The following is a 57,671-nucleotide window of genomic DNA, read 5'->3' on the forward strand; positions in this document are numbered from 1 at the left end:
TAATTTATAATACAAGAGTAATCCATTCAATCATGAAAACAAAAGGAGCATGTATGATGCAAACGAAGAACGTATATCTATATGTATTTGATACGATGGCAGATTGGGAGGTAGGCTATCTAACTGCTGAATTGAACTCGGGAAGGTATTTCAGGAAAGAGATCCAGCCTTTACAGGTCGTAACCGTAGGCGTGGATAAACATCCGGTAACTACCATGGGCGGATTGAACATCCTTCCTCATATTTCTATTGATGAATGTACATTGAAAGGTGACGATGTCATCATTCTTCCAGGAGGAAACACCTGGATGGATACCATCCATGATCCCCTATTGAAAAAAGTTGCTACCTCTATAGAAGAGGGTACGGTTATTGCGGCGATTTGCGGTGCGACAGTTGCACTTGCAAAAATAGGGATACTGGATTCCAGACAGCATACAAGCAATGATTTAGAATACCTGAAGATGATATGCCCAGATTATACTGGAGAAACCTATTATGTAACGGAGCCTGCAGTAACCGATGGAAATCTAGTTACTGCATCTGGAATAGCTCCGTTAGAATTTACAATGCATGTGTTAAAGCTGTTGAATGTCTTTGCACCAGAAACCTTACAGGCCTGGTACAATCTATATCAGACTCATGAGTCCAAATACTTCTACGAGTTAATGAATTCTATTGCACCTGAATAACCAGTTTCCCGCGGGTATGATGGGTTTCACTCTTCTCATGTGCTTCCCTTACTCCCTGTTGAGTTAGCGGGTACGTTCCATCAATAATCGATTTGAGCTTGCCTTCCGCAGCCAGTTCAGCCAGCTGATCCAGTTGATCCCCTTTGGGCTCCATCATGAAGACGTTGGCCGTTACTCCGGCTTCCTTGGCAAGCTTCTCATCCGGTTGTTCCACCAAGGATACCAAATGCCCGCCAGACTTTAACACCTTGAAGCTATCGCGCTGAATATCACCGCCCATGGTGTCCAGCACAACATCATAACCGGAGAGAATCTCCGAGAAATCTTCTTTTTTATAGTTGATAAAATGATCTACACCCAACGAACGAAGCAACGCTTCGTTTGATTCACTTGCCGTGGAAGCCACTTCAGCGCCGAGGGACTTGGCGATCTGAATGGCATACGTTCCCACACCACCTGCACCAGCATGAATGAGTACCTTCTGCCCTTTGCCTAAACGTCCGTGATCCACAAGTGCCTGCCATGCCGTCATCGCAGCCAGCGGGATCGCTGCCGCTTCCTCAAAGCTCAAATTCTCCGGTATACGGGCAATAATGTCTGCATCAACAGCAACATATTCTGCATAGGTCCCGAATTGACGCGGACGTGCAAATACCCGATCACCTTCTCTGAACCTCGTGACATTTGAGCCTGCTTCAGCCACAATACCGGCAACATCGCCGCCCAGAATCAACGGAAAATTCTCCGCTACTTCTTTCATATAACCTTGTCTGATTTTGAAGTCTACCGGATTCACCGACGTGGCATGTGTTTGGATTAATACCTGATTAACTCCACATGTTGGCTTGGCTACTTCTTGTTCCTTCAATTGTTCCGCTCCACCAAATTCCTCAATCACAATTGCTTTCATTAGAAATCCCAGCCTTTCCATTGATTATCGTTATACTCTCTCTCCCTTCATTACCCTTTCCCAGCGATCACTTGACCTAATCATTCAAAATTCACAGCAATCTGGGATTCACAAGCCCGTTCAACAATCGTGATATAATGTCGATTATCGATTACGTTAAATCTTAACCCAATAACTGAACAAGCGAGGTAACACGATGGAAGTAGAAGTAAGTACATTACATGCATTTTCGGACAAGGCTCATGGCGGAAACCCCGCAGGTGTTGTTTTACAAGCAGCGTATTTGTCTGAAACCCAGATGCAGGAGATTGCCAGACAAATCGGTTTTTCAGAGACTGCGTTTGTTATGCCATCGGATCAGGCTGATTTCAAAGTGCGTTATTTCACTCCAAGTGATGAAGTCGATCTATGTGGACATGCCACAATTGCTTTATTTTATCTAATGAAGACACAACATCTCGTTAATGTTGGTACATATACACTGGAAACACTGGCCGGAATTCTTAAAGTTGATATCGAAGTCAATGGAGAAGTCTATCTGTCTCAGACGTTGCCGGAGTTTGGGGAGATCGTGGATCGACAGCAGATTGCCGATTCATTACGTATTTCTATGGAGGATTTGCATTCCGAGCTACCTGTACAGATCGTATCTACCGGGCTACCCGATATCCTGATAGCTGTTAGGGATGTTGATGTTCTGACCAAAATCGACCCTGACTTCCAGCGTATCACTGAAATAAGCAAGGCTCATCATGCCATAGGTTATCACGTGTTTACACTCGAATCAGATGATATGGACGTTCTGGCAGAATGCCGTAATTTTGCACCGCTTTATGATATACCGGAAGAGAGCGCAACTGGCACATCCAATGGTGCAATGCTCTGTTATTTATTCCAGTACAACCAGCTTACAGATCCTCATCTTCACACGTACACGATCAGACAAGGGTATACCATGAACCGCCCCTCCGAGATCCGAGCCAGATTAACTTTGAACAGCTCTAATGAAATCACACAGATTCAGGTTGGCGGTAGCGCAGTTCATATCAGAAACATTCAAAAACACCTCCCTTAATGGAAGGTGTTTCACGTACTTAGGATATGTAAACTATCTTATGCGAAGCAGTGTAGTAGCCTGTGGTCATCATTGAATTTGTTGTAAAAATCGTAGTACCGCTACCTCCAACTGGTTCAGTCCTGGCTGCTCTATAGGAAAATGACCTGCCCCTTCCAAGATCACACATTCCTTGTCCACCACCAGACGATCAAAAAAAGATTGGCTGAACCTGATCGGTGTCATGGGGTCCAGTTCAGGGTGAACCAACAGGACCGGACACTGATTGAACTGTTCCGGGCTTACCTCCGGTTTTTTATTAAGGAATGTTCTTAATAATTCCAACGGAATACGTGTAGCTGCCGCTTGTGGATCATTCATAATAAGCCGGGTTAAGTCCTTGTTATTAGTAATCAGTTGCATTCGGGATACCTGTTTGACCGAAATACGTACATGATCCAGCAGACCAGGGAACAGATCCATCATCCGTTTTCCCGCCCGGCTTACCAGACGATTCGGTGCAAGCTGATCTCGCATTTCCTGATTACTCGTGTCTACAAATGTAGTTGCGATCAAACCCTTAACACGCTTGCTGCGTGCACTGGTGTGATAGGCAAGCATACCTCCGATGCTACTTCCCAATACAACGATTGGCTTGCCATCATTCTTGTATTCCCGTTCGATGAGTGACACAAGCAGCTCTATCCAAAGTTCGTAGTTAATACGTGTACCAGACATTGCGTAACTTAACCCATATGGCGGAAGATCTGGCGATACCACCTCGTATCCATGTCGCTGCAACATACGGGCATACGGAGCGAGCAACCTGCCATTGCCTCCCGCACCATGAATGAACAGAATTTTGATTGAAGACTCCGGCGCAGGTAAACGATCGATATGCAGATGAACCCCATTTGACTCCCACCATTCTTCCTCAGGAGTTGTATGCTCCCCTAACCTCACTTCTTCCGGGAAAAAGCCCTGATACTGTTTCCAATAGGGATGTGTTGTCTGATATGAAGGCAAACTTTTTTTCATACGTTATATTCTCCTCTTTTCGTATACAAAAAAAGCCGTACAGTGTACGACTTTTCGTTAAAAATACGTCTATGACCATACTTCTTTTTATAACACCTTCGTATATCTGTCAATCGGGAAACTGTACATTGCCCGGTACGATATAGGCACCACCTGACCCATCATTAGGCAGAGCCGGGATCGTGTCATTTAATACCTGACCGCGAATATCGGTAATACGAACGTTTAATTTTTCTTTGCCCAGTCCAGTTCCGAGGAAATGATTATAGTCTTGCTTTTCAAGATTGAGCCACGTGCCATCCTTCTGTTTCACTTCGAACTTCAGCACCGGATATTTGTGATTACGAACCTGAATGGCTGCCCACCACTGACTGCTGCCTTCCTTGATCCGATAGGAGACGTTGCCTTGAATTGGAGCTTTGACCACTTTCCAGCTGATATCGATTTTACCTGCCTTTGGGTCACCGATCAGGTTAAAGGCATTCGGTGAGAGATCCAGCGCTCCGCTGGCGCCTTCTGGATAGAGGTCTGTTACATAGACGGTTGTTTTGCCTTTAGGACCCTGCACCTCGAGATAGGCTCCCGCTAAAGCGGCTTTGACACCGTTATAATTGAGTTGGAACGGATTAAGTGCAGTAATCTTCATGTCTGCCGGGATGGGATCAAGCAACACTGCACCTCCCGAGTAACCTGAGCCTGTATACGTCGCGTAACCCTGATATGTATCGTTCCATGCGGCAGATGCAGGTAGAGCAAATAATACGAGACTGAGCAACATCCCTGTACCGGCCCATTTTAACCGTTGAAATCTACTTTTCTTGTTCATGAGCTATTCCTCCTCGTTCGTTCTCGTGTACATAGTGCGTTCAACTGCTAAATTTGAATATAACATTATTTTACATAATAACTTCTTATTTTCAATCCCTCTCTACCAAATCACATCTATAGTCCTGCCTCTGGACTTGAACATTCACGACCACGCACAAGATATGGATACATACCATAATTTGGTGGAATAGGTATAATAACAAGGCTGTATTCGATGGGTTCCCCGTAATAAAAAAACGCCACACCCCGGAGTAATTTCGCTCTCCAAATGGTGTGGCGCCTATTAAACACTACGGTCAGAATACCCTATCTGTCCTAGGACAGACAGCGTTTGACTCAACCCGTTTCCCTTCGTTTCATCCGCTTCCTTAGCCGCGCATACGATGCGTAAATCCGCGGAGATTCTTTGGTCAGGATAGGCCCCAGCACAGCCAGAATTAACACATACAACACGGCAAACGATTGGATGGATGCCATCAGCCCTCCGGCCTTGCCGATGTTCGCCATGATAATGGAGAATTCGCCCCGGGAGACCAGGGTAAAGCCCACATTCAACGAGGCCTTAGGGCTCATTCCAGCCAGTCTGCCAGCGATCATACCTGCACCATAGTTACTGGCAATCGTCAGAATAACGGCAATAATCGTCATCCCAACAGCTCCGCCAAGTGAAGCCGGCTCGATGGTCAGGCCAAAACTGAAGAAGAAAATTGCACCAAAAAAATCTTTGAAAGGCATGATCTGATGTTCAATCCGACTCACATGTCTTGATTCGCCCAAGACAAGCCCCATCATCAACGCTCCAATAGCTTCCGCTACGTGCAGCGTCTCCGAGAAACCTGCTACCAGGAAGAGCAGTGTCATGACGGTAAGCAGAAACAACTCTGATGACTTGATATTCAGTGCCTTATCAATATATTTGATGCTTTTCCTGCCAATAATCAGGAACAGCACAATAAACAGCAGGGCAGACAGCGATACTAACAGAACACTTAAGAATGAAGTTGCCCCGCTGAGCACAAGCCCGGTCAGGATGGAGATATGAATCGCGATGAACAAGTCATCAAACATGATCATGCCCATAATAATCTCTGTTTCAGGGTTTGCCGTGCGTTTCAGATCAACGAGCACTTTAGCTACAATGGCTGTAGAAGAGCTGGTCATGATCCCGCAGACAACAAGTGTCTCCTGAAGGGGCAGATCCATGAACCACCCCAACAGCAATCCAGAGACAAAATTCAGGCCCACATAGAACATGCCCCCGGTCAGAATGGCTTTGCCAGACTTTAATAACCGGGAGACCGAGAACTCCAAACCCAGATAAAATAGCAGAAACAAAATGCCAAGCCTGCCCATAAATTCAATAAAGGTCGAACTTTCGATAAAACGTAAATCCACTATGCCAATCTGTGGTGCATGTGGTCCAACGGCCATACCAATCAGGATATAGAAAGGAATGACCGAAAATCGTAATCGTGAAGATATCAGCCCAGTAAGTGTAATCAGCGCAACGGCAATTCCCACTTCGAATATGAGCATATCCATAGGCTAAGTCCGTCCATCAGTTAACAATTGTTTGAGATGTTTGATCTGATTCCGTTCACCGGCAACTACAATTGTAGCTCCAGCGGTAAAAGCATAATCCGGGCCTGGATTAAAATGCTTCTCCTTATCCTTGGTTACAACAGCGAGAATTACGGCGCCCGTGGCCTGACGGATATCCAGTTCACCAATCGTCATGCCTACGCTTGCGGCGTGAGGCTCAATCCGTAGCCATTCGATTAACAGCCCTTCAAGCATTACTTCACGCTCATCCTGAAACTTCGGTTTATAGGTCATACCACCAACAATAGCGGCTACCGCTCGGGCTTCATCATCGTCCAGGGTGACAAGAGATACCATATCACCCACCTCTTCAGGTGTATCCCCTGACTCCATATGGAACAGGTCTCGTCGCTCGTCGTTATGAATCACTATGACCAAATGCTCACCACTACGGGTATGCAGCCAGTATTTACGTCCAATCCCTGGTAAGTCCGTCTCTTTAAAGTGCATGATCTGCACCCCCTAGCGCCGGCTCGTTCAAGGTTTCGCTCCTCAGCTCGATCCCCGTAATGCGGATTCTCATGGAACCTGATGGTGTATGAACAGACCTAATTTCCCCTACACTGCCAAGCAGTAATTGACTCCCTACTGGAGAGAGGAAGGAAATACGCCCCTCATCAGGATTGGTATCCTCTGGCATGACAATCATGAACGAATCTGATGTATGAAAATCGATATATTCAAAATCAATATGACTACCGATCAATACCGCCGAGTCCAGATCTTCATCCGGGCCCAGGAGCAGTTTTTCCACATACTCCTTATATGCCGACAATTGTTTTTCCAATTGTATCCGCTCTGGATCACGCACGTCGAAATAGGCGTCGAGAAATGTTCTTTTCTCTTCACCGAATGTAAATAGCTGGCTCACCAGCTTCTCTCTGCAATTATGGCGGGAAGTCCTATGGTTCATAATAGATTTCACCCCCTATACAAGCCTTGTTCTCCATGTTGATTGGCATGTTTCTCTTCATCATCTTGTTTTCCTCCTTTTTATTTTAAAAAGACCCCGGGATACGAGACCTTCTTACCATCTTACCAAAACTAATATTTTAATCCAGTATATTCGTCTAACTTGCTTTTTTATTATCATTTGTGGTCATATCTTCCATTTAATAACTTAATTCTTCACATCATATGGTAGATCCATAGAACATTTTAATTACTGCATAAAAAACATTTTATGAATTTTCATCTCGTATTTTTATTTGCTTTCCTGTATATTTAACTACAAACTTTTATTCAATTTATGCAAATAAGCCTCTACAGACTTTAACACAATAAAGGAGTGCATCGAAAAAGTGTCCACGATAACAAAAGAAACTACAGAGTCCGTTCAAGTTACTGCCGCAGAATATGTTCATTCCGTTTATGAGTCGGTTGTCGCCAGAAATCCGCACGAAGATGAGTTCCATCAGGCTGTCAAAGAAATTCTGGATTCCCTTATTCCTGTTATTGAAGCACACCCTAAGTATAAGAACCATAGTCTGTTGGAACAGCTTGTTGAACCTGAACGTGTAATCACATTCCGTGTCCCATGGGTAGATGATCAGGGCAAAGTTCAGGTTAACCGTGGATTCCGGGTGCAATTCAACAGCGCGATTGGCCCTTACAAAGGCGGACTTCGCTTCCATCCTTCTGTATACTCGGGCATCATCAAGTTCCTTGGCTTCGAACAGATCTTCAAAAATGCTTTGACCGGTCTGCCCATTGGCGGTGGTAAAGGCGGTTCTGACTTCGATCCCAAAGGAAAATCGGATCTGGAAGTCATGCGTTTCACGCAAAGCTTCATGACTGAACTTTACAAATATATTGGTTCCGATACCGATGTACCAGCAGGTGACATTGGTGTAGGTGCACGGGAAATTGGTTACATGTTCGGCCAATACAAACGTATCCATGGCGGACATGTGGCAGGCGTATTGACAGGTAAAGGACTGCTGTACGGAGGAAGCTTGGCACGTAAGGAAGCGACTGGCTTCGGCTGTGTGTACTTCGTGAAGGAGATGCTGCAATCCAAGGGACTCAGCTTCCAAGACAGCACAGTCGTTGTCTCTGGCTCTGGTAATGTGTCCATCTATGCCATTCAGAAGGCACAGGAGCTTGGAGCTACAGTTGTGGCGTGTAGTGACTCAGGTGGCTACATACACGATCCACAAGGCATCAACCTGGATACCGTGAAACGTCTGAAAGAGGTTGATCGTCTTCGCATCAGCGAATACATCAAAGAACACCCGCATGCTACATATACTGAAGGCTGTGAAGGCATCTGGTCCATCCCTTGTGATATTGCTCTTCCATGTGCAACGCAAAATGAGATCGATGAAGAAGCTGCGGCCCTTCTAATCAAAGGTGGCGTGAAGGCCATTGGCGAAGGCGCCAATATGCCTTCCACCCTGGCTGCCATTGACGTCTTCCACGGTGCAGGCGTGCTGTTCGGTCCAGCCAAAGCGGCTAATGCCGGAGGTGTAGCCGTGTCTGCTCTTGAAATGTCACAGAACAGCATGCGGTTGTCCTGGTCATTTGAAGAAGTAGACGCCAAGCTGCATGACATCATGAAGAACATCTACACCAGCTGTGTAGAAGCTGCTGAAGAGTATGGCTGTGAAGGCAACCTCGTAGCCGGAGCGAATATCGCCGGTTTCCTCAAGGTAGCGGATTCCATGATCGCTCAAGGTGTAGTTTAATTTAAATACGTGATTCTCCACGATCAAAGGGCGTTCCCATCTATTTGGGTAACTGCCCTTTTTTCCTTGTCTTCAATTGCTCTAATCGCAAGGCAATGGTAAAGTGGTACTGACGTAATTCCATCTATTTGTACTATTATAAGGAAGTGTTTACATTGTCTAACCAACCATTTGCCAGCACTGCGAGTCCTCATCTTAGCGCAGACTGTGAGCAATGTTTTGGCCTGTGCTGTGTTGCCTTGCCCTATGGCAAGTCATCGGACTTTGCTTTTGACAAGGCCAGCGGCACCCCCTGTCCCAATCTGCGCACGGACAATCGCTGCGGTATCCATACCCAGCTTCGGCAGAAAGGGTTCAAAGGTTGCACGGTATACGACTGTTTCGGAGCTGGACAGAAGCTGTCCCAAGTGACCTACGCGGGCAAAGATTGGCGTGATCATCCAGAGTCTGCAAACGAGATGTTCGATTGTCTGCCTGCCTTGCGACAACTTCACGAGTTGCTCAGTTATATGAAGGAAATGATGATGAGACCGGAGACGTCATCCCTTCACTCGGCATTTGGTGAGTTATATGAGGAGGTTGATCGCTTGAGCAATCTGGAGCCTGCGGCCCTCCTCCGTCTGGACATCGCCGATTATCGGTCCAGTGTGAATCAACTCTTGGTCCAGGCAAGTGAGATGGTACGCGCGAATGTGCCACCCACCGCTCATGGACAAGGGAAGTCGAAGAAGAGTAAAAAACGTACCGGAAGTGACTTTTTTGGTGCCAATTTAAAAGGGGCTGACCTGCGGGGCGCAAGCTTCCGAGGGGCTTTAATGATCGCAGCCGATCTCCGAAATGCAGATACACGAAATGCGGATTGGATTGGCGCGGACTTGCGGGATACGGATCTGGGCGATGCAGACCTGAGAGGTGGCATCTTCCTGACGCAATCCCAGATTAATGCAGCCAAAGGTAATGTGAATACCAAGTTGCCGGATCATCTTAACATTCCCTCACACTGGGTGTAGGGTGCCATTTCCGCAAGAGCACGAGCAGGGATACAGGCAGCATAGTACCTGCCAATTTATATGAATATATGAATCGTATACAGCAACAGCAAAAAAAACAGCTCGTCCTATACATCCAAGGACGAGCTGTTTGTTATAAACTCACTGGAACGAATCAGAATTATAACAAGTCGCGGCGGAGATCTTCAGCCGATTTTGGAGACAAGTGACCGAGCGGAATATCAAATACCGTTTTCGCTCCCTTATGTCCTTCCACGCTCAAGCGTTGTGCGGCTCTTGCATACGCTACAAGTACGCTTGCTGTAAATTCAGGATTGCTGTCGAGTTTCAGACCAAATTCAATAATTTGCTTTTGACCAGCCCCTGTAACCCCACTGCGAATAACAAATCCACCATGCGGCATACCTTCATGCTCGGATTTCAATTCTTCTTCGCTAATAAACGTTACAGTTGTATCGTAATCTGCAAAATAGTTAGGCATCGACACAATTGTCTCACGGATCTCATCCTGATTAGCACCATCTTCTGCTACCACATAACATTGACGCAGATGTTTCTCGCGTGTAGACAGCTCTGGTGTCTCCCCTGCACGAATCCGGTTGATTACCTCTTCAACAGGTACAGTATACTGTACACCCGCCTTAACGCCTGGAACACGACGAATAGCATCCGAGTGGCCTTGGCTCACACCTTTGCCCCAGAACGTGTACTCTTTTCCTTCTGGCAGGATGGACTGTGCAAGCAGACGGTTCATGGAGAACAAGCCTGGGTCCCAACCTGTGGAAATGACACTTACGTGACCGCCTTGCTCTGCCGCAGCATTAACTTCTTTGTAGAATTCAGGAATCTTCGCATGTGTATCGAAGCTATCTACCGTATTGAACAACTTGGCGATGGCTGGTGTTTGCTCTGGAAGGTCGGTTGCAGAACCACCACAGAGGATCATAACATCAATCTTGCCTATGTATTGCTCCGCTGCAGAGATATGCTCAAAACGTACTTCTGTGCTTTCAGCGACCATCTGCTCCGGATTACGACGTGTAAACACAGCAATCAGTTCCAGATCCTCGTTCTGGGAAATGGCTTTCTCTACACCTTTACCCAAGTTACCGTAACCAACAATACCCACTCTAATCATGTTCAATCCTCTCCTGTCTTCTTCTATAGTTGTCTATTACTCTGTTTATAATGATATAACATACCATGTAACCTGTCAGGTTTCCAGTTCGAAATAAAAATACCTTGCAGCGGTGCAGCAATAATGCGGCTCCGTATGCAAGGTATTATGGCGTTCATTCGTTATTTTAGGAAGAAAAAAAGCAGGAAAGAAAAATAGCCCTTATCTTCTGCTTATGATTCTGTCCAGGTCAACGTCAGTTCAATGACGCCTTCCTGTCCCGCCAATGTTCCTCCAATCAAGGACCAGACATCCTGCGTCTCCGGATCGGTTCCCTGAATGATAATATTTTTGTCATCGATCGTCTGACCTGCATCCGTCAACTTTTTGGCGTTGAAGTAATCTTTATACAGCTGGGATACGGTTTTCATATCTTGTTCAGTGGAGAAAATCACCATGGCCGATTGCTTGCCTTCATTCTCACCAGAATTGGCTAAACGAATCGTAGCATCTTCCGGCAATGGGAAATCACTTGGCAAGTTCTCCGGCAACTCATTGGTTCCAGCAGTCGCTTCCTCACCACGATCTGAATCCGAGTCGGTTGGTGCAGTCGTACCCTCCGTCTCGGTCACTGCACTTGTTGTTGCTTCGCTTGCACCTTCATTAGTCGCTTGTTCACCAGTTCCGGAGGAAACTTCAGTGTCCACCTTCTCCGTATCACTCGGTTCGTCTGCCGCGCTGCTGCAAGCACTTAAGGCCACCATCATCGCCAGTGCCGCACAGGCCAATACATATTTCCTTCTCTTCATCATCTGTTACCACTCCTTCTTCTTCGTTTCATGTGCTAATCACGTTCAAACGGCTGGATCACAGGCACCGCATGAACGTTATTCTTAACCCATATCACAGATACAGATAATACACTTAGAGACAATAGACAACTGGCTACAAGAATGGACAGGAAGCGGGTGATTACTTTAAACTTTTTCATCCATCCCTCCTCCTCCTGTTCTTCATGTGTTTGTGGAATCATGTTACTCATAGGTCACTTGACGGTGTCACTAATTTCATAATCTCGGCAGCGACAATATCCGGTTGACTGTTGTGGATACTGTGTGTCGCTTGTGGAACTGTCAGCTGTGTTCCGTGTCTTGACCATGAAGCAAAATTCGCTTGGTCGGCCTGCCATGCATGACTGTCCTCATCCAACTCCTCCGAACCGGCTGTGAGGATCGTCAGGGGAAAGCCAAACTTCGTTTTGTTCTCAAGCACACACGCTGCATTTGTTCTGGAATTCCGAACCTCTTCCATGACATTGTCATTGTACGCATGTCTCAGCGTGGATATCGTGACGGCTTTTTTCATCGGTTCCGTTACCAGATTTGGGTCAATGACCAGAGATGCCATCATGCGATCCGATTGCAGCAATGTTCGTGCGATGCCTGTTTTCACCAGAAAACGGGACCAATCCATCATCCATTCTGGTGTATTCAAGTCCGTACGACTGTAATACTCCGGGCTTCCGCCATCGATCATGACCATGCCAGCCACCTCATCAGGATACCTTTGCGCAAACCGCAGTGTCTCCAGCGCACCCAGGGAGTGACCAACCATGATGTAAGGTGGACGTTGACCGGATGTGCGCAGCAATTGGTGGATCTCTTCCGAGATGGTATCAACATCACGAGGTTCATCCGTATAGTCGCTGTATCCGTACCCGAACCGATCATATACCGCAATTTTTACCTGTGATTTCAACTTGTCATATAGCGGACTGAAATCCACATACGGATTGGGTGTACCCCAGCCTGAGGCAAACACCACGGTTACCTCTCCTTTGCCAACGGTGTAGAGGTGCATGTTGCGACCACTCACTTCATAATACTTGCCTGGCGGGGGATAGGACTTCATATCCTGCGTGGATTGATACGCTTCATACGCTGTACCTGCCAGCAGCAAAAGTCCTGTGGCAAGCATGATGCCTCCCAGCACTTTTAACCCTCTCCGTAACCCCTTCTTCATCTTCTCTACCCCTTACCCCAAAGGTTCATCTATATATGTATGCTTCAATCGTACCCAAGAAATAGCGGGATTGAAACAATCCCGAGTCCAGTTCTTTCCCCAACCAAAGTCCAGTGTCCCTCCCCTACCTGTGACGCAAAAAAAACTGCAAATCTCCCATTCAGGAAACTTGCAGTTGATCTATACTTGTATTCTAAAACTCTTACCTCAATCTATCTCACGATGATCCTTACCTATAGTTGTAACGTAAGACCCACCGGGCAATGATCACTGCCCATCACGTGGCAGTCGATATGCGCATCTGCCACCTTAGGTGCCAATTGATTGGATACTAGAAAATAATCAATGCGCCAGCCGACGTTCCGTTCTCTAACTTTTGGCATATAAGACCACCAGCTGTATACATCCGTACGATCCGGGTACAGATGGCGGAAGCTGTCCACATAACCAGAAGCAAGCAAATCGGTCATCTTGCTACGCTCTTCCAGCGTAAATCCCGAGTTGCCCAGATTGGGCTTCGGATTCTTCAGGTCAATCTCCTGATGAGCCACATTCAGGTCACCACAGACGATAACCGGCTTAGTCTGCTCCAGCTGCAGAATATATCCTCGGAATCGATCCTCCCATTCCAGACGGTAAGGTAGTCGGGTCAGATCCCGTTTCGCGTTAGGTGTATAAACGTTCACCAGATAAAACTCATCGTACTCCAGTGTAATCATCCGGCCTTCCGGCTCGCTGTCCTCCTCCATCCCGTAACGAACGGATATAGGCTTGATTCGGCTAAATATAGCCGTACCGGAATAACCTTTTTTGATCGCATAATTCCAATATTGATAAACATCTTCCCCCAGGTCCATCTCAATCTGTCCAGCTTGTAATTTGGTCTCCTGAAGGCAGAAAATGTCCGCCTGACTCTCCTGATAATAATCCATGAATCCTTTGGTCACACATGCCCTTAAGCCATTCACATTCCAGGACACCAGCTTCATATCCTCATCTCCTCACATCTCTCCAATATAGCATGGGCTCATTCAGAGGGACAAGCCTCATGGCTCTGGAATGAGATGGAGTCATTGGAATCCTTATGGGGCGAGCCTGCCTATATTTCGCTTCGTAACTTAGAGAACACCGCAAGGTCAATATATCTGCCTTTCTCAAACTCATGCTGCCGCAGTACACCTTCCTGTTGAAAATTAAGTTTATGTAACAGCTGAATTGACGCCTCGTTCTCCGGTTCAACCTTTGCTTCGATCTTGTTGAGCTGCATGCATGTGAATCCAAAATGTAACACAGCATGGGCCACTTCAGTCATAACACCGCGGCCCCAGAAAGAGGAACGCAAATCGTATCCAATCTCTGCACGGTTATGTACATCTTCATAGTTCAGGAACCCACAGGTTCCGATCACTTTACGAGTTTCACGGTCTTCAATCATCCAGCGTAATCCCGTGTTTTCCTTGAAAATCTTCGTATACCAATTCATCTCACCCTGTGCATCCTCCACGGATTCAAAGGGAGTGAATGGCATATATTGAACCACAGCTTCATCGGAATATAACGCGAGCAGATCATGGCTGTCCCCAGCCTCTGCCGACCGGAGGATGAATCGTTCTGTCTGAATTAATGGAAATAGATCAAACCTAAATTGCTCACTCATGCGAGGTCTCCTTTGCAACATTCATTGTAGAAGTCCATTTTACTACACTTGCCTTCATCAAGCTTTTACTATTAATATGTTCTATTAAGGCATTACTGTAGAAAAGTTTACATAGGAGAGGACGTGCTATTATCACACAATCATATGACGTTATTATCGTTGGAGCCGGCTCCATGGGCATGAGTGCAGGTTATTATCTATCGCGCAGTGGATGCAAAACTTTACTAATTGATGCCTTTGATCCTCCGCATACGGAAGGAAGTCATCACGGGGATAGCAGACTGATGCGCCATGTGTACAGTGGTGGGCCTGACTATATTGCCATGGCATTACTTGCACAGAAGTTATGGCACGAGCTGGAGGAAACGACCGGAGACCAACTGTTTGTTCCTTCCGGTGTAATAAATGTGGTTGATCCGGAGATTCATTCCTTCCACAACCGATTGAGCCATGCAGATGATGCAGGTATTCGGTATGAAACGTTGCACGCAGCCGAGGTGATGAAACGCTGGCCAGGTATTACAGTACCTGAACATTACGAGGGCATGTATGAGCCTGATGCGGGTTATCTGTATAGTGAACCCTGTATTCGTGCCTTTCGCAAGGCAGCCGAGGCTCATGGCGCCACCTTGTTAACACACACACGGGTGGAGCATATCGAATACGGACCACATTCCGTGGCAGTTCAGACTTCAGGTGGTGAGACATACCATGCAAATCAAATCATCCTGAGCGCTGGCGCCTGGTTTCAGACATTGAAACCTTTCGTGGATCTCCCGATCCAGGCTGTACGTAAAACGGTTGGATGGTTTGATGCACCAGAAGCCTTGTATGGCGAGGCACACTTCCCCGGTTTTACACTGGCAGGAAAAGAAGGTACATATTATGGATTTCCAAGCATTGGCGGATCAGGTCTGAAGATGGGTCGTCATGATACGGGTCAGGTGTGGACACCAGGAAGTACAATGGCTCCTTTTGGTACGGAAGAAACGGACGAGGGGGATCTGCGCAGGCTGCTCGAACTTCATATGCCTCAGGCAGCAGGAGCATTGAAGCGTGGTAGTGTATGCAAGTATGAATTCACTTCGGATGAAGATTTTATTATCGACCGACACCCTGCCCATGAACGTGTGTGGCTCGCAGGCGGTTTCTCCGGTCATGGCTTCAAGTTTGCAAGTGCCATTGGGCAGATTCTATCCGACTTGGTGCAAACGGGGCACACCGATCAGGATATTAGCAGGTTCGCCCTATCCCGTTTTCGTTAAGTACCAGCTGGGTGGATGAATATATGTATGTATGTCTAAAATAGCTACTTTCCTTGAGGGTGCAGTGTTGCTTAGAGCACTGCACCTCCAAGAAAAAAGGACACGTAATAACGTTTAATTCATGCGTACTCACACTAATTAACTTTGACGAGGCTCCATTGCTGATTGGCCCCGCCATTGTCGGCCCACTGAATGGTGGAGGCACCCGCGGTCAGAGAACCCTGATTGATGTCAACCGTCAGGCCACTGTTTCGATTCGCAAGTACCACATATCCTCCCACATCAATTGGCAGCCATTGCTGATTGTTGCCCCCGTTATCCTGCCACTGAATCAGAGCGGCTCCGCCTTGTGTAGAACCCGAATTCACATCCAGCAAAAGCCCACTGCCCACATTGCGGATGTTGTAATATCCGTTACCTGCGGACTCTAGCTTCCACTGCTGGTTGGCTGCTCCATTATCATTCCACTGAATGATTGTTGCCCCACCCGTAGAAGAAGCACCGTTAACATCGAGTGCAAGTCCACTATTGCGGTTGATTAATTTGTAGATGGCCCCGGATTCATATCCTGTGCCGCCATTGTAAGTTGCACCGGAAATGACGTAGGTTGTCACCGAATTAGCCTTGGCCGTAGCGGTAAAGGTTTTGTTTTGCACCGAAATATTGGTCAGTTGCTGCAACTTCTCCGTTGAAGAGGTCCGATATACTTGAGCAGACGTGCCTGTGTTAGTAAAACGACTGAGATCATAGGTTACTGTTGTATCCGTCGAATCCGAATTGGTTGTAACCAGTACAACTTTGCCGGAAGCTGCATCATAGGCTGCAAGGGTATTGGCATCACTCATGCCGATAATCTTGTACCCCGGACGAATAAATTTGCTGTAATTGCCCATGACATAATATTTTTGGTTCACGATGTAACTGGTCGTTTGCGTATCGTTCAACACGTTCTTGAAGAATCCCCATCCTTCTGCACTATCCACGGCTTGCCAATACACCCATCCACTTGCGCCCATATTGCGAATATCCTTGAGGATGGTACGTGACATGGTAAGTCCGCTTGCATCTCCGTCTCCATATTCCGAGGTCCACAGATGTTTGCCCGCAGACGTCGCTGTGTTACGCAAAGCAGTACGATTGCTTCCGCCATACGTATGGGTGTTGATCTGAGTGATCGCTGATTTAACGGCATTGCTATAGCTGTTGAACGACACATCGGTATCATCGATACTGTATTCTTCTGGTGCGCTCAGCTTTGTGGACAGGCCCTTCGCATTCAATGAAGCTTGTACCTGACTCAGAATCGTGTTCTGATCCGCCCGGTCAAAGTGCATGCCCTCCTGATCATTACCCTGCTTCCACCACGTCGAGATCGGTTCATTCAGCGGAGTTACGCTATCAAATGTGATCCCCCAGTTATCCCGAAAATGCTTCACAACCTCAGTTAAGTAATCGGCAAAATCATCGTAGTAATCGGGCTTGAGGTTGTTACCACCATTGGCCGAACCGGACACATTACCACTGATGGTCATCCAGTAAGGTGCGGAATTCGCAAAAGCTTCGATGATATTCACGCCTTGCGCTTTGGCAGCTTGCAGCATATATCGTTGGTTTGCATCTGCATTCCAGTCATACACGCCGGGAGAAGGCTGGTAACCAGGAACGGCTTTACGATATTCAAGGATATTGGATGATGGATTATCCCCGCCTCCAATATTGTACCGCAGGATGTTCAGTCCCAGTCCGGTATTTGCATTGAACATTTTCTCCACATACTCATCCCGATTGGAATATTCTCCAACCACCTTGCCCCACCACGCGAGGGATGTTCCCCATCCTTCCATCGTCTGATATTGCTTCGATGGATCGGCAACAGCCGTGTAGGCTCCCGCCGCAGATACCTCTGTCCCCAGACCCAAACTGCCTGTTAGCAGACTTCCTGCCAGCAGCAGCGAGCTCATTCGTTTTAACCACTTCATCCGCTTCACTCCTTATCATTTTTCAAAACACGAACACCAATTATTGTGCAACCTCTCGGAAGGTCGCGTCTGACTTATCGAGTGCGGTAACGACAGCTTCCAATTTCAGCACATTATTGTAATGTCTCAGGTACAGGTTCGGGTTACTAAACGAGGTATACGATGTCCAACTAGCGTTAGCAAGTCCATTTACACGTTTGAACGTGGCGTCATTTCGGAATGTAGTGCTGCCGTCATTTTTCACAAGTGTGATGTTGCCATTATTATTGCGCAGGAAATAACCCGGATAATTCATGGACTCAAACGAAATGCCTGTTGCATTCGACAGCCCGCTTACGATACGGAATTGTGCATCCTCCGCTGGACTGACACTTGCATCAATCCGTGCCTGATAGTTGTAGTGACGAATGAAGCTGCCTGGTACATTGAATGACTCCAACTTGCGGATATCCCCCGGTTGCCCGGACTCTTTCAATACGGTCATATGCCGGACGAGTCCGGTAAGACCTGCAATCTCTTGTTTGGCACCCCAAGTCTGGAAGTTGTCAGCAGAGTCGCTGTAATATTATTTTTGTGTTGCATAGCCGTCAAAGTAGATTCGCCATGAACCATTATCCAGCTGAACAAGCGCCGGACCTTCCACCCAAGAACCCCAACCTGCCCAATCCCCTGTACCTTTAAAGGTATAAGGACCCGTTAGCGAGGTGGCTGTCGCATATTCAATGTATTTGGTGGTCTCGTTCTTGGTAAAAGCATGATAGGTTGAGCCTGTCTTCACAATAAAAGTGTCGATATAATTGGGAGCAATGCCTGCCAGTTCAGTAGGTGCAGACCATGAGGTAGATGTTAGATTGCTACCTGAAGCTGTGAGTACATAAGGTTTGAAATTCTGATAGTTGCCTGGTGAGAGGGACACGATAATGTTCAGACTGCCGTTGCTGTTTTTGAACCATTCTGGTGCCCAGGTGTGTGCAATTGTGGTAGGTGTGGATAAAGTAATATTACGGACAAATGTCCAGTTTACCTTATCCGAGCTGGAGGCGATGCCAATGGTGTTACCCGACCAGTTCGTGGTGTAGACAACGTAATATAGACCATCTGTGTGCTTCATGATGCTGGGATCGCGGATCAGATCGGTCGGAGGTGTATAGGCCGGCCCTTTCAGCAAACCATAGTGGGTCGCATTATAGGATTCATAGATATACATATTGGACTCACTTGTGTTCGTAAAGGCGGATATCGTATAGACACTTGTCGCTGCTCTGGCTGTATTCGGGAATACCATAGTCAATAGAAGCAATGTTCCGAGCAGCAGGATCATTCCGGCTTTGAAACCGCTGAATCCTCTTGCTCTATCTTTCCTCTTCGTTAACATCAGGTCAGCTCCTTATACATGAGTGATAAGCATGCCAAAACCTTGTATCTTATTGTCAAAATAAAACAACTTGGGATTCCCCCTGTGAGCAACACCTCTCGGCTGCCTGTTCGAATTCCAATTACATGAAGCATCACTCCCTTCACAGATCATGGATGAACACTTTTATATATGTAAACGGTTACAAATTATTGGGCTATAAGTGTACCTTTGCCCATTGTACCGACCCGGTCACCACAGTTCCCCCATTCCCTTAGCCTAATTCACGAATCCGGGTTATTTCGACTAAGAAAATGAGGAAGTATGACTGTAGTAAAAGGTGAACTTTTGCGTTATGTGATGCTATTTTCGAGCCCAATTCATTTCTAGTTGATTTATCTCTGCCATGCTTCTACTCCACCGCAACCCATGGATAACGGGATAACTCATCCAGTAGGAATCGTACCCGTTCTGGTGTTCTGCCTTCTTCATCGAACAAAAGCAGTTCATTCTCTTCCTGTAGCCAAGCGACTGGAATTTTGTAATCCTCTTGTGGACCAATCTGCCAATAACGGCCCAGATGATGTCCGTTCAAGTGAATAGTTCCTTTGCTCATTCCCGTCAGGCGAAGCATCAGATTGATCTTATGTTGCTCCGAAACCGTAGGCTTCGCGAAACGCCAGCGGTACCAGACCGGCTGACCGTATGACCCGTGGACTGGAACAAGATTGGATACAGGGTGAGACTTCTCACTCAATGTAGCACGATTAACCGATTCATTCGAGGTGTGGGGCACCAGATTGGCAGTACAATTGCCACCTGTGGCGATACCAGGCTGTCCTGCACGCTGGATTGACCCCTGTGCTCCAGGATGGATCAATTCCTGTCCTACCTCGTAGCTCTCCCATTGTTGCGGAAGCAATGCATCCGTCCCTGCCATACGCCAATCCTTCAGTTCTCCCTGACTCGGATATGTGATCAGTTCCAGTCGATTCAGCGAAGAGCGGCTATACGGCATTTCCAGTGTATTCGTCTCTCCGGGCTTGATATACAAGGATATATCTAACGTCTGGAAGGCAAACCAATCCTGATATCCTTCCATCGGAACTTCGATGCCATTGATACAAAGACCTTTGCTCAAGGCACCCACAAGAATCGCCCGATCCATGCTATCCAGTGTAAAGCTTCTGCTCAGCAGTGGAGATTCTTGGAGAGAGTTCACCTCATCGAGATGCACAAACCCACTCTCCATACGCCAATCCCGACGAATATCCTGAACCTTTCCATCCAGATACACAGCACCAGCCAGACCTTTGTTCTCACCCAAATACGGGGAGAAGTTCAATCTGCCCATATGCTGCACCAGAATCTGAAGTGTATTCTTCCCTTCGGCCACCTGCAACTGCACTCCAGCAGCACCTACCTGACGCACTAATGCCTGCGGAACACTATTAACAATGATTCTGGCAGTATCCTGGATATCCGGCAAAATGAGGTTAGTGATCCCTTCGGTTGGACTCTCGAAATCGCATTCGTACAATAAATAACCAAAATCTTGTCCAAACCGGGAAAAGTCTTCCGGTTGTCCACTCGCCGAGCGTTGCTTCGCAGTTAACGTAATAACTGACATCTCAAGAGAATCAGACAATGTCGGCGCACTCGGTAATGTCCACGGAAGCTGCTGCTGTTTGCCTGCAATAGGCTTCTCGCTGGCATAGAACTCGTGACCTGTTAACGTCCGTTCTCCATCGGTCCAGTCACCAAGCAGCGTAATTGTGCGATCGGGATCAGTAATCATGCCCTTGACCTGACCCGATGGTAATACGTCTACGTCATCGAAGCCGATCGCATAACGAAGTCCCTTCTGGTCTGTTGCTTCCAATCGCCATGTTCGATTCATCGTCTCTTGATCCAGAATGATGAATCGGATCGGTGTGCCGTTTGCTTCCAGCTGGATCGTTCCCGGCTCTTGGAAATGGAACAAATCGAAGCGGTATACGTTCCTGGCTGAATCATGTTCGACCAGCACTTGCACTGTGCTGCCCGTGACGTTCAATGCCCCTGCTTCCAGTTCAACAACAGAACGCTGCCCGGCAGCGGCCACGATGAACAGGTTCAATTCTCCGTTTATCATTTCATTGCCCGTAATCATCGTACCCGCAGTCAGGTATACGTGTTCAGCAATCTGTACTCGATCCAGCAACGGAACAATCTGTCCTGGATTCAGAGATACGGGAAGAGTACGGCCTTCTTCCAGTGTAATGTGCATCGTTTCGCGTTCATCCTTGTGACTCTCCAGGAACCAAATCTTCTGGTTGTTAGCTTGTCTGCCTCGTACAGATATGCCTTCAGGATGACGTACAACGATCTGTTCTTCTGGAATTTCCTCTGTTTCCATCAGAAGGGCCCCGAAAGCATCGACGAAATAGGACAAATTCTTGGTTACTGCATATTTCGGTGTCACCCGTCCATATTCGTTCAGCGGTGCATCATAGTCATAGGACGTAATCATGAAGATGTCACTGCTACCCATCGTTCTGCCGCCATATCCACCAAAGTTCGTGCCACCATAGAACATATAGTGACTGATTCCGGTATACCCGGCACGCAGAATCTCCATGATACGTCTCTCCAGCAAAGGCGCTGTCTTCTGAATGGCCGAAGGCCCTCCCCAATTCTCGAACCATCCGGTCCAGAATTCCGTGACCATCTTCGGGGTATCCGGCTGTTTGGCTCGAAGTTTCTCATAATGCCCGTCAGCACCTGACCAGAAATTAGCCCCTTCAATCGTGCCTTCCGCCCCGCCAACGCAAGTGATCAGCGTAGCGTCAATGCCACGTTGCAACAATCCATCTCTCAGCGTATTCATATGGTCACTTGCAGCACCGTCATCCATCAGATACCCGTATTCATTCTCCACCTGAACCAAAATGACCGTGCCTCCAGCGGACAGCTGGCGCTCCCGAATAATCGGCACAAGCTGGTCAAAATACAAATTCACATAGTGCAGATACGTCTCATTATTTTCCCGGAATTTCACGCCGTCCTTCGTACCCAGCCAGTATGGAAAACCGCCAAAATCCCATTCTGCACAGATAAACGGACCCGGACGCGCGATAACCCACATGCCCAATTCTGCGCACAAATCCAGAAACGCGCCGCAATCGTTGTCCCCTTCAAAAGACCACTGTCCTTCTTCCGGTTCATGCACATTCCACGCAAAGTAAGTGTCGATGCAGTTCATACCTGCCAGCTTCGCCTTCAGCAGAACCTCACGCCATTCCTCCTTCGGCATTCGGAAATAATGGATCGTGGCACTGTTCAGAAATACACGCTCTCCGTTTAGGAAAAAGCTGCGTGCATCGTATGTTAATTCAGATAGAACACCATTCTCAGCCCTTGCGATGTTCTTCTCCTGTTCCTGCAGCAAAAGGGATGCTTTCTCTGTCAAAGTTATCCCCTCCTTCTCTTTATTGATATAAATTGAACTAAAATTATTTACACTGCACACTTCGATGACAGAACAACCTTCCGATCGCTGTTATCCCCAGATTTTTTGATTCCCTTTTCTCAAAGGGGAAAATCCGGGGATAGCGTATGCTTCCGATGTAGCTTTCTTGCAGAAAGCTTGTAGGCGAACGCTCCGCTTTTTCAGATTTTTTCTGTCCTCTCCGTTTCTGTGTAAATGTTTAGTTCAATTTATATAGGTTCATATGTCCTGTAACTTTTTTAAAATATAAGGCGAAACAAATCCGTTGAACTAAAAGACAATCTACACCAGCACTCAGATGACCGAACAACCTTCCGAGTGCTGCTATCAGTTCCCCTGCAACGTCACGCCTTCCAGTACAACCGTTGTGATGGAATTGTCCGCCGTAGGTACTTCAAGTCCGTTGGCATACACCGGAATGTCTTCAAGTTGTTCCATGTTCCGATCCGGTGAAGTTTGATACACCTGAGCGCTGGATGATTTTCCATACGCATACCCTTCCAGTTCAAACGACGTTGTTCCCGCTGACAATTCGTTACGAATCACCAGCACCAGTCTCTGACGTTCCGCGTCATAGGCAGCCAGTGTGCGTCCACCATCCGTTGGAATAATCGTCGCGCCGGGACGAATAAACTTTGTGAACTGGGCCATGCCGTAATACTGTTTGGTCATCTCGTACTGCTCTTCTCCTTTGAAATTGGCATGAATGAAGCCCCAATTGTTATTGGCGCCTTCATCTTCAACGGCCTGCCAGTATACCCAAGCGGATGGCTGCATGATTTTCAGATCAAACATGATCCGCTCCGCCAATTCTTGCACCGAGGTCATATCCTCATGACTGTGCGGCTCGCTGCCGCCGGTTCCGTACTCGGACATCCACAGCTTTTTGCCATGGCGTTCTGCCAGCGTGCGAAGCTCTTCCATTTTGCTACCATTATAGGAGTGGGTATTGATCTGCTGGATTACGTCCAGCGTGTCCTGATCATAGAGGTTGAAATTAAACACCGTCTCATCAATGCTGTTATCGTCCGCGGCACTAATGACGGTTCCATCCAGTCCTTTGCTCTTCAACGATGCAGCAACTTTCTTAATAATCTCGGCCTGTTTCTCATTCGTAAAATGACTGCCTTCCTGCATATTGCCCTTCTTCCACCAGTCGGAGGAAGGTTCATTGAGCGGATTCAGTGTGCGGAAGGTGATCCCCCACTCGTCCCGATAATGCTTCACAACTTCGGTCAGATAATCTGCAAATGCATCATACTGGTCGTCACGCAGATTATTGCTGCCATCCACGGCTCCGGTAACCGATCCACTGATCGTCATCCAGTAAGGTGGTGAATTGGAGAATGCTTCAGCAATGTTCACGCCACGCTCCATCGAGCCTTGTAATACAGCCCGCTGCCCTGCATCAGCATCCCAGTCCCACTCTCCAGGTTCAGGCTGGAAGCCAGGTACATCCCCGCCGGGACGAAGGGCTTTCATCTCCGGATTTTCCTCACCGCCAATATTGTAACGAACGATGTTCAGACCTAATCCTTTCTCCGGGTCAAAGACCAGATCCATCACTTCACTAACCTTCGCCTGATCCTTCCATCCGCCAAGATCGTTGGCCCACCAGGCAAGTGACGTACCCCAACCTTCAAAATGATCATAGGATTGGTCCAGCTTCAGACGTACCGGTTCCCCTTGGAACTCAAGTGTTTTGGATGATTCATTGGCAAAATGATTGATAACAATTCCTCCTCCTGCCAGCAGGGCAATCAGAGCGACACCCATGAGGATATAACTCCGTTTGCCTCTGCTGCGTTGTTCTTTATGCGCCATGGGCTATACAATCCTTTCTCCATGTACGTTGATTGCTCCATTGACCTTGAACATCAAGTTCAGCACATACAACCACTACAGACACTTCGGTTACTTGATTCCGCTGCTTCCGCCGCTAATGTTGGCTTCATAGACATAACGCTGTCCGAACAGATATACCAGCACCATCGGAATGGTGAGGAACAGGGAAGCAATCATCACAAGGTTCCATGGCGGCATCTGTCCGCCACCTACCGTAGTCAACAGCTGCACCCCAAGTGCCAGCGGCATTTTCTCCGGATCATTGATATAGATGAGCGGCCCCATGAAGTTACCCCAGTTATAGGAAAATGAGAAGATCGCAATGGCCGCAAGTATCGGATACGTCAGTGGCATGATGATCTTCCAGTAGATTCCCGGGTGCCCCATACCGTCGATCATGGCGGCTTCATCCAGTGATTTTGGAATACTCATGACGAACTGCCGAATCAGGAATACGTTGAACGCTCCGGCGAAGAAGCTCGGTACGATCAGCGGGTAAAATGTATTAATCCAGTCCAGATGACGGAAGATGATGAACTGCGGTACCATCGTCACCTCACCCGGAATCATCATCGTACTGAGCAACACAATAAACAGGAAACGGCTGCCTTTTGCCTTGATTCGGGCAAAGCCGTAGGATACAATCGAAGCTGATAATACCGATCCGACAATCGTAAAAACGGTTATGATGACCGAGTTTTTGAGATACGTGCCAAGATTGTTATTCGTGAAGATCGTATAAAAGTTCGACCATTGGAACTCCATTGGAACGAAGGTAAAGGCTGATTTGACGGTTGTTGCGTCACTTGCCAGTGCAATGGAGATCATGTACAGGAAAGGCGAAGCAAGCAGCACCCCGACCAGAATCAGAAAAATATAGGATATCGTCTTCTCCACAGTCGATGGATTACTCATTGGCTTTTCCCTCCTCGTAGTGCACCCATAGCGCCGATGAACGGAATACAACAAGTGTCAACGCCATGATGATGATGAATAGTACCCAGGCAATCGCCGATGCATATCCCATTTTGTAGAATTGGAACGCATTCTGGAATAGGTAGGGAACAACCATCTGACTTGAATTGTCAGGTCCCCCGGCAGTAACGATGAATACCTGCGCGAAGGTCTGGAGCGCTCCAATCATGCCAGTCACGAGATTGAAGAAAATGACGGGAGTCAGCATTGGGAATGTAATATGGAAGAACGATTGTGTACTTTTCGCCCCATCGATGGCAGCGGCCTCGTACAGCTCCTGTGGAATGCCTTTCATCCCTGCAAGCAGCAATACCACGCCACCACCCACACCCCATAAGGACATGAGAATCAATGCAGGCTTAACCCAGTTCGGATCAAGAAGCCAGGCAGGGCCCTGAATACCGAAGATTGCAAGTGCCTGGTTGATCAAACCTTCAGTTGGCGCAAGCAAGTGGATGAAGAGCAATGAACTCGCAACCACCGGAACAACGGAAGGCAGATAGAACAGAATACGGAAAAAGGTGATACCTTTGATTTTTTTGTTCAGGTAATATGCAATCCAGAGCGAGATCGACATGCCCAGCGGAATGGATATCAGCGCATAGAAGAATGTATTGCCGACGGATTTCCAGAAGATCGGATCATCGGTCAGTAACGTTTTGTAATTGTCGATACCGATGAATTCAGGGGACTGGAACAGATCCCAATTCGTGAAGCTCATATAGATGGAAAACAGGATCGGACCCAGAGTCAGCCCCAGAAACCCGATCAGCCAAGGCGAGATGAAGATGTAGAACCATTTCCCGTCCTTTTTTCTCACGTTAAGCCCTCCCATGACGCAGAGAGCAGATGGAACCCGCATTCACGCCGATTCCACCTGTCCTGCTGTCGCTGCTATTTGTGCATGTTCAGAAAAACTCTATTTGTAGAGTCTTTCCAGTCCACTCTGAATTTCGGTTACGGTATCATCAAGCGTGGCTTTGTTGTTGAAGTAGACACCCAGCTTATCGTTAATGAGCTTCATCATTTCGTTCCATTGCGGGTTGAATGGTTCTGCATAGATCGTTGATTCACTGAACGCAGCCATGTTGATTTTTTTGCCACCGTATTCAGCATTCAGGAATTCATCACTGGACAGACCTGCTTTGGTTGCAGGAGCATCCTGACCGGCTTTGACCATTGGCATCTGTGCTTCTGGTGTGGTCAGTGCTTCAATTACTTTGAATGCTTCTTCCTTGTGTTTGGAAGCGTTGGTAATCGTTAACCCGTTAAAGAATGCGTTGGTTTCGCCCCATACCGGAGAGATATCCCAATTAATGCCTTCCACCTTGGCAAGTGAACCGATGTTCCAGAACCCTGTCGTTTCCATGGCGATCTTGCCTTGAGCGAACAACGGATCAGCTCCGATATTCCCCATGTCGGCAATCTCGGTTGGCGTTGGTCCCGCACCGTGTGTGAAGGTCAGATCATTCATGAATTGTAATGCTTTCCGCACAGGCTCTGTATTGAAGGTTGGTTTGCCACTCTCATCGAACAGTGAGCCACCGTTCTGGTAGATCAGCTGCATCCATTGCGGCCACCAGCTACCCGGATAGTAACCCCATTGAACCGTTTTGCCATTCTCCTTCACCGTCAGCTTCTGAGCTGCCGCCATCAGATCATCCTGCGTCCAATCTTTGGTTGGATATTCCACCCCAGCCTTGTCGAACAGATCTTTGTTATAAAAGAGGACCATCGCGCCTGCCCGATCCGGCAAACCAAATTGTTTGCCATCATACTTCATCAGGTTGGCAATATCATCGGAATAACGCTCGGACATGTTCACATTGTTCGCCTGAATCATGTCATCCAGCGGTATAATCTGATTCTTGGAGGCGTAAGCCTGATAGTTCTCGGCAATCATCATGATGTCCGGTGCCGTTCCTCCGGCGATCATGGTCTGTACCTTCTGGTCATAATCCCCTGCAACCACGTTCAGCTTCACGTTAATATCGGGATACGTCTGTTTCACAATGTCGAGTCGTTCCTGATAAATCTTCTTCTCATCCTCCGAGCCCCAGATTGTCATGCTCAAATCAACCTTGCCACCGGACTCGCCGGAAGAACCGTTTTTACTCCCGCTGCTACAGGCTGTCAGACCCATTACCATGACCAGCATCAATAACGAAATGACCTTTAGACTTCTTCTCATACGTTACGCCCCCTTGATATAATGAATGGATGACTACACTGAAACCCGTTTCATGAAATGGGTTTCATTAAGCTGAAACATAAAACCCGTTCCACTTTATGAAAGGGGTTTCATTCACGCACTCATTATATTTCACCCTTTGAGGAAATGTCAACGCTTTCTTTTCCAATTACAGGCCCTTTATCTTGCAGCAGGTCCTGTACTTTGACGCACAATTAGCTCCGGTTGCAGAACGATCTGCTTCTTCGGTTTGCCTTGGTTAATCAACTCATGCAGCACATCTACAGCCTGTTTGCCAAGCTGATACGTGTTCTGGGATACGGTTGTCAGTTCCGGTATAACGGCACTAGCGAGCGGTGTATCATCATAACCCACAATGGATATATCCTTCGGAATCGAGAGCCCATGCTCAATCGTTGACTTAATGGCACCAATCGCTGTGTTGTCATTGACACAGATGACTGCGGTTGGCGGATTGTCACGATCCAGTAGTTTGGACATCTCCCGTTTGCCGTCGTCGATGGAGAAGCTGCCGAGCAGTTGCCGTTCTTTGGGTATTTCGAGCCCATGCTCCCGAAGTTTCTTCTGCACAGCTCTGACCTTGACCATGGTGGTGGACAACTCTTTCAGGCCGCCAACAAAGGCGATATCGCGATGCCCCAGTTCAAGCAAATGCTCAGCTGCAAGGGCTGCCCCTGCACCTTCATCCGTGTATACCCGGTGAAACCCGCCTTTGGCAATATTGCCATTGACCAGCACGATTGGCATACGTTTGCCCATATCAATCAATTCCTGAGCCATGTCATCCGGACAGACCTGCATGTTAATACGCCCGCCGAGAAAAATAATCCCGTCTACCCGCTTCTCTCGTAGGATGGACAAATATTCAGATTCCCTGTTATAGTCGCCTGCGGTATTGCACAGAAAGAAGGTATACCCCAATCCGCGAGCCTCATTCTCCGCGCCCCAGAACACTTCCGGGAAGAAGGGATTGGTAATGTCCGGCAGGATGATGGCAATAGTGCCCGTCTCTTTCTTGATCAGACTGCGCGCCTGCGCGTTGGGCTGAAACTGGTGTTTTTCAATGATGGACATAATCTTCTCTCGGGTGCTTGCACGCACAGGTGCCGTATCATTCAGTACCCGGGAGACCGTCGCTACAGATACATTTGCTTCTTTGGCGATGTCGTATATGGTGATCGGTGTCATAGCGGAACCTTCCTTTTTCTCTAATTTTCCCTATTTTCCCTGCTTATCATACCAGATAAGGAATGGCGATGAAATGGGTTTCATTGACGGGCGAATGATTTCACACTGAACCCATAGAAATTCCGGGTATAACATTCATACGTAAATTATTCTTTGCATTACGCATTAGCGTCAATATATACAGGACATGTTTGCTTTTCTTTATTTCACCTTCTAATCTGCGTTTATGGTCCATATATTAAATTGTAAGCGAATTCATTGGAGATTAGAGGAGTGTGAACAACGTCATGATCATTCAAGTCAGTCCGCTGGCAGAAGCAAGACTTACTGAAAAGCTGGGAGATCGACCAGGCTATTTCAAATTGTTTTATGATACCGATGGATGCGGTTGTGACGGAATTGCGGTACTTCTGATCTTAAACGAACCGGATAGCGATGATGTTACCGTAGAAGCGGGGTCGCTTCCCTTTGTAATCAACAAACAGCAGCAGATTTACTTTGAACCCTCTCTGCGTCTGCAATCCGAGCACAGTTTCCCTTCATTCCGACTGAGTAGCGATTCCATGATCTATGGCAGTAATGTCAAAGTCCATGATTTACGAGATACCGCAGACGTAGCCCCTCAGCCCACTGGATGGTTTGTACGATAAACGTTGAATTAGCACTATAATCAAAACCTCCCAAGCCCAGATGTCATGCGGGAAGGGAGGTTTTTTATCAATTTTAAAGGCGAAGAAGCCAGACCAGAATTTTGTGACCGGCGTTAAGCAATACCGAATTGATAAGCGCTGGTTGTACCTTTCACTAGTAAAGACTTATATAACAACGTAATTGTCGTTTACCGGATCGGGGAACGAAACGTTAATGAGCTTTTATATCACAGACTTTTACCAGAGCATTTGCCAAAAAAAGACGTGATTAAATTTGTCGTCCACAGCGATAAATTTAATCACGTTTAACAAGACATGCTATCAAAAGGGTTGCGTCTAGATCCAGCTTGTCTCGTCGGGCTAACTGCCCGGCCAGAGCTCCTTCTCGCATCTTATAACGAAAGTGCCCTCCCTAATTCAGTCATCTCTAGCATTCGCTCTTGTCAGGTTGTTATAGAACACTAGAGTTCTATAAGGATCGAATTTTCTTTCCCTATTTCCGTTTCTGTTCCAGTATCCGGTAATCCGAACATCTCATGATCAGCAAACTTTTCAGAAATAGGTTTTTTCGCTACAAAAGAGGTAAGCTTTGTTCCTGGAGCTTTAGCAGCATAAGCCTCTGCCTTCCCCTGGAAGGTCATGATAATCTTCTTCACTTGACTCAAATCCACGCCCTCATTAAGTACAAGACCGCCTCGATCCTCTCCAGGTACCTCTATCGACCATACTGACAATAAACCTGGCATAATTCTGCTAGTCCCGTCACCCACAGCACCACCAGACTCATTCCGAATGAGTTCCTTCGGTTCTATATCACCTGTTGCACCTCGATCCGGAGTTACTTCATATTCAAAGAATCCATGGCTCTTGTTGTGTACAAAGTCAAAACGTTGACCATACGAATCTAGAAATGTTGAATGACCTGAGTGAGTATATTCAATGTGAATGCTTCCTGCGGCATTCCGTGCACCAGGTATCTGAATGTGGCAGTCACTAACCATCATGTGAGCTTTACCTGCAATTCTCTCCCGAATGAGCTGGTTATCCAGTGTCAAGGGGAAGAATGCCGTTCCATGTGCTCGCAGCGTTTCAAATTGCTCTGGGAAAGATGCTTCGTTAAAGATAACCGTCACGTTTTTGAATGGTTGCACCGGATTTTCTGAAGCATTTAATGCGTTTGTCAACTTAACGGTCATATCAGCATGAATACGACTAAGCTCAGCAACGTGGCTATCTTGAACAAACGGGAAGAGCTCTTGGCTCAGGACCATATAGCGATATGCTTGGTATTCTTGATACAGGAAATCTGTTAACGCTAGCTTTAAGCCGTTGTACAGGTCGAAAATATACGTATGGAATAGTGGCAAGCCCGCATCCACATCATCTCCCATTACCTGCTTGATTCGGTCTTGATCTGCACGTCGTTGTGCCGTTTCGGCGAATAATTTTGCTTCTTCCAAATGTTTAGCTGTCACAGCTTGTTTTTTGCGCTGGTATTCTTCAACGACGTTGAGATATTGGTTAAAGGCCTTACGATATTCTTCCACTTTATCTTCCGGCATTTGATCATAAACCGGTTTTAACATCTCTTCGAATTTCTCACGTGACATGGCAAGCATGGATGAAGAATATCCAAAGGAATCACGCGCTTCTTGCATTTGCCCCATCAGATTGTAAATCTCTATTCCATCCTTTATAATTGCTAACCCCGAAGAAGCGGCGATAGTCACATTTTTAATGGATTTAGAAAGTTCCTCTTCTTTTTTCTTTTTTTCTTTTTCTACCGTTTTGGCGTTTTTGAACGTATCATCTATCACAATGGTCTTGCCTGTATCCCAGTAGTTGCTCATTGCTGATGCTATGGCACCGCCTGTTTTGAGCGCCGTTAGGGCAGGGGTTACATTGGTAACCAGGGCTACGCCGTTCACTATCAAATCAAATGTAGCCTTCAGGGTGGACAAAGCAAGTTTCTTCCTTAGCGCATCTACAAATTCTTCAGCCACTTTCTGGAGCGACTTCTCTTTTGAAAGTATATCTTCATATAGCTTGTCAGCTTCTATTTCCAAGCGCGCCCGCTCTTTAATTGAATCTTGCCTTTGACCCTCGATATCATTAATTCGATTTACTGCAACGGTGATGGCATCGTTTAATACTTTTAAGCGCCCTCTTTGATCGTTCTCAGCCAAGATGTAATCACGATATAACGTTTCAGCTTGTTGAGCTGCGTTTATCAGATTGACACCCAAGTCTTGATATTTATTTAGAGGCATCAGAGGCACCCAATTCCATGGATGGCTAAAATAGTCTAGACCCTGTCCCAACTGTGTAATAAGGATCATTGCTTTATTTCGTAGTGCTAGCCATTGAATGGAAGCGTCCAGCATGTCGCTTTGGAATTCGGAATAGGTACTTTGAGCTCGTACCTCATTAAACCAGGACTCATTCGGTATTGTCTGTTGCAGCCAGTTTAGTAAATCGGCAGCTTCTTCGAGCTTATCCTCACTACCTGACAGATAAGCTAATCCTGCCTTATGTAAGGTTAATGTTTGACGTTCAAGTGAGGCACTTAAGCCAGTTTCTAAATCTACAGGAGAGAGTCTCTTACATATTTCCGTATCGGCGATTTTCGCTCCATAAAATTGACTATACCCAATCTGTGCAATAATGGATTGAGCAGGTTTACCATCAATCGCATGTTCTGCGCTGATCCCTACTGTGCCATTTACGCCGTCCTTTCCATTAGCGGATCTCTTCGTACTGCTGCGCTTTGTAACGCTTGATTTCTTCCCTACCGAGACTGTCTCCAGTTGAAGGCCACCTATGCCTCCCTGACATCCAGCTCCTGCTTTTCCGGGCAAGGTTGGGGCTCCAGCGATACCCACTTGCGTTTCCATCGTTATTCTCTGCTCTTCGCTTGAAACCACATATCCAATAAAAATATGTCCAGCGTCTCCACCATTCCCGGACCTTCCTGCGTTACCACCGTCTCCTCCATTACCTCCATCGCCACCCGATGTGGAATGATCATTAAACCAGAATATATGGGTTTCACCATCCCTTCCATCATCTCCTGGCCGGCCATCCATCCCGTCTCCTCCGTCTTGCCCGCGACCTCCATTACTGCCATTTGCTGAGAGATTCAATTCTCCTTTTAGATTGAAGCGCTCTGCTATCAGTACAAGATGCCCGCCGGACATCCCATTGGCTCCACTGGAACCGTCATGACCCTTTCCTCCATCGTCTCCACTTTTGATCGCTTTGATGCCGGAATCGGCCTTTGGTTCTTGTACGAAGTCCTGATCCGGAGGAACGGGTAATCCAGACGTGCTAATAGATATGTTTCCATGGGAAGAAATAACTCTCGCATTTATCGTTAGATTACGTCCAGGCAAACGTATCGATCCATCCAGATGGACGGTATCTGCCTGAACCCAGTAGTGAGCTGTAGCATCCGAAAAGTAATCTTGCTTTAAGATTAAATCGGAAGCTGTTAGATAAATAAATTCTTCTTTTTTTCCCCGCTGAACATTGGAATACAATGACTGAGTTTTGACTTCTGCAACTCCCATTCCTGGTTCCTCCCTTAGGCCTTGATAATTATGAGTATCATCTTTATGTAATCCAAAAGTTCTATGTAATAACTTCTGAAAAGTGATAATTATCACTTTATACCTAATTATAAGTTAATTTTATCCATAAATATAGATTTTTTTGTTAAGTTTCGACTTTTATTTCACAACATGCTTTTTATTAAATGTTAGTTTTCTTATATCCCTAAAATGATTTTATTATGACTTATTCCTTAACATTTAATATAGATACCTCTTTAATAGTTATGGGCTGATGATCACTTTAAGCAGCGTATTGAACATAAATCATCACAACTACATGAAGAATTCATGCACAACGTTATAATCTCAATGCTAATTAAATCTCCATGTTGTATTTATTATGTTTTTCTATCCCATAATAAAGAGTCGCCGACAAGTAGTTAGTTCAACGTGGAGATAGATAGCACACAGTACTCTAATAAACTTCTTCCAGAACAAAAAAACCACGTCTTGTTTGACATGGTTTTTTTGTTTATTCATTTACTCCTGATAGACAACTATACTTACATTAGAATTGTTATCTTCTGGCGTACTTGCTGTAAAAATGACATTATGATCCATCGTGGTGACATTCCACCCGGCCATCGAATTCTCAAATGCAGAACCAATTTTCTCAGCCAGTCCATTTAATGTCTCTGTTCCTGACAATCTTAAACGTTTGGAAACTTCATTCGTACCGTCTCGAAATACAACTCTAATAATCCCTGGCGCGCTGGGGCCAGAATCAATTTTTAAACTTATAGCTTGCTTTACTCCTGCAAAGGTCTCCGATCCTGGTGTAGTAATCGAGCTTGATACCAATCCAATACCTGTTGTCGCTTCCACGATTGCCACGGATAGTTTAGGATTGTTAGCCGAAGGTGCTCGGGCTGTAAATATAACATTTCTATCATTTGACGTAGCGTTCCAATCAACTAAAGACGTGTTAAATGCCCAAGCTATCTTCGTTGCAACTTCGGCAGCAGTTTCTGTACCTATTAATTCAATATCTTTAAGAATGGTTGTGCTACCGTCTGTAAATGTAGCAGTAATCGTTCCGGCAGCTGTAGCCCCTGAATCTATCACTAAGGTAGCCACTTGTGCTTCGCCAGTAGGGTATGGAGCTCCTACGGTCGTTATTGTACTATCTGGCATGCCAATTCCTGTATTTAATCCCGAAAGTCTCGCCATAGCTTTTATGTTATTCTCTGCCGGAAACTCGGCTGTAAAAATTACATCTGAGCCCCGTGAAGAAACGATCCAATTCGGAATCGTGCTCCCGAATGCTGCTACTATCTTGTCAGCAAGATCACTTCCTGTTTCAGGACTTCCCATCATAGACACATAGGCTGTCCACGAGGAGATTCCATCCGTGAATTTGACGCCTATCGGCCCATGATCACTCTCTGAATTGGGAAGACGCAGCTTAATTACTTGGGATGTGTTGGTCGCAGGATTTCCTGGAACTTCAAGTGTACTTGAAGGTGCCCCTACTCCTGATGCTTCCAAAGCGTATATTCGAACATTTTCGTTATTAGTACCTGGCGTTTGCGATGTGAAATGTACTCGAGTCCCATCAGCATCTGCAACCCAACCCGCTACGGATGTTCCAAACGCGACTGCTATTTTAGATGCTACTTCAGCCGCTGTTTCTGTTCCCAACATGTAGATATTTTTTTGAACTGGCACTCCTCCATCTGTAAAATAAACATAATATGAACCCGGAGCCGTTGCACCGTTCTCTATCACTAGTGTTGCTATTTGTGCTGTACCCTGTAATGGCGCTGTTCCTACAGATGTAATCGAACTATCTGGCATACCAATCCCTGTGTTTAATCCCGAAAGTCTCGCCATAGCCTTTATGTTATTCTCTGCTGGAAACTTGGCTGTAAAAATCACTTCTGAGCCCCGTGACGAAACGATCCAATTCGGAATCACGCTCCCGAATGCGGATACTATCTTGTCAGCGAGATCACTTCCTGTTTCAGGACTTCCCATCATAGACACATAGGCTGTCCACGAGGAGATTCCATCCGTGAATTTGACGCCTATCGGCCCATGATCACTCTCTGAATTGGGAAGACGCAGCTTAATTACTTGGGATGTGTTGGTCGCAGGATTTCCTGGAACTTCAAGTGTACTTGAAGGTGCCCCTACTCCTGATGCTTCCAAAGCGTATATTCGAACATTTTCGTTATTAGTACCTGGCGTTTGCGATGTGAAATGTACTCGACTCCCATCAGCTTCTGCACCCCAACCCGCTACGGATGTTCCATACGCGACTGCTATTTTAGATGCTACTTCAGCCGCTGTTTCTGTTCCCAAGATGTAGATATTTTTTTGAACTGGCACTCCTCCATCTGTAAAATAAACATAATATGAACCCGGAGCCGTTGCACCGTTCTCTATCACTAGTGTTGCTACCTGAGCCGTACCTACATTGTTATAAATACTACCTTGGACAGTTATGACACTTCCACTCGAAACCACACCTGTCATAATGCTTTCAACGGTGGCTTTAACATGATCGTTGTTAACAGCTGGATTTAATGATGTAAAATAAATGTTTGCACGCTCAGCATCCACATTCCATCCTGTTAGTGCATTATCAAACGCTTGTACGATTTTAGCAGCTACCTCAGTATCCAATTCAGTTCCATCAAGCTCTACGTAAACGGTCACTGGATTGACTCCATCTGTAAACGTTGCACGCAATGAACCTGGCGCATTTGCCCCACTAGTTAATGTCAGAGTTACCACTTGAGATATGCCTAAAACATCTTTGACGCCTACGGTGGTGTTCAATATGGAGGTCTTCACTCCAGTAGTAATCGAAGGTGAACCGGATCCATTAGATGTACTGTTTGAATCTGAATTTAAACTCGCAGTAGGTATAGATGGTGAAGGTATATTATCGTTATCTTCACTTTCAGTTCCTTGTTCTTGTTCTTGAATCAAGCTTATCGCTTTATCTAACATTACAACTGCCTCAGCTCGCGTAATTGGAGATGCCGGTTTGAATGAACCATTTGTATAACCAGTAATGATATATTTTGAGAATGTAGCACCTATGGCACCCTTACTCCAATATGTAAATTCTGAAGAATCCTTAAATGCTAAAGCTGCTTTTTCATTACTAGGTAATTTCAGTAAGTCTGCTACAATAACTGCAGCTTCTTGACGGCTTATCGGTTTAGAAGTACGTATAGTTTGATCTTTATAACCTTGTATGTAACCTGCTTTTACCGCTTTTTGTACTTCTAGATAGCTCCAATTTGAAGACGACAAGTCAGTGAAATGTATTTCTTCTACCTCATTAAAACCAAACTGACGATTAACCAATGCCATAAATTCTCCACGTGTAATTACATTGTTGGGTTTAAGTGTTTGACCAGAATATCCTTTAATTAACCCTTCTGAGAGCCATTTGTTAAGGGTATGTTCGGCCCAATGTCCTTGAATATCTAAATTGGTTTTCTGACCATATGCTACCCCACTAAATACGGATACCATACTGGTAGCTATTATGAATGTGCTTACTTTTTGAATTATTCTTCTATAAAACATATACTTCCTCCAGTTCAAATAAAAAGTCATTTATTCACCCAATCGAACAGATTATTCTTCCCTCCCATCCGGTTACTCTTTACTAAGGCAATTTTGAATAAGGTATAAGCTTCAACCATTTACTGTTTCTCAATGCTATATTATTATATCGGTTTACAATAGTTCACGAGTTATATTTATTAATTGTTTAATTCTTTTACGCAGCACTATTCTTTTTTTGAATTGAACGATCCTTGTCCTCAAATTGCGTTCTTGAAATGAGTTTTCAATAATATTCTATGGAGAACTTACAACTTAAGAAAGATATATATCAGGAGTCTAAGTTAGAATTAACAGTCAATGAGTTGCTATTACAATTCTTTTGTAGCGCACCTGAAGAATTCGATTTTATTCACGAAAAAGTTTCATTCATCAGGAGTTATTCTGATATCCACGTATGTATCATTGTTATAGAAATTAAACACAACAATAGCACCGTTCCATTTGAAAGTGTCGGAGCAAGTATCATCAAAATGAGTCCTTATGAAAATTTATATCAACCTCTCTTAACTTGATTGTTTGATAAAATTGTAACGAGATTAATTTTATTTTTGAAGTCCTCCGATCCATTTAACTCTACTATTAATCTCTCTAAAAAACGGATGACATCGTCTACTGATATTGAACTCGATTCAATTCTACGTAAAAACATTATTGTAAGCTCTCTCACTTCTTTTAAGGCAATATCATTTCTTTTTTTTGATGCATATTTGCTTAGATAATATAAATCAATGTTCACCTTAGTTATCTTTATGAAGGGATTATTACTGTTTGCAGCTCTTAAATCTCTCAGAAAATTTAAAGCTCCACCTAATGAAAAATAAATCTCTGTGAGTTTTTTTAATCTTTTCTTCTCCCATTTTTCCCTGTATATTTGGCCTACAGTGTCAAATATAATGAAAGTCAAAAATGCTTCTTTGATTTTAGGTAAAAATTCTATGTACATGTTGTATTGATTTAATGTGTATTCCTGTCCCATCATCATACTCGCCCAGCGCATAGGATTATAAAAAATATTCGAAAAAATTCCTGATGTAAAACCATCTAGAATTGAAAATACATACAATATTCCTGCTAACCAATACAACTCTAATCTAAATCGGAACAGGATATATACAATTATAAATATTATTACTGCTGAAAAGTAAAAACTACCATTTAAAATTTCATTGCTTAAATTAGAAATCGACTTCATATATGTAATTAATTCTTCAAGAGTTAAGTTACTATCGACCAAGTAATCCATATACGCCCTATTTTCTTTAAGCTGTGTGAGAAATGAAATCTCCTCTGTTAAAAGCTCATCAAATATTGCTTGAGTATTATCCGGTAGATCTTTTTCCATAACAATAAAAGTTTTTGTAATGGTATTTCCTATTTTTGTTTTAGCATCAATTTCAGGTGAAAAAAAGACGTCCTCACTATACTTGCCCTCAGTAGCATATCTATAATATGCACCCGGATCGACTATGTTAATTATTTCGAATAGTAACATGGATATAACTACACACAATGGAAAGTACAATATAAACATACCTAATATAATTACATTTTTTTTAAAATACGCATTTCCCAAACGTGACTTATTCATTGAATTCCCTCTCTTTAACTAATCAAAAATACAGATCGTATTTGCTCATTGGTATCTCAATAAGCAAAAGATCAGACCCTCTTGGTCTGATCCTTTGCTTTCACACTTCTATTGAATCAGATTCGACTTCTTAAGTAATTTTTGAAGTAACGTAGCCACTTCAGCACGTGTGATTTGGCCCTTCGGTTGAATCGTAGTCGTTGTTCTTCCATTCATAATACTCGTTGCTAAACCAGCTGCTATATGATCTCTGGCATAGCTTGAAATCGATGAATCGTCTTTATATTGTCCGATCAACGTGTCTACTTGATCAGGCAATAAATCCGGATTGATGCCTGTGATCTTCATCGCTTTCGCAATGATAGTCATAGCTTGTTCACGAGTGATGGTATCCATAGGAGCGAATTCAGCATCACTATAACCCTCAATTAATTGATATTCGTGAGCTGTATAGATATAATCAGCAAACCAATCGGACTTATTTACATCGATAAATGAAGTTTCGCCAGTTATCGGTACTATACCCAGCCCTCTTACAACCATAGCAGAGAACTCTGCACGTGTAATGCTCCTATTCGGTTCGAAGAAATCCTCACTAACTCCCGTAACAATCATTCGTGATCCCATGTCATTGATTGCGTCTTTTGCCCAATGGTTCGTCACATCAGTAAATTCAACTGGGTGCCATACCAGCGTGTACAAGCTATTGGACAAGCTATTAACCACTGCGTGGTAGCGATTATCTTTTTTTTCAACATAAGTTGGTACATGATGAGTGGAACCATCCGACCCTACAACAATTCCTGTCGTAATCTGATTTGGATCGACGGTCTCCGGAAGTGGAATATACCGTTCAACGTACGTATTGAAGCGATTTATTTCCTTTCTTGAACCATTAAATTCAGCCATTAACATAAAATGGACAGGATCCACTAAAAGTAAAGCACCTTTTGAAATTGCCGAGTCCTTTGCAATGCTTGATTCCGAAGGAAGAGCTTTTGAGATTGTTAACTCAATCGTCATGTCTGATAGTGTATCATCCGCACCAAGTTGACCCGCTACCGCCTCAATTGAGATTTGGCTCGCAGGTAGTCTATATGTGGCAAGCGGGGTGACCAGTTCTAAGACGGCAGATTGATCTATCATCTTTTTAACAACATCCCCTGTTAATATTCCCACAATAGAATCCGATGACTCATTCACAGGAATAGTCACTACAGCATTCTGACCTTCTTTCGCCAACCATTCTAGAAGTTTGCTAGGATCCGGCGTAAGAGTTGTTATGGTTCTATTATCAACGATTTTTGTATCCAACTTGCCGATCTTCTCTGACTTACCGTTTATTACAACAGGGACACCACTTGGCTCTAGCTGAGGTGGGTTTGCTGATGGTGTTCCACCACCTTGTGAGCCCGCTCCACTGCCACTATTGCCTGAATTTCCACCGCCACCTGAACTATTGGACGAATTGACAGTAAGTACAAGGTTAGTTGTTGCTATTTCCCCGTCTCCATAAACAGCTGTAATCACGGAAGTATAGGTTCCGGCTGGTAAGCCTACTACCGGTCTAACGCTCCACGTGTCGATACTTTCACCCGCAGCTACATTATTGCCACTTCCTTCAACCACAAATGTATTGGGTTCACTGGAAGTTAGACTACGAATGGTGGTATCAACCGCCCCGGCATTCGTGATGATTAATTCCTTTGCAGAAGGTTGCTCATAACCAACCGTTACAGGTGAAAATAATGGAGCCACAATACTTAAAAAAGGTATCGTCTCTGAGATATCTTCGAACTCTGCGCTAATGGTAACATCCCCGCTTGGCATGATGAAAGTTTCACCCACGATCGGATAACCCACAGAATTAAAGATATACTTCAGCGATCCTATTTTTACTCTCTTCCCGAAATCCGGTAGAATGTTCAAGCTAATTAAGTTACCGGATGGGGAGATCGTAGGGGCAACAATAATTGTGCCACCTACCAAATTGTTTATCGTCACAGTGTATTGTTCGATTTCAGTAACTACATTTATTGTAGCGTTGCCCGATTTACTGCTGTTGGCCGTTGAGATCGCGGTAATCGTATATGGACCAGGTGTTGTGTTTGGAGCGACACTTACCAATCCATTTTCATCCACTTTGACATTTCCGCTCGTATCACTGCTGCTCCATGTCACGGTTTGGGCTGCTCCACCACTGACATTCACAGTAGCTGTGAGCTGCTGTGTATCACCTTGCAGCACACTTGAATAGGTAGGACTCACAGTTACACTGTTGACTTCTGGTGCAGAAGTCACTGTAATCGTTGTACTCCCTGTCTTGGTACTATCAAAAGAAGAAGTTGCTGTAATTGTATACGGACCAGGTGGGGTATTTGCTGCCACACTTACCAATCCATTCGCATCTACCGTGACATTGCCATTCGTGTCACTACTGCTCCACGTAACAGTTTGGGTCGCTCCACCGCTGACATTCACAGTGGCCGTTAGTTGCTCTGTATCTCCTTGCACCACATTAGGGTTAGACGGACTGACCGTCACACTGTTTACTGCCGGTGCTGAGGTAACCGTGATCGTTGCACTACCTGATTTAGTACCGTCAAACGTCGACGTTGCTGTAATTGTATACGGACCAGGTAGGGTATTTGTTGCTACACTCACCAGTCCGTTCGCATCTACCGTAACATTACCGTTCGTGTCACTACTGGTCCACGTAACAGTTTGGGCCGCTCCACCGCTTACATTCACAGTGGCGGTTAATTGCTCTGTATCTCCTTGCACCACATTAGGGTTAGACGGACTGACCGTCACACTGTTTATTGCTGGGGCAGAGGTAACCGTGATCGTTGCACTACCTGATTTAGTACCGTCAAACGTTGACGTTGCTGTAATTGTATACGGACCAGGTGGGGTATTTGCTGCTACACTCACCAGTCCGTTCGCATTTACCGTAACATTGCTGTTCAAATCACTACTGGCCCACGTAACGGTTTGAGCCGCTCCACCGCTTACATCCACAGTGGCGGTTAATTGTTCTGTATCACCTTGCACCACACTAGGGTTAGACGGACTGACCGTCACACTGTTTACTGCTGGGGCAGAGGTAACCGTGATCGTTGCATTACCTGATTTAGTACCGTCAAACGTTGACGTTGCTGTAATTGTATAAGGACCAGGTGGGGTATTTGCTGCTACACTCACCAGTCCGTTCGCATCTACCGTAACATTGCCGTTCGTGTCACTACTGGCCCACGTAACGGTTTGAGCCGCTCCACCGCTGACATCCACAGTGGCGGTTAGTTGTTCTGTATCTCCTTGCACCACACTAGGATTAGACGGACTGACCGTCACACTGTTTACTGCCGGTGCCGAGGTAACCGTGATCGTTGCACTACCCGATTTAGTACCGTCAAACGTTGACGTTGCTGTAATTGTATAAGGACCAGGTGGGGTATTTGCTGACACACTCACCAGTCCGTTCGCATCTACCGTAACATTGCCATTCGTGTCACTACTGCTCCACGTAACAGTTTGCGCCGCTCCACCGCTGACGTTCACAGTGGCCGTTAGTTGCTCTGTATCTCCTTGCACCACATTAGAGCTAGTCGGACTGACCATCACACTGTTTACTGCCGGTGCCGAGGTAACCGTAATCGTTGCATTACCTGACTTGGTGCCATCAACTGTTGACGTTGCTGTAATCGTATATGTGCCTGGTGTAGTGTTTACTGCCACACTCACCAATCCATTTGCATCCACCGTGACATTGCCATTCGTGTCACTACTGGTCCACGTAACTGTTTGGGCCGCTCCACCGCTTACATCCACGGTTGCTGTCAGTTGTTCTGTGTCCCCTTGCTTCACAATTGGGTTAGCTGGGGTCACAGTCACACTATTCACTTGTGGGGCGGGAGCCGACTTTATATGACCGTCATATGTTTGACTGTCATAACCTACTGCAACTGCTCGTCCTCCACCTATAATGACGTCGGCAAAATCAATGGATGAGGATAGATTACTCCATTCCTCTTCCCAAACAACCCCATTTATCGAGGTTGCAACTCTTTCATTTGCGCTAACGGTATAAAATTTACCTGCAGCATAAGTCACTGAAGCTAAACTAACGTTGCTGTAATTCAATACGGTCGTCTTGCTCCAAGTTACTCCATCATTTGAAACGTATGCCTGTCCAGCCTCACCAACCGCTACAAATGTATTGTTTCCATAGGCAACATCGAAAATGGCTTGGGTCGGATTAGTTGTATATACCTCAGTCCATGCTAACCCATCGGAAGAACGGAAGATTTTAGCCGCTTGTCCTTCATTATAGGTTGTTGCAATAAACATCCCATTGCCGTACACTACTCGGTAAAAATCAAGGTTTGTATTCGTATACACTACCTCTGGAGTACCATTTTCTATGAATGAGTAAAGTTTTTCTTTTCCTGCTAACACATAACGGTTAGTAACGGGACTATAAGCAATATCGTTGATCTGCTTGTTTTGGAAAAATGAATTTACAGGCGTCCATCCGGTGGTTGTGGGTTCAGATGACTTATAAACTCCATCCGACGCAGTAATAAACCAAGTTGCATTCAAAAACTTGACGTTAGTCGGTTCAATGGAAATCTCTAGATTCCGGTTATCCCAGGTCACGGAATCTGTCGACAGATGATAGTCTAGAAAATAGCCTAAAGACAAAAATGTACCATTGCCATATTCCACAAAAGTTTGAAGACTTGCAGGCACCTGATGTACAGGACTCCAAGTCGCAGCGTTCGCTTTAGAAGGAAAAATCCCACCACTAAAAGAACTAATGAGTAAAATACTTGCCAATGTAGTACGGAGTATACGATTCAAACTCCTTTTTCTCGAAAACAAAGACATATCCGGCCCCCTAAAATTGGATTTAATCGGCAATTATTATTGCCTATCTATTTCCCGATGAAGTTTGTCGAATGATGAAATGGAAATTACTCTCATCATAAACGAGACTTTGGTATAGGTAAATATAATTTTAGGGACTTTTTTCATAAAACAATGACTTTCAACCCATTTCAAAATTGATCTAGTGTGTTTTTTTGAAGTTTTGTTATAAATTTTCGTCACCATTCGATTTGAAACTGCAAAATTTTTAATGACAGCCCTTCTTCCATCTGTTATAAACAAATTATGACAACTATATCTAGCCATCACCTTGGAATTAAAGGAGAAAATAAAAAGTGATTGATACAGTTGCTGCAAAACTCGAAGATGAAGCGTTTTTGTTTCAGTTGTATTCATTAACCCGCCAAGACGAATTACAAAGTTGGAACTGGGAGCTAGAGGAACAAGAACTATTTTTGCGTATGCAATGGAGAGCTCAAACCATGTCTTATGCGGCCTCTTACCCAGATGCAATTCGTATGATCGTTCGTGACAATAATGTTTCTGTCGGTCAAACGTACGTACTTGAACAAGGGCAAGAATGGGTGCTCATTGATATATCTCTACTTCCAGAGTATCGGAATCGGGGAATAGGTATGAGCATAATTATGGATCTACAACAGAGGGCAAGTCATGCTGGCGCAACTATTCGTTTAAGCGTACTTCCCATGAACAGGGCAATGAGGCTGTATCAGAAGCTCAACTTCGTTCCTGTACACAGCACAGGTTTATATCAACTAATGGAATGGTATCCTTTGAGAACAAATGAATCAACATCAGAATTTAGTGAGGTGAAAACGAATGAGTGAAGCTTATTTAGGTGAGATTCGGATGTTTGCGGGGAATTTTGCTCCTCTTGGATGGGCTTTGTGTAATGGACAAACAATACCCATTGCTGAAAATGAGGCTCTGTTCGTTCTACTTGGAACAACGTATGGCGGAGATGGACAAACCACGTTTGCTTTGCCTGATTTGCAAGGTAGAGTGGCTGTACATCCAAACCCTACGTTTATTCGTGGGCAAAAAGCAGGTAATGAGATGGTTACATTGGTATCTAATCAACTCCCTGTACATACGCATTCGGTGTACACAGCATCGGATTCCTCTACAATTACATCAACACCAAGTAATGCAACCTGGTCTAACTCACCACGAAAAATCTATTACACTTCAGATAAAGCCACTACTGTGAATATGAACACTGCAGCTGTATCTTCTGTCGGTGGAAACCAGGCTCATGACAATATGATGCCTTCAACTGTCATTTCGTTCATTATCTGTCTAGAGGGCATATTCCCGTCTCAACCTTAAAGAGAATAAAAAAATAGAGGAGGTCACCTCATGTCAGAACCATTTTTGGGCGAGATCCGATTGTTCGCCAACAACTATGCCCCTCGTAACTGGGCTTATTGCGAAGGACAAATCTTGCAGATCAACAGCAACCAAGCTCTCTACTCTTTGCTTGGCAACGTCTACGGAGGAGATGGTATCACTACTTTCGCACTTCCAGACTATCGTGGACGAGTACCGATACATGTGTCAAATACAATTCCTCTGGGCACTAAACAGGGTGAAGCAGCTCACACGTTAACCATTAATGAGATGCCGATACATAACCATCAAGTAACAGCTTCTGAAACCAATCCATCGGTGGCAACTCCACTAAATAACGTTTGGGCAGCTGTCCCCAATTCATTCGGATCCACCCCTGGACAAGAAACTATGAATTCAGGAAGTCTCTCAGGAGCCGGCGGTTCTCAACCGCATAACAATATGCAACCATACACCGTATTGAATTACGCCATTGCGATTCAGGGAATTTTCCCTTCTCGCAACTAATTAAGGAGGACATGACTTTGGCTGATGCGTATATCGGTGAAATCCGAATTTTTTCTGGAAATTTCGCACCAAAAGGCTGGGCATTATGTAATGGTCAATTGATGTCAATTAACCAAAATACAGCTCTATTTTCTATACTGGGTGTACAGTATGGTGGAGATGGAAAATCGACCTTTGCATTGCCCAATCTGATGGGTTCCGCTGTTATTCATCAGGGTTCCGGAACAGGTCTAACTCCTCGTACTGTTGGAGAAAAGGTTGGAGATGCAACTGTCACGCTAAATCAAACCGAAATCCCTGCTCATACGCACACACCTCAAGGTATTGTTGCGACAGGGAATCAAACTTCACCTAAAGATGCGTACTGGGCCCAAGCTGCCAAGCCTATTCCCACAGCACCGCAGCCCCCATTGTATAATAACGCACCAAGCACAGATATGACGCCTATGGCTGTAGGAGTGACTGGTTCATCTCAGCCACATAACAATATGCAACCTTTTATTACTCAGACTTTTATCATATGCTTGCATGGCGAATTTCCTTCACGTGGTTAAGTAAATTCAATAGATATAAGAAAGAGGCTGTCCACAAGGACGCCTCTTTTCTCATGGGGAATTATAATTCAAAAGTTATAGAGTTCTCAGAAACATAACTACAGGGTACATTCTATTATCCGATCATAGGATAGAAATTAGTCTGTCTGTCTCGTCGAAGAGACAAATGACCCTTACCAATCAGGCCGATCAGCAAGGCATAAGCTTTATTTTCAAAAGTTTTCCCCTACACGTAATCCAAGCTTCTGTATTGATAACAATTTAGTTATTTTCAATCCACGCAACTCAGAGAGATGCCAATATTACAATATAGTAGAAGAAGGGTGAGTTTCACGCGTTTATCGACTACTTTCTGGGGTTTATTGAGCTACCGTATACTTTTAGTGTAACAAATGACGACTGATATCATTTGATACTTCAGTATCATCGAAAACCGAAATGCTTTTCAACTTCCAATAACATCTGATCTTTATTGGACTGAGATGTTCTCATAAACCATTTTAATTGATACTGCTCTGCTTGTTGCAGGTAATGATTCGATGCTCGAACCACCGTGTTTAATGTTTCGTCCCGTGCACGTTGTGGATCTGATAAATTAGGGAACACATCCTCCATGCCTCTCAGATGATCTCGATCCAGATACTCCGCTCGAATTAGGTCATCTTCTGCAAACATATAAACAACGCGGTTGGGGTTAACAATCTCCCTTAGATAAGCAGGTTCCATAAAAGTATCTACTACGATTGGCTTCTCTTTCCCCATCTGTAACAAATCCAAAATAATAAACTCAACACTTTCATCAAACACTGAATTTAACCAGTGACTTCTATCGTTCCCACGCCCTAAAAAGAACCATTCCCAATCAATGAAGTGTCGAGCTTAATTTCTGATAAATTTATTCCTCGGAATCGCTTTTTACAAAGTAATTACCGTGAGAAAAAATCTGTTTGGTATCAGCAGTTAAATGATCTAAGTTATCCACCGTTTCCTTCTCGGAAATGAAGGCATCTTTCTCGGTTACCCTATTAAATGTTCCAAAAGATGTCGTTATACTACTGACATTTTCTAGAGCTCTATTAATTTCCTCTTCTGATAATTTTACTGCAGGACCAAAATCCGGATAGTTTGGATTATCCGCTTTAGCATCATCATAATAATTACTCGCATAAATACTCAAAGCAGTCACTGCCGAAACAGTCATTATAAATGCCGTACTGATAAAGAATTTTTTCATTGGAGATCACCCCTCAATCGTTTCTATAGAATGGGACCTGTGTTTTAGTAGATACCAGATACAACAACTAATGATCTGTATACTGCAAAGCGTGAATCGGTGTACCTTTAGTGACTTCACCTGTCAATGTATTGATTTCTAGTGGCTCTACTAAAACCTTCCATCCATTTTCGCTTTTAAAAATTTTATAAGGGAGTGGTGGTGACTGTTCGTAGTCTTGTCCTGCATACTTTTGAACTACATAAAATTGAACTTCATCCGTGTTGATTTGTTTGCTTTCCACAATTTCATACCCTGTAGTTGGATTGGTTTTAAAATCCTTCACATATCCTTCTTCACGACTTTTCTCATCCAAATAATTTGTATCTTTAGAATAGAACATCATTCCTTCTACATCCCTAGCAATGTAAGCCTGAAAGTACTCCGTTGCTGCTTCCATCGGAGTTTGGGCTACGACTCTTTCCGCAGTAGTAGTCGATGCTACTAAAATAGAACCAGCAACAACACCAGCAAGTAAAAGCGATACTATTCTTTTTCCTTTCATGGATTGAGGACTCCTTTTTTTGTGAGAGAGTTGGTAATAATGATCAAATTTTATATAGACCTACTTAGTATAACGCATTGAATTATTGGAAAGTTTTTATATTTATGAGAAATTTGTTTACATCTATCTTTTAGCCTCTTTATCCAAACTCTTCTTTACGCCCACCTCACTTAATGTTAGATTTTATAACATATCATTATGAAAGCGAGTGGGTTGAAGATGGATCTGCAACAGTTATTGACTATCCCCATTCTCTCCAAAGCAAAGGTTATTGCTGGACATCGCGGACTAGATCGCTTGGTGCAATCGATTAATATTATGGATGCCCCAGATATTGTACAATTCCTGAAGCCGGGGGATATGCTGCTGACGAACGGTTATATCCTGAAAGACCGCCCCGATGCTCATCTTGGATTCATTACAGACATGCATGCAATTGGCTGTGCGGCGCTTGCGGTCAAGACACAGCGTTTCTCTCTTGAATTATCTCCGCAACTGCTTGAGACGGCCGACAGGCTGGGCTTCCCGATCATCGAGCTGTCTGAGATAGACAATACACTCGGTGAGATATTTCAACATTCGATCAGTGCCATCCTTCAGAACAAAACCCATGAGCTCCACTACGCCTTGTCTATTCACAAGCAATTTTCCACGATGGTGATGCAGGGAAAAGGCATACCATCCATCGTAGATACGTTGTCTCAGTTGCTATCCTCACCTGTACTTCTACTTGGCTCGAAGAAACAGATTACGGCAAGTTCCCACTATGTACAAAAGTTGGATGACCAGTCTCTCGCCGCCCCCTTACTGACATTTATAGATGAGCATCCTTCCTTCCATACCGCAATCTCGATCTGTCTACTTACTGCTGATAAATATCGACACGCCGAGTTTCATCCCATCTTCACGGATCGGCACGAGGGCTATTTGATCGCACTTTACGACAGTTCCACAACCTCTAAGCTCTCCACTCTGGCACTGGAGCAAGCCGTCAATGTGATTGGTCTCGAGTTAACTAAGAAGCAAGCGGTCAAGGAGCGCTCCCGCCGTTACAAAAATGAATATTTCTCCGATCTCATTCAGGGCTTCATTCGTTCGGAACAAGAAGCGCTACATCGCGGCAAGAAATATGGGCTGCAAGCCAAAGGAAGTTCCGTTCTGATCATCGCCAAAAAGGATGAATCCTTAGCGGGCATACCTAAGCAGAACTCTACTTCCTCCGGGGAAGAGCGGTTCATCTCGGAACGAGACGCTAATTACGAGTTGATTAAACAGGAATTCGCCAGATTGGATCTCTCCTTTGTCATGTTCACTAAGAACGACCAGTTCGGCATACTCGTCTTTTTGGCCGAATTGTCTTGGGACGAACACACCGTGGTTCAGCAGCTTGAGCGGATGGCAGGCAATCTGTATACAGAGTCGCAGCTCAGCCTATCCTTCGGCATAGGTAATTCCTACACCAATGTATTGGATATTGGACTCTCCTATAAAGAAGCAGTCAAGGCGCTCCAATCCGGCTATCAGATGCGAAAGACCCGCTTCGCTCATTCCTATCAAACCATGGATATAAGCCGTCTGCTGCGCATGATTCCCCACGATGAGATGCTGCAGTTCCATCACGAAACCTTTAAACCCTTCAACGACCGAGATCCAAACGAGCGTAACGAGCTTATGAAAACTTTGTCCTCCTTCTATGAGAATCATTGCCAGATCGTTGATACAGCGAAAGAGTTGTTCGTACATCGCAATACAGTGATCTACAGATTGGAGAAATGCGAGAAACTGACCGGCAGGAACATCAAGGACCCGATGGAGAGCCTGCGCTTCCGACTTGCCTTCGCACTTGAGTCCCTTTTGAATGTTAATCCAGCCCCTAGTGAAGCTAATCATTCGTCTTAAACCGAGAACGTGTCATGTATAATGACACATTCTTTAATTTTTCTTTTCCCAGCCCAAACTCATTTGTGCATTTTAACTGATTTAATTCTATTTTTATGTTCAGAGTAACTAATGACAATGATGCAAACAGTCTATATGATTAGGAATATATTTATGAATGTCATGTTAATTAACATCAAATCACATCAAGAAACGAAAAAACATCAGGCTGTAGGAAAGGGGCTACCTATCATGGCTATACAGATACAAGGCGTATCCAAATCATTTGTCAGTGCAACCGGAGAAGATATTCAGGTCCTGGCTGAGGTTTCGATGCAAATCAAGAAACAGGAATTCTTCAGTATCGTGGGACCGAGCGGTTGTGGCAAAAGTACGATTTTCAATATTATCGCAGGTCTGCTTAAGCCGACAAATGGGAAGGTTATCGTCTGTGGCGAAGAGATCGATCAGACCACCGGGCATGTCGGTTATATGATGCAGAAGGACCTGTTACTTCCTTGGAGAAGCATCCTGGACAATGTCACGCTAGGCTTGGAAGTGAAGGGCATGTCCAAAAAGGATCGCGGCGATATTGCCATGGATTATCTGGATCGCTATGGCCTGGCCTCATTCGCAGAAGCCTATCCCTCCACACTATCAGGCGGTATGCGCCAACGTGTAGCCCTCATACGTACCCTCGTTACCCAGCCCGATATTATATTACTGGATGAACCCTTCTCCGCACTTGATTATCAGACCAGACTCATTCTAGAAGATGAAATCTTATCCATTCTCAAATCCGAGGGCAAAACAGGCGTCCTGATCACGCATGACATCGAGGAAGCGATTGCCATCTCCGACCGTATTGCCGTTATGAGTAAACGACCAACAACCGTGAAGCAGGTGTATGACATTGGTCTCGCCTCGCAATATGGCTCAGCACTGAAAGCCCGCTCTGACCAGAAGTTTAAACAGTATTTTGAATCAATCTGGTCAGAGCTTGATATCCAAATGGGGAGGATCAGCTAATGAAGATCACATCACCTGAAGTTACCCTTGCCGGAAAGCCTGCTGGAGTTACGAAGAGCAAGAGCAAACGCAGACAGTCCACCTTCTCCAAAGAATGGCTGATGACGATGCTGTGGCGGTTCATTATTGTAGCGGTCATCCTGGTGATCTGGGAATCCGCCGTTCGTCTGAAACTGGTTAACGGATTCCTCATGGGATCACCAAGCGCCATTCTTGATGCCGCCATCACGATGGCTAGCTCAGGACAACTGCTTACAGACGCGTTTGCAACGGTAAATGCCACCGTTATCGGCTTTGTAGCCGGAAGCTTAATCGGATCATTGGCAGGACTGCTCATGTGGTATTCCAAGTCCGTTGCCCGTGTGCTCGATCCATTCATTGTAGCGATGAACGGTATTCCGAAGATCGCACTTGCTCCCATGATTATCATCTGGTTTGGCTCAGGCATCTTCTCCAAGATTGCTCTGGCCTCCGTGGCAACGTTTATCGTTGCGCTATTATCCGCCTACCAAGCGACTCATCAAATCGACGAATCCCAGATTAATCTGATGAAATCCTTCGGTGCAAAGAAATCACAAATTTTCCGCAAAATTATCGTTCCTTCCTCTCTGCCATGGATCATCTCGGCCTTCCGTATCAATATCGGTTTGGCACTGGTGTCTGTTGTAGGTGGAGAATTCATCTCTTCAGATAAAGGACTTGGACACATGGTATTCGTCGAAGGTAACCTGTTCAACCTTCCGGCCGTATGGGTCGGCGTGTTCATGCTTATGCTGGTCGCCATGCTCCTCTATACCTGTGTCGGTTATATCGAATCCCGTCTCCTTCCATGGAATGACAACAAGACCAGCAGCAAATCCACATCTGTATAGCTGACCTACAACGATTAAAGGGGACTGATGACTAATGCGTACATTCAAAAAGATAGCTTTTCTAGCAACGATGACGGTTATTTTGACTACACTGCTCAGTGCATGCGGAAGCAATGCCACAACACCCGCGAGTGGTGCAGGTGCATCTAATAGCGGGGGGCAAGCAAATACGCAGGTGGACAAAATTATGGTCTCCGAGGTGTATCACAACCTGCTCTACCTTCCCTTGTATGTAGCGAACAACCAAGGTTTTCTAAAGGAGAATCGCATTGAGCTCTCTTCCATACGTGCTGCCGGAAGCGGTCCAACAGCATTGTCTTCGGTGATCTCAGGCGAGTCGGCGTTCTCCTTCCACGGTCCTGAGCATGTCGCATTTGCTAATGCAAAGGGCGGAGACGCTCGCTCACTGGTCCTTCTATCCGGCAGTGCCCCAGTCTGGGCAGTTGCGCGAGAAGGAGTAACCGTGAACTCGACAGCGGATTTCAAAGGTAAAACCATCGTGGTGGGTTTGGCACCTACAAGTTCGAACAGCTTACTGCGGAAGCTGTTCGCTGACAATAACATCGATATCGACAAGGATGTGACGATCACCGAGGTTCAGAATGGCTCCGAGCTTGGTGCTGTATTAGCCGGCAAAGCCGATATTGCCATCGTTTACGAGCCGCAGCTGGATCAAGGCATTGCTGAGGGGCTGCATATTGTCCATGATTTTACAAAGGATTACCCTGACTTTGCCTTTGCAACGATGAATACAACCGCAAGTTTCATTGAAAAGAATCCTGATCTCACCCAACGCTTTGTCACCTCTATTGAGCAAGCCCTGGACTACATTCAATCGAATCCTGAAGGCGCAAAAGCAGTTGCCGTGAAGGAATTCCCGAATCTGGACAAAAACATCGTGGAGCAAGCGGTACAACGCATGATCGATAGCAAGGTATACCCTGCGGAGGGACTTATCAATGAATCAGCATTCGAGACCGCAATCGATATGCAGCGCTTCATCGGCAATCTGAAGGAAGACCTCGCTTACGAGGAGATTATCGATTCAAGCTTCACCACCAAATAGAGAGAGAAAGGGTGATTACTCTGAACCAGGACGACTATCTCACACACCGCCGTACAGAAAGCGCCAAATATGCGGACGGAGTTATTACAAGCGAGGAGCTTGCCCTATTTACAGCGGACTTGGAGCTGATTCGAAGCTTCAAGTTGCCAGAAGAAGTAGGTCCCAATCCCCCGCATAGGAGCGTGCCTCTGCGATGATTACGAAACCACTTAACGAGCTGACGATTGCTGAAGCCGCAACACTGATTAAAAATAAGTTGATATCTCCTGTTGAGCTTACAAAATCCTATTTGGATCGCATTGAGAAAGTAGAGCCTGCTGTGCAAGCCTTCGTTACAGTCACCGCCGAACAAGCCTTGCAGGCCGCAAGAGAGTCTGAAGAAAAACTGATGAATGGCGAATATCTCGGTCCTCTGCATGGTATTCCCTATGGAGCCAAAGACATTATCCATACCGCTGGCATACGCACCTCCGCTGGATCAAGTACCTTTCCAGACTTCGTACCCGGAACAAATGCAACAGTGATTGATAAGTTGCAAGCTGCAGGAGCTATCCTGCTCGGCAAGACAACAACGACGGAATACGCCTTTCAGGGAGGAGAACCACCAACCCGCAACCCATGGAATTTAGAACATACCCCGGGCGGTTCCAGCTCCGGCTCTGCCGCTGCAGTAGCGGCTGGCATGGCTTCCTTCACACTCGGGACACAGACCTTTGGATCTCTGCTTAGACCCGCAGCTTACAACGGATTAACCTGTATGAAACCCACTTACGGCAGAGTTAGCCGTAATGGTGTCATCACAGCCAGTTGGAGCCTGGATCATATTGGCGCATTCACTCGGTCCGCACAAGATAACGCAATCGTTCTGGAAGCAATGGCCGGGCAAGATGAGCTGGACTCCTTCACGCTTCCTTATGGCAAGCCAGACTTAAAAAATGCTCTTAAGCATCCTATTTCAGAAATGGTGATTGGTCTCCCGAGCAACTTCTTCCAAACCGATGAACCAGCGATCTTGTTAGCGGTAGAGTCGGCAATCGCTGTGCTTGAGAAGCTGGGCATGCAATGGAAGAAAGTTGACCTGCCTTCTTATATGGAAGAGACCATTGCTGCTCATCGTACGGTTATGCGGGCAGAAGCTGCCGCCTTCCATCAGGAACGCTTCGCGGAAGCCTCTGATCGTTACGGCCACACGATGCGGGAGCAGCTTGAACTCGGTTACCAGACGAGTGCCGTTGATTATTTGCAGGCACAACGCATCCGAACGATATTCCGGAGCGAGATGATGATGCTTTTCGATGAAGTGGATGTGTTATTGACTCCATCAACACCCTATGTGGCCCCATACGGCTACAAGACGGGGAGCCCGATTTTTAACGGACCGTTCACCAATACGGGTCTACCGTCCATCACCGTACCCATCGGGTTTGATACCACCTCAGGGAAGCAATTACCTATCGGCATGCAGCTTGCTGGTCCACTTATGCGAGAAGACCGCTTGTTGTCCATTGCTCATCATTATCAGCAGGCTACGAACTGGCATCAGTTAACACCAATCATACACACTCATTAGGAAAGGAATGACAGCTACGATGTCTACCATCATACATGCAAGTGCAGCACCCAAGTTCCCACTTCCTTTCTCCCATGCTGTCCGCGCAGGAGATTTAGTCTACGTCGCAGGTCAAGTAGGTGTCGATCCACAGACGCTTGAGCCTATCGGCGGCATTAAGGAGCAGACTGAGCAGTGCATTCGTAATATTGAGGTGATCCTGCAAGAAGCCGGACTTACACTTGATCATATTGTGAAGGTAACCACTCATCTGGCCCGAGTCGAGGATCAGTCCGAATACAACGAAGTGTATGCGCGAATGATTAAACAACCCTATCCCGCCCGTATTACCGTATTCAGCGGGTTAGGCCCTTATTTAATTGAAATGGAAGTGCTGGCGTATGCGCCTTCCATTCGAGGAGAGTAACACATCACCAAAGAGCACCTGTAGCCATAGATGGGTACAGGTGCTCTTTTTGTTCTAGAAACCCGGTTCTCTTTTGAAAAACGGGTTTCTTTTCGTATTCCTATTTTGTTTTGAAGCGAGATGATTCCTCGGCAAGTTGTTTGGTCAGTTCATCAATTCTCTGCACCATATCTGTCAAATGTTCCGTCATGCCGGACTGTTCCTGCATTGTTGCTGTGACTTCCTCAACAGAAGCCGACACCTCTTCACCGGAAGCAGACAAGTTCTGTGCCGCCCCAATGACGTCATCCTTATCACGTTCAATGGATTCGATCTCTGTGGCAATAGCTTGAACCTGGCTCATCATCTCATTCATATTCTCGGTGACAAAATTGAATGTCTCCTTGGTCTGGCTAACGCTGCTCTTATGCTGTTCCGCAATCGCTTCAATAGCCTGAACACTTCGGTTATTCTGCTCCACGTGATCAATGGTCTGCATCACAATTCGGTTGATATCCTCCGATTGAGCTGTCGTCTGCTCTGCCAGCTTGCGAATCTCAGAAGCAACGACTGCGAAGCCACGTCCCTGATCACCAGCTCTCGCCGCCTCGATCGAAGCATTCAACGCAAGTAATTTCGTCTGATTTGCGATTTCGGCAATCGTACCTGTAATCTGGTGAATGCCCGAGGAGCTTTCGGCGAGTTGAACTGTAATTTTGGAGATGTTGCCAACTTCAATCTCGTTCTGGCCGTTCACCGCAATGAGTGCATCAATAACTTCATGATTATTTTTGAATGCATCCGTAATTTCATCTGCCTTGAACTTCACTGCCTGCGACATTCCATTCACATTGGCAATCTTGTTACCAACATTCATGAATTTGTCCACAATGGCTTCCGTATCGTTCGCCTGGGACTCCATCGCTCGTGAAATCTCAAATGCTGTTGTCGTTGTTTCGGCAATCGTGGTCGAAGTTTGCTGAGTGGACTGTTCCAGCTCGGATGTACTTGTTTTCAGGATGCCGATGGAATGGTTCATGCTGGAGATCAGCTGTTTATTGCCTGCTGCCATGGTATTGAAGCTGTCCACCAATTGTTTGAATTCTCCGCTATATTTACCTTGAGCCTGCACCGTCAGATCGCCGTCAGCAAGCTGTCTGAACAACACAGTTAGTCTGGTAATTGGTCTGGTTACCAGCAAAGAGATCAGAATACCCGCTACGACGGAAACCGCAATAGCACTAAACAGAACAATATACATCTGTTTTGCCATCGCACGCAAAGGTTTCTGCACATCACTCAGTTTATCTTCAACAACGACGGTCCAGTCCGATCTTGGGATTTTGGAGTAATACGCCACTTTCTCATCTGTGCTAATATCCCCTTGCTGTAGTTCAGCGCTAGGAGCAAGATCTATCAATGATTGGTATTCGCCGGACTCCATCTTCTGGCCTGCCAACTTCTCATCCGCTGAATCGTAGATGACCGTTCCTACACGGTCCAGAATGATCACTTTTCCCTCATCATTAATATTGATATTTTGTAGCTGATTAACGAAGAACGAGGTGGATGCCGCAGATACGAGCACTCCCTGTACTTCTTGATTCTCATTGTAGATTGGCATGGCAAAAGCCGTACCAAGTTGTCCTGAGGACTTGGCTACAATCCCTTCACTAATCACGTTTTTACCCTGAATTGCTTCTTGGAAATATGCCCGATCTCCGCGTTCTGCCTTGATAACTGCCGGATCATTCGCTGCAATAATAATGCCATTCCGATCCAACAAAATCAGACTGTTGTTACCTTCCATACCTGCCAGACTGTCTGCGAGAATACCACTTGCCTTATCCAGCAGTTCATTGTTTTCCGAGAAAAAATTCTCCCCTTCCTGTCCATCCGTATTCCGAATCTCCAGCAGATCCTGGAAGGTCCGATGTGTTGTGATCAAAAAGGTGGATTTTTCTTCCAAACTTAGTGAAGCATACAAACCTGCCCCCACCCGGTCCGAGGTTGCTTTAATCTCATCTTTGCTTTTGTCGAGTGTGATGACAGCCGCTACAGTGTAGGATACTACTGCAGTTACCGCCAGTACGATACACACCAGCAGACTGATCATAAGTGGCAGTTTAACTCTGAACGACATGTTGCGCATACGTTCTCTTGCCTTGCTAAATACCATGATTACATTCACCATCCATTTTCATTTTCATCAATATGAAGTCCAAATTCTATGTATCTACTTTATATCGGTCGATATCAAATAATCTGTAAGCTGTTTCCCCAGTTATACTAGGTCAAAGGCCACTGCAAACGATTGGAAAATGAAGACTTTGGGTTAATACAAAATATGACATCAACATCGTATAATATATGAAATACATATCGTGCAGGAAGAGGGACAACGCATTGAATCCGAAAATGCCTACTTTATTAAAAGTCGAATAGGAGAAGTGATATGGCAAAAACAGCATTACCTACGCTATTAAATGTCGTGCGTATTTTATTGAGTGTGAAACTGATCTACGTGATTGTGTCCTTTATCGTGTTCCTCATTGACTTCAACCAGAACATGGAGACCTATCTGGGTTTCTTACGCAAAGGAGATGATCTGGCTTACGCCTCTGGCGTAATCTTAGCCAGAATGTTGTTTATCATCGGTCCCAGCCTGCTCGCTGTTATATTCATCACCAAAAGAAAGTTCAAGCTCACCGTGACGTTTCTGAGTCTCGCGCTATTCGTTGCCATTCCGAATGAGAGTAACCTGTTCACCCTGATTCATCTCTTCGCCCTGCTTATCGTGCTCTTGCATCGTCCAAGCAAGTTGTATCTGAAACGAAAGGATACCCCTGTCAATGAAGCCGTAGTTGAACCGAAGAATTAATTCCAAAAGGGGATCACATGACATTGAAGCCTAGAAAAAAAGGGAGAGCGCACAAGATATGATGTCATAATAAAAAAACAAGGACGTTCCTATGTATTACAGGAAGGTCCTTGTTTAATGTGACTCATTATACAAAGTGATTGTTAGATTTACAATTACAGTGCAGCTTGATAAATTTGTACTACATCTTCACGCTGCAAGTTTTTGAAGAATCCGAACGGACCAAATCGCATCGCTTTATCAGCCATTACATCAATCTGACTGTCGTCGATGTCATAGTCCGCCAGACGGCTAGGGGCACCAATTGAAGTCCAGAATGTACGCAGCGCTTCAATGCCTTCTTCAGCAACTTGTTTGTCCGACTTTCCAGTAGGATTGATATCAAATACATTAACAGCCATACGTTTGAATCGATCTACATCCACATCCAGATTATATTTCATCCAGTGTGGGAAGAGAATCGCAAGGCCTCCCCCATGTGGAATGTCATACACAGCCGATACGGCATGTTCAATATTGTGAGAAGCC

At 45.4% G+C, this 57,671-nt stretch carries 48 protein-coding genes (1 of these 48 cut by a window edge); 18 read left to right on the top strand and 30 right to left on the bottom strand.

Annotated features, from left to right (window positions below):
- The first annotated feature begins 56 nt into the window (after positions 1 to 56).
- Positions 57 to 692, top strand: a complete 636-nt coding sequence (locus MHH92_RS22275) for a type 1 glutamine amidotransferase family protein (protein ID WP_340907746.1) — start codon at positions 57 to 59, stop codon at positions 690 to 692.
- Here the strand turns inward: MHH92_RS22275 and MHH92_RS22280 are convergent.
- A complete protein-coding gene (locus MHH92_RS22280) occupies positions 676 to 1,602 on the bottom strand; it encodes an NADP-dependent oxidoreductase (RefSeq protein WP_340906365.1) in 927 nt (308 codons plus the stop codon). The two genes, MHH92_RS22275 and MHH92_RS22280, sit on opposite strands and share 17 nt — an antisense overlap.
- A 196-nt stretch (positions 1,603 to 1,798) precedes the next feature.
- Here MHH92_RS22280 and MHH92_RS22285 point away from each other — a divergent pair, with 196 nt between their 5' ends.
- The gene (locus MHH92_RS22285) at positions 1,799 to 2,677 is read left to right on the top strand and encodes a PhzF family phenazine biosynthesis protein (RefSeq protein ID WP_340906367.1); all 879 of its coding nucleotides are present in this window, start codon (positions 1,799 to 1,801) and stop codon (positions 2,675 to 2,677) included.
- Between the two features lie 69 nt (positions 2,678 to 2,746).
- Here MHH92_RS22285 and MHH92_RS22290 read toward each other — a convergent pair whose 3' ends face one another.
- From MHH92_RS22290 to MHH92_RS22310, 5 genes are all read right to left on the bottom strand, one after another.
- Positions 2,747 to 3,694, bottom strand: a complete 948-nt coding sequence (locus tag MHH92_RS22290; protein WP_340906369.1) for an alpha/beta hydrolase — start codon at positions 3,692 to 3,694, stop codon at positions 2,747 to 2,749.
- A 109-nt stretch (positions 3,695 to 3,803) separates the two neighbouring features.
- Positions 3,804 to 4,520 (bottom strand): expansin EXLX1 family cellulose-binding protein, encoded by a 717-nt coding sequence (locus MHH92_RS22295; RefSeq protein WP_036668609.1) that lies wholly within the window; start codon positions 4,518 to 4,520, stop codon positions 3,804 to 3,806.
- Between the two features lie 338 nt (positions 4,521 to 4,858).
- Positions 4,859 to 6,064, bottom strand: coding sequence for a cation:proton antiporter (locus tag MHH92_RS22300; protein WP_047843919.1), 1,206 nt, complete (start codon positions 6,062 to 6,064; stop codon positions 4,859 to 4,861).
- Positions 6,065 to 6,067: 3 nt separating this feature from the next.
- Positions 6,068 to 6,574, bottom strand: coding sequence for a cation:proton antiporter regulatory subunit (locus tag MHH92_RS22305; protein ID WP_036617317.1), 507 nt, complete (start codon positions 6,572 to 6,574; stop codon positions 6,068 to 6,070).
- Positions 6,564 to 7,037 carry a GreA/GreB family elongation factor gene (locus tag MHH92_RS22310; protein ID WP_091013515.1) on the bottom strand — a complete coding sequence of 158 codons (474 nt, stop codon included), beginning with the start codon at positions 7,035 to 7,037 and terminating at the stop codon, positions 6,564 to 6,566. Before MHH92_RS22310 ends, MHH92_RS22305 begins: the two co-directional genes overlap by 11 nt.
- Positions 7,038 to 7,425: 388 nt before the next feature.
- On the opposite strand from MHH92_RS22310, the gene gdhA reads away from it, so the two are divergent.
- Together gdhA and MHH92_RS22320 are read left to right on the top strand one after the other, a co-directional pair.
- The gene (gdhA, locus tag MHH92_RS22315) at positions 7,426 to 8,811 is read left to right on the top strand and encodes an NADP-specific glutamate dehydrogenase (RefSeq protein ID WP_200904550.1); all 1,386 of its coding nucleotides are present in this window, start codon (positions 7,426 to 7,428) and stop codon (positions 8,809 to 8,811) included.
- Between the two features lie 155 nt (positions 8,812 to 8,966).
- Positions 8,967 to 9,821, top strand: a complete 855-nt coding sequence (locus MHH92_RS22320; RefSeq protein ID WP_253502475.1) for a pentapeptide repeat-containing protein — start codon at positions 8,967 to 8,969, stop codon at positions 9,819 to 9,821.
- A 160-nt stretch (positions 9,822 to 9,981) separates the two neighbouring features.
- On the opposite strand, the gene MHH92_RS22325 is transcribed toward MHH92_RS22320, so the two are convergent.
- The 6 genes from MHH92_RS22325 to MHH92_RS22350 form a co-directional block, all read right to left on the bottom strand.
- Entirely contained in the window at positions 9,982 to 10,959 is a 978-nt protein-coding gene (locus MHH92_RS22325) for a diaminopimelate dehydrogenase (RefSeq protein WP_372238418.1), read from the bottom strand.
- Positions 10,960 to 11,171: 212 nt separating this feature from the next.
- The gene (locus MHH92_RS22330; protein WP_253502478.1) at positions 11,172 to 11,750 is read right to left on the bottom strand and encodes a hypothetical protein; all 579 of its coding nucleotides are present in this window, start codon (positions 11,748 to 11,750) and stop codon (positions 11,172 to 11,174) included.
- A gap of 32 nt (positions 11,751 to 11,782) precedes the next feature.
- Positions 11,783 to 11,929, bottom strand: coding sequence for a hypothetical protein (locus tag MHH92_RS22335; protein ID WP_017687030.1), 147 nt, complete (start codon positions 11,927 to 11,929; stop codon positions 11,783 to 11,785).
- A gap of 47 nt (positions 11,930 to 11,976) precedes the next feature.
- Positions 11,977 to 12,960 (bottom strand): alpha/beta hydrolase, encoded by a 984-nt coding sequence (locus tag MHH92_RS22340; protein WP_340906381.1) that lies wholly within the window; start codon positions 12,958 to 12,960, stop codon positions 11,977 to 11,979.
- Positions 12,961 to 13,193: 233 nt separating this feature from the next.
- Entirely contained in the window at positions 13,194 to 13,949 is a 756-nt protein-coding gene (locus MHH92_RS22345) for an exodeoxyribonuclease III (protein WP_340906383.1), read from the bottom strand.
- Between the two features lie 110 nt (positions 13,950 to 14,059).
- Positions 14,060 to 14,617 (bottom strand): GNAT family N-acetyltransferase, encoded by a 558-nt coding sequence (locus MHH92_RS22350; protein WP_340906386.1) that lies wholly within the window; start codon positions 14,615 to 14,617, stop codon positions 14,060 to 14,062.
- A 131-nt stretch (positions 14,618 to 14,748) separates the two neighbouring features.
- On the opposite strand from MHH92_RS22350, the gene solA reads away from it, so the two are divergent.
- On the top strand, positions 14,749 to 15,882 hold the full coding sequence (solA, locus tag MHH92_RS22355) for an N-methyl-L-tryptophan oxidase (RefSeq protein ID WP_143781427.1): 1,134 nt from the start codon (positions 14,749 to 14,751) through the stop codon (positions 15,880 to 15,882).
- Between the two features lie 134 nt (positions 15,883 to 16,016).
- Here the strand turns inward: solA and MHH92_RS22360 are convergent, their stop codons facing one another.
- The 9 genes from MHH92_RS22360 to MHH92_RS22400 all read right to left on the bottom strand — a co-directional run bounded on the left by MHH92_RS22360 (position 16,017) and on the right by MHH92_RS22400 (position 28,925).
- Positions 16,017 to 17,861, bottom strand: coding sequence for an RICIN domain-containing protein (locus tag MHH92_RS22360; protein ID WP_340906388.1), 1,845 nt, complete (start codon positions 17,859 to 17,861; stop codon positions 16,017 to 16,019).
- A gap of 40 nt (positions 17,862 to 17,901) precedes the next feature.
- On the bottom strand, positions 17,902 to 18,345 hold the full coding sequence (locus MHH92_RS22365) for an AbfB domain-containing protein (RefSeq protein ID WP_340906390.1): 444 nt from the start codon (positions 18,343 to 18,345) through the stop codon (positions 17,902 to 17,904).
- Between the two features lie 81 nt (positions 18,346 to 18,426).
- Complete coding sequence (locus MHH92_RS22370) at positions 18,427 to 19,236, bottom strand: glycoside hydrolase family 43 protein (RefSeq protein WP_340906391.1); 810 nt, start codon at positions 19,234 to 19,236, stop codon at positions 18,427 to 18,429.
- Positions 19,237 to 19,627: 391 nt separating this feature from the next.
- On the bottom strand, positions 19,628 to 22,666 hold the full coding sequence (locus MHH92_RS22375; RefSeq protein ID WP_340906392.1) for a beta-galactosidase: 3,039 nt from the start codon (positions 22,664 to 22,666) through the stop codon (positions 19,628 to 19,630).
- Between the two features lie 366 nt (positions 22,667 to 23,032).
- Positions 23,033 to 24,529, bottom strand: a complete 1,497-nt coding sequence (locus tag MHH92_RS22380) for a glycoside hydrolase family 30 protein (protein WP_340906393.1) — start codon at positions 24,527 to 24,529, stop codon at positions 23,033 to 23,035.
- Positions 24,530 to 24,619: 90 nt separating this feature from the next.
- Entirely contained in the window at positions 24,620 to 25,465 is an 846-nt protein-coding gene (locus MHH92_RS22385; protein ID WP_017687022.1) for a carbohydrate ABC transporter permease, read from the bottom strand.
- Positions 25,458 to 26,345, bottom strand: a complete 888-nt coding sequence (locus MHH92_RS22390; RefSeq protein WP_036668619.1) for a carbohydrate ABC transporter permease — start codon at positions 26,343 to 26,345, stop codon at positions 25,458 to 25,460. The genes MHH92_RS22385 and MHH92_RS22390 overlap by 8 nt, the downstream gene beginning before the upstream one ends.
- Positions 26,346 to 26,444: 99 nt before the next feature.
- Entirely contained in the window at positions 26,445 to 27,716 is a 1,272-nt protein-coding gene (locus MHH92_RS22395) for an ABC transporter substrate-binding protein (RefSeq protein WP_307416531.1), read from the bottom strand.
- A 180-nt stretch (positions 27,717 to 27,896) separates the two neighbouring features.
- Positions 27,897 to 28,925: a LacI family DNA-binding transcriptional regulator gene (locus tag MHH92_RS22400; RefSeq protein WP_076328228.1), complete on the bottom strand. Its 1,029-nt coding sequence runs from the start codon at positions 28,923 to 28,925 to the stop codon at positions 27,897 to 27,899.
- A 287-nt stretch (positions 28,926 to 29,212) separates the two neighbouring features.
- On the opposite strand from MHH92_RS22400, the gene MHH92_RS22405 reads away from it, so the two are divergent.
- On the top strand, positions 29,213 to 29,575 hold the full coding sequence (locus MHH92_RS22405; RefSeq protein WP_017687018.1) for an iron-sulfur cluster biosynthesis family protein: 363 nt from the start codon (positions 29,213 to 29,215) through the stop codon (positions 29,573 to 29,575).
- A gap of 461 nt (positions 29,576 to 30,036) precedes the next feature.
- Here the strand turns inward: MHH92_RS22405 and MHH92_RS22410 are convergent, their stop codons facing one another.
- From MHH92_RS22410 to MHH92_RS22425, 4 genes are all read right to left on the bottom strand, one after another.
- The gene (locus MHH92_RS22410; RefSeq protein ID WP_340906394.1) at positions 30,037 to 33,144 is read right to left on the bottom strand and encodes a hypothetical protein; all 3,108 of its coding nucleotides are present in this window, start codon (positions 33,142 to 33,144) and stop codon (positions 30,037 to 30,039) included.
- Between the two features lie 522 nt (positions 33,145 to 33,666).
- Entirely contained in the window at positions 33,667 to 36,732 is a 3,066-nt protein-coding gene (locus MHH92_RS22415; RefSeq protein WP_253502513.1) for an S-layer homology domain-containing protein, read from the bottom strand.
- 535 nt (positions 36,733 to 37,267) lie between these two features.
- Complete coding sequence (locus MHH92_RS22420) at positions 37,268 to 38,362, bottom strand: hypothetical protein (RefSeq protein WP_340906395.1); 1,095 nt, start codon at positions 38,360 to 38,362, stop codon at positions 37,268 to 37,270.
- Positions 38,363 to 38,470: 108 nt separating this feature from the next.
- Positions 38,471 to 43,225, bottom strand: coding sequence for an Ig-like domain-containing protein (locus tag MHH92_RS22425; RefSeq protein WP_340906396.1), 4,755 nt, complete (start codon positions 43,223 to 43,225; stop codon positions 38,471 to 38,473).
- A 362-nt stretch (positions 43,226 to 43,587) separates the two neighbouring features.
- Here MHH92_RS22425 and MHH92_RS22430 point away from each other — a divergent pair, with 362 nt between their 5' ends.
- From MHH92_RS22430 to MHH92_RS22445, 4 genes are read left to right on the top strand one after another with little or no spacing between them, the layout of a single operon-like run.
- On the top strand, positions 43,588 to 44,100 hold the full coding sequence (locus tag MHH92_RS22430) for a GNAT family N-acetyltransferase (RefSeq protein WP_253502525.1): 513 nt from the start codon (positions 43,588 to 43,590) through the stop codon (positions 44,098 to 44,100).
- Positions 44,093 to 44,602: a phage tail protein gene (locus tag MHH92_RS22435; RefSeq protein ID WP_100529039.1), complete on the top strand. Its 510-nt coding sequence runs from the start codon at positions 44,093 to 44,095 to the stop codon at positions 44,600 to 44,602. Before MHH92_RS22430 ends, MHH92_RS22435 begins: the two co-directional genes overlap by 8 nt.
- Positions 44,603 to 44,632: 30 nt before the next feature.
- A complete protein-coding gene (locus MHH92_RS22440; protein WP_100529038.1) occupies positions 44,633 to 45,130 on the top strand; it encodes a phage tail protein in 498 nt (165 codons plus the stop codon).
- A gap of 17 nt (positions 45,131 to 45,147) precedes the next feature.
- Complete coding sequence (locus MHH92_RS22445; RefSeq protein WP_253509257.1) at positions 45,148 to 45,684, top strand: phage tail protein; 537 nt, start codon at positions 45,148 to 45,150, stop codon at positions 45,682 to 45,684.
- A gap of 423 nt (positions 45,685 to 46,107) precedes the next feature.
- On the opposite strand, the gene MHH92_RS22450 is transcribed toward MHH92_RS22445, so the two are convergent.
- The 3 genes from MHH92_RS22450 to MHH92_RS22460 all read right to left on the bottom strand — a co-directional run bounded on the left by MHH92_RS22450 (position 46,108) and on the right by MHH92_RS22460 (position 47,462).
- The gene (locus MHH92_RS22450) at positions 46,108 to 46,461 is read right to left on the bottom strand and encodes a hypothetical protein (protein ID WP_340906398.1); all 354 of its coding nucleotides are present in this window, start codon (positions 46,459 to 46,461) and stop codon (positions 46,108 to 46,110) included.
- A gap of 118 nt (positions 46,462 to 46,579) precedes the next feature.
- Positions 46,580 to 46,918 (bottom strand): hypothetical protein, encoded by a 339-nt coding sequence (locus tag MHH92_RS22455; RefSeq protein ID WP_076329084.1) that lies wholly within the window; start codon positions 46,916 to 46,918, stop codon positions 46,580 to 46,582.
- A 67-nt stretch (positions 46,919 to 46,985) separates the two neighbouring features.
- The gene (locus MHH92_RS22460) at positions 46,986 to 47,462 is read right to left on the bottom strand and encodes a hypothetical protein (RefSeq protein ID WP_340906399.1); all 477 of its coding nucleotides are present in this window, start codon (positions 47,460 to 47,462) and stop codon (positions 46,986 to 46,988) included.
- Positions 47,463 to 47,681: 219 nt separating this feature from the next.
- On the opposite strand from MHH92_RS22460, the gene MHH92_RS22465 reads away from it, so the two are divergent.
- From MHH92_RS22465 to MHH92_RS22495, 7 genes are all read left to right on the top strand, one after another.
- On the top strand, positions 47,682 to 49,361 hold the full coding sequence (locus MHH92_RS22465) for a PucR family transcriptional regulator (protein WP_340906400.1): 1,680 nt from the start codon (positions 47,682 to 47,684) through the stop codon (positions 49,359 to 49,361).
- A gap of 231 nt (positions 49,362 to 49,592) precedes the next feature.
- Positions 49,593 to 50,369: an ABC transporter ATP-binding protein gene (locus tag MHH92_RS22470; protein WP_036617567.1), complete on the top strand. Its 777-nt coding sequence runs from the start codon at positions 49,593 to 49,595 to the stop codon at positions 50,367 to 50,369.
- The gene (locus tag MHH92_RS22475) at positions 50,369 to 51,241 is read left to right on the top strand and encodes an ABC transporter permease (protein ID WP_339186204.1); all 873 of its coding nucleotides are present in this window, start codon (positions 50,369 to 50,371) and stop codon (positions 51,239 to 51,241) included. The genes MHH92_RS22470 and MHH92_RS22475 overlap by 1 nt, the downstream gene beginning before the upstream one ends.
- A gap of 34 nt (positions 51,242 to 51,275) precedes the next feature.
- Positions 51,276 to 52,307 (top strand): ABC transporter substrate-binding protein, encoded by a 1,032-nt coding sequence (locus tag MHH92_RS22480; RefSeq protein WP_340906401.1) that lies wholly within the window; start codon positions 51,276 to 51,278, stop codon positions 52,305 to 52,307.
- Positions 52,308 to 52,318: 11 nt separating this feature from the next.
- The gene (locus MHH92_RS22485; RefSeq protein WP_340906402.1) at positions 52,319 to 52,504 is read left to right on the top strand and encodes a hypothetical protein; all 186 of its coding nucleotides are present in this window, start codon (positions 52,319 to 52,321) and stop codon (positions 52,502 to 52,504) included.
- Positions 52,501 to 53,877 (top strand): amidase, encoded by a 1,377-nt coding sequence (locus MHH92_RS22490; protein ID WP_340906403.1) that lies wholly within the window; start codon positions 52,501 to 52,503, stop codon positions 53,875 to 53,877. Before MHH92_RS22485 ends, MHH92_RS22490 begins: the two co-directional genes overlap by 4 nt.
- Positions 53,878 to 53,896: 19 nt before the next feature.
- Entirely contained in the window at positions 53,897 to 54,283 is a 387-nt protein-coding gene (locus MHH92_RS22495; RefSeq protein ID WP_339305285.1) for a RidA family protein, read from the top strand.
- A gap of 100 nt (positions 54,284 to 54,383) precedes the next feature.
- On the opposite strand, the gene MHH92_RS22500 is transcribed toward MHH92_RS22495, so the two are convergent.
- Positions 54,384 to 56,441 carry a methyl-accepting chemotaxis protein gene (locus MHH92_RS22500; RefSeq protein WP_340906404.1) on the bottom strand — a complete coding sequence of 686 codons (2,058 nt, stop codon included), beginning with the start codon at positions 56,439 to 56,441 and terminating at the stop codon, positions 54,384 to 54,386.
- A 276-nt stretch (positions 56,442 to 56,717) separates the two neighbouring features.
- On the opposite strand from MHH92_RS22500, the gene MHH92_RS22505 reads away from it, so the two are divergent.
- Positions 56,718 to 57,143: a hypothetical protein gene (locus MHH92_RS22505; protein WP_340906405.1), complete on the top strand. Its 426-nt coding sequence runs from the start codon at positions 56,718 to 56,720 to the stop codon at positions 57,141 to 57,143.
- A gap of 155 nt (positions 57,144 to 57,298) precedes the next feature.
- Here MHH92_RS22505 and MHH92_RS22510 read toward each other — a convergent pair whose 3' ends face one another.
- Positions 57,299 to 57,671: the 3' end of an iron-containing alcohol dehydrogenase gene (locus MHH92_RS22510; protein ID WP_340906406.1), read on the bottom strand. Its footprint extends 791 nt past the window's final position; the window shows 373 of its 1,164 coding nt (coding positions 792-1,164); its start codon lies beyond the right edge, outside the window; its stop codon occupies positions 57,299 to 57,301.

Origin of the sequence: Paenibacillus sp. FSL M7-1414, from assembly GCF_038003195.1 — a bacterium.
Lineage (GTDB): Bacteria > Bacillota > Bacilli > Paenibacillales > Paenibacillaceae > Paenibacillus > Paenibacillus amylolyticus.

What these genes read in the sequence shown, in the direction of transcription:
- MHH92_RS22275 (WP_340907746.1), top strand. Translation starts at nt 57, where the DNA reads ATGCAAACGAAGAACGTATATCTATATGTATTTGATACGATGGCAGAT.
- MHH92_RS22280 (WP_340906365.1), bottom strand. Translation starts at nt 1,602, where the DNA reads ATGAAAGCAATTGTGATTGAGGAATTTGGTGGAGCGGAACAATTGAAG.
- MHH92_RS22285 (WP_340906367.1), top strand. Translation starts at nt 1,799, where the DNA reads ATGGAAGTAGAAGTAAGTACATTACATGCATTTTCGGACAAGGCTCAT.
- MHH92_RS22290 (WP_340906369.1), bottom strand. Translation starts at nt 3,694, where the DNA reads ATGAAAAAAAGTTTGCCTTCATATCAGACAACACATCCCTATTGGAAA.
- MHH92_RS22295 (WP_036668609.1), bottom strand. Translation starts at nt 4,520, where the DNA reads ATGAACAAGAAAAGTAGATTTCAACGGTTAAAATGGGCCGGTACAGGG.
- MHH92_RS22300 (WP_047843919.1), bottom strand. Translation starts at nt 6,064, where the DNA reads ATGGATATGCTCATATTCGAAGTGGGAATTGCCGTTGCGCTGATTACA.
- MHH92_RS22305 (WP_036617317.1), bottom strand. Translation starts at nt 6,574, where the DNA reads ATGCACTTTAAAGAGACGGACTTACCAGGGATTGGACGTAAATACTGG.
- MHH92_RS22310 (WP_091013515.1), bottom strand. Translation starts at nt 7,037, where the DNA reads ATGAACCATAGGACTTCCCGCCATAATTGCAGAGAGAAGCTGGTGAGC.
- MHH92_RS22325 (WP_372238418.1), bottom strand. Translation starts at nt 10,959, where the DNA reads ATGATTAGAGTGGGTATTGTTGGTTACGGTAACTTGGGTAAAGGTGTA.
- MHH92_RS22330 (WP_253502478.1), bottom strand. Translation starts at nt 11,750, where the DNA reads ATGATGAAGAGAAGGAAATATGTATTGGCCTGTGCGGCACTGGCGATG.
- MHH92_RS22335 (WP_017687030.1), bottom strand. Translation starts at nt 11,929, where the DNA reads ATGAAAAAGTTTAAAGTAATCACCCGCTTCCTGTCCATTCTTGTAGCC.
- MHH92_RS22340 (WP_340906381.1), bottom strand. Translation starts at nt 12,960, where the DNA reads ATGAAGAAGGGGTTACGGAGAGGGTTAAAAGTGCTGGGAGGCATCATG.
- MHH92_RS22345 (WP_340906383.1), bottom strand. Translation starts at nt 13,949, where the DNA reads ATGAAGCTGGTGTCCTGGAATGTGAATGGCTTAAGGGCATGTGTGACC.
- MHH92_RS22350 (WP_340906386.1), bottom strand. Translation starts at nt 14,617, where the DNA reads ATGAGTGAGCAATTTAGGTTTGATCTATTTCCATTAATTCAGACAGAA.
- MHH92_RS22360 (WP_340906388.1), bottom strand. Translation starts at nt 17,861, where the DNA reads ATGAAGTGGTTAAAACGAATGAGCTCGCTGCTGCTGGCAGGAAGTCTG.
- MHH92_RS22365 (WP_340906390.1), bottom strand. Translation starts at nt 18,345, where the DNA reads ATGACCGTATTGAAAGAGTCCGGGCAACCGGGGGATATCCGCAAGTTG.
- MHH92_RS22370 (WP_340906391.1), bottom strand. Translation starts at nt 19,236, where the DNA reads ATGTTAACGAAGAGGAAAGATAGAGCAAGAGGATTCAGCGGTTTCAAA.
- MHH92_RS22380 (WP_340906393.1), bottom strand. Translation starts at nt 24,529, where the DNA reads ATGGCGCATAAAGAACAACGCAGCAGAGGCAAACGGAGTTATATCCTC.
- MHH92_RS22385 (WP_017687022.1), bottom strand. Translation starts at nt 25,465, where the DNA reads ATGAGTAATCCATCGACTGTGGAGAAGACGATATCCTATATTTTTCTG.
- MHH92_RS22395 (WP_307416531.1), bottom strand. Translation starts at nt 27,716, where the DNA reads ATGAGAAGAAGTCTAAAGGTCATTTCGTTATTGATGCTGGTCATGGTA.
- MHH92_RS22400 (WP_076328228.1), bottom strand. Translation starts at nt 28,925, where the DNA reads ATGACACCGATCACCATATACGACATCGCCAAAGAAGCAAATGTATCT.
- MHH92_RS22405 (WP_017687018.1), top strand. Translation starts at nt 29,213, where the DNA reads ATGATCATTCAAGTCAGTCCGCTGGCAGAAGCAAGACTTACTGAAAAG.
- MHH92_RS22410 (WP_340906394.1), bottom strand. Translation starts at nt 33,144, where the DNA reads ATGGGAGTTGCAGAAGTCAAAACTCAGTCATTGTATTCCAATGTTCAG.
- MHH92_RS22415 (WP_253502513.1), bottom strand. Translation starts at nt 36,732, where the DNA reads ATGTTTTATAGAAGAATAATTCAAAAAGTAAGCACATTCATAATAGCT.
- MHH92_RS22420 (WP_340906395.1), bottom strand. Translation starts at nt 38,362, where the DNA reads ATGAATAAGTCACGTTTGGGAAATGCGTATTTTAAAAAAAATGTAATT.
- MHH92_RS22435 (WP_100529039.1), top strand. Translation starts at nt 44,093, where the DNA reads ATGAGTGAAGCTTATTTAGGTGAGATTCGGATGTTTGCGGGGAATTTT.
- MHH92_RS22440 (WP_100529038.1), top strand. Translation starts at nt 44,633, where the DNA reads ATGTCAGAACCATTTTTGGGCGAGATCCGATTGTTCGCCAACAACTAT.
- MHH92_RS22455 (WP_076329084.1), bottom strand. Translation starts at nt 46,918, where the DNA reads ATGAAAAAATTCTTTATCAGTACGGCATTTATAATGACTGTTTCGGCA.
- MHH92_RS22460 (WP_340906399.1), bottom strand. Translation starts at nt 47,462, where the DNA reads ATGAAAGGAAAAAGAATAGTATCGCTTTTACTTGCTGGTGTTGTTGCT.
- MHH92_RS22465 (WP_340906400.1), top strand. Translation starts at nt 47,682, where the DNA reads ATGGATCTGCAACAGTTATTGACTATCCCCATTCTCTCCAAAGCAAAG.
- MHH92_RS22470 (WP_036617567.1), top strand. Translation starts at nt 49,593, where the DNA reads ATGGCTATACAGATACAAGGCGTATCCAAATCATTTGTCAGTGCAACC.
- MHH92_RS22475 (WP_339186204.1), top strand. Translation starts at nt 50,369, where the DNA reads ATGAAGATCACATCACCTGAAGTTACCCTTGCCGGAAAGCCTGCTGGA.
- MHH92_RS22480 (WP_340906401.1), top strand. Translation starts at nt 51,276, where the DNA reads ATGCGTACATTCAAAAAGATAGCTTTTCTAGCAACGATGACGGTTATT.
- MHH92_RS22490 (WP_340906403.1), top strand. Translation starts at nt 52,501, where the DNA reads ATGATTACGAAACCACTTAACGAGCTGACGATTGCTGAAGCCGCAACA.
- MHH92_RS22495 (WP_339305285.1), top strand. Translation starts at nt 53,897, where the DNA reads ATGTCTACCATCATACATGCAAGTGCAGCACCCAAGTTCCCACTTCCT.
- MHH92_RS22500 (WP_340906404.1), bottom strand. Translation starts at nt 56,441, where the DNA reads ATGGTATTTAGCAAGGCAAGAGAACGTATGCGCAACATGTCGTTCAGA.
- MHH92_RS22505 (WP_340906405.1), top strand. Translation starts at nt 56,718, where the DNA reads ATGGCAAAAACAGCATTACCTACGCTATTAAATGTCGTGCGTATTTTA.